Origin of the sequence: Thermophagus xiamenensis (genome assembly GCF_900112795.1) — a bacterium.
Taxonomy (GTDB): domain Bacteria; phylum Bacteroidota; class Bacteroidia; order Bacteroidales; family Marinilabiliaceae; genus Thermophagus; species Thermophagus xiamenensis.
Genome location: NZ_FONA01000017.1, coordinates 57,672 through 101,169 on the forward strand (window position 1 = coordinate 57,672; position 43,498 = coordinate 101,169).

The window sequence follows — 43,498 nt, forward strand, 5'->3', positions numbered from 1 at the left end:
ACCATCAATGGGCAAGAAACTCGCTCTATTGGACAAGGATTAATGGTTCTTGTTGGTATTGAAGCGCAGGATGGAGAAGAAGATATCTCTTGGCTTTCCAAAAAGATTGTAAATCTACGTATTTTTGATAATCAGGAAGGTGTAATGGATCTGTCGGTCAAAGACATAAATGGGGAAATTTTAGTAGTTAGCCAATTTACTTTACATGCCCGTACAAAAAAAGGAAACCGACCTTCATATGTAGAGGCTGCACCCCCTAATATTTCGGTTCCTATTTATGAAAAATTTAAGAAGCAACTTTCATGCTCTTTAGGAAAAGAAATTGTTTGTGGTGAATTTGGTGCCTCTATGGACGTTGAGCTTATTAATAATGGCCCGGTTACTATTATTATTGATACTAAAAATAAACAGTGAACCATGTATGGGAAAATGGTAACCAGTAGAAGGGAAGGGATTATCCCAAAAAACAGAGGTAGAAGCCGAGGGGCAGACGTGCCCAGGCTGAAGGCAGAAGAAGTGATTAGTTATTAGTAATCAGGTGGTTGGTGTTAAATAACTAATGACTAATGACTTACTACTAATTATTAATTTTAGGAGACAATAGTTCAATGAGTTAAGTAAACTTTATGCGAATGATATTGTTTTTCAATTGATTAAAATTGATATGGAACTAAAAGAAGCTCAGAAGATTGTTGACCATTGGATTAAAGAACATGGAGTCAGATATTTCAGTGAGTTAACTAATATGGCGATATTGACCGAGGAAGTCGGTGAATTGGCCCGTGTAATAGCCCGTCAATATGGCGATCAATCGGTAAAGGAAGGCGAAAAGATGAATCTGGCAGAAGAGATGGCCGATGTATTATGGGTGCTTATCTGTTTGGCCAATCAGACAGGAGTTGATCTTACCACTGCTTTCCAACAATCATTAATGAAAAAAACAAATCGTGATAAATACCGTCATAAAAATAATCCAAAACTAAAAAGATAATGGAACTATTGCTTGAAAAATTTAAAGATCAATTTCATCAATTGCCTGAATATAATGGTAATTTCGAAATTACCGAATACAGAAGCCCTGAAGTTTTAAAAAAGATTTTTTCTTGTATTGATCTCACTTCATTAAATTCTACCGACAGTACAGCATCTATTGAGGATTTTTGTAATCGTTTGAATGCTTTTCATCATAAAAATCCGGAAATGCCTTTAGTTAGTGCCATATGTGTTTATCCTGTTTTCGCCGGTGTGTTAAAGTCGAGGTTAAATAAGCTCGATGTAAAAAGGGCAGTGGTGGCTGGAGGATTCCCCTCTTCACAAACCTTTCTTGATTTGAAAGTCCAGGAAATTAAAAAAGCTTTGGAGTTGGGTGCGAATGAAGTTGATATTGTTTTGTCGGTTGGAGAATTCTTGGAGGGTAACTATTCATTTGTAGCTGAGGAAATTAAAACCATTAAATCCGTTTTGGAGGGACATCATTTAAAAGTTATATTAGAAACAGGAGCATTAAAAAATAATCAAAATATATGGGATGCAGCTATTTTATCTATGGCATCAGGAGCTGATTTTATAAAGACCTCTACAGGGAAACTTAGTCCTGCGGCAACCCCTGAAGCTGTTTGGGTAATGAGTCATGCAATTAAGATATGGCATAAAGAAACGGGTAAAAAAGTAGGGTTAAAGGCGGCAGGAGGTATTTCTACTACCGAAGATTCATTGCTTTACTATTCCATCGTGAAGAATGTGTTGGGCGATGATTGGCTATGTCCCGAACTTTTTAGGATTGGTGCCAGTCGTTTAGCCAATAATCTATTAAGTGATTTGGCTGTATTGGAAGGGAAGGATTTTCATCAGCCTTTTTAGCCTTTCCTGGTTGTTGTAAAAATGACCAGTTCCTTTAATCCTTCGCGTGCGTCACTTTCAGGATAAGTATTTAAAATATCGAGGGCTTTATTTCTGTATTCTATCATTTTTTTCCTTGCGTATTCTATGCCTCCTTGCTGTTTTACGAATTCAACAATGGGGGCAATTTTTTTTTCATTTTTATGATGTCTTTTTATCGTTCTCAAAATTTCCCGCCGTTTCCAATTTGACTGCTTTGATAACACATAAATGAGCGGAAGGGTCATTTTTTTCTCTTTAAGATCGTTACCGGTCGGTTTTCCGGCAAAATTGGTTTGTTCGTAATCCAACAGGTCATCTCTGATTTGGAACGCTATTCCCAAATTTAATCCGAAATCATGCATTTTAGTTGTATTTTCCTTAGGCGCACCTACCGAATGAGCACCGGCGGCCGTGCATGCTGCTATCAGTGTCGCCGTCTTTTTACGTATGATTTCGTAGTATATATCTTCAGTAATACTAAGATTTCTTGACTTTTCAATTTGTAATAGCTCGCCTTCACTCATCTCTTTTACTGCGGTAGAGATGATCCGTAATATCTCTGTTTGGTTCTCTTCCAATGACTTAATGAGACCCATTGCTAAAAAATAATCGCCAACCAGAACTGCTATCTTGGAACGCCATAAGGCATTGATCGAAAAAAAACCTCGTCGCTGATAGGTCTCGTCTACTACATCATCATGAATTAATGTAGCATTATGTAGAAGTTCTATTAATCCTGCTGCGTTATAGGTGCCTTTATTTACTGATCCGTTTAATTTTGCGGACAAGAAAACCAACATAGGCCGCATTTGTTTCCCTTTTCGACGGATTAAATAGTTCGTAATAATATTTAGCAACGGAAAATTTGTATCAAAGTTTTTTTTGTAATAGATGCCAAATTCCTTCATTTCCTCCTTTATGGGAGATAATATTTTGGTTGATATTTTCATCGTAAGTAATTTATATAATTCATTGGTTTAATGGAACTCGTATGGCTTAACCAATTTTATACATGCCCTTTTGTTGCATTAGCCGCCATCCTCGCTTTTTTAGGTTTATTAATATGCATTTTATATATCATCATTCTATGCTCTATTTGATAATTCCTGCAAATCTCGGCAAAGAAATGTTCTTACACGAGGTTGCCCAAACAAAACCTATTTGCGCATTCAAATGTTCAAAAATAACAAATCGGATTATTATATCGTTGCTACATCTACTCATTATATCATATAGTATATAAATATTTGCATGTTTTTAAATGTCAAATATCTAACAATCAAAATATCTTCATTATCTTTGTGCATTCTCAATTAGGTTTCGAATAGGATACCAAAAAGCGGTATGGATATATGAATTTAGAATTTAATTTATATTAATTGTTGTTTTGATTGTGTTTAAGAATTTGATATTTGGTGTTTTATAAATTTGTTTCGATTGCTGTTATTTCCTACTTTAAAGTAAGGTAATTTATTTCAAAAAAGTTTTTGGAAAATAAAAAATATGGAAGAACAAACCATAAAAATCAAGGATTTGGATGCCAATCAGCTGGAACGGGCAGTAGGAATGCTTAAAGCCATTGCACATCCTATGCGTATTGCTATCTTGAGTCATTTGGAAGATGGGAAAAAATTAACCGTTACCCAAATTCATAAATTGTTGAATATCGAACAAAGCACTACCTCGCATCATTTAGGCATTCTTAAAGATAAAGGGGTATTGGGTTCACAAAGAGAAGGGAAAAATACATATTATTTCCTGAAGCATGAAAGTCTAAGTCATATAGTGGAATGCGTTAGTCGTTGTACTATTGAATAAACCACTATTGACGGGTCATTCTATGAATTTGCCGTTTGGTCTTCAGTAAGATATGCATTTAAGTTGTTTATTTGGTGGGAATTTTATTTTAAGGGGTGGAAAATAATGTCTAAAATAAGGTTAACTAAAGAATTTCGTTTCGAGATGGCCCATGCCTTGTGGAATTATGATGGGCTGTGTAAACATATTCACGGACATTCATATATTCTTCAGGTTACTGTTATTGGCCAACCTAATGATAACGAAAAGGACCCCAAGTGCGGAATGGTTATGGATTTTGGGGACTTAAAGAAGATTGTTAAGGAAGAGATTGTGGAAAAATTGGACCACGCTATAGTGCTTAACCAAAAAGCCAGAAATCAACATCTATTTGAAATACCGCAAATGTTTGATAAGATACATTTTGTCCCTTATCAACCTACTTGCGAAAATCTTCTTTTGGATTTTGCACAAAAAATACAGGCTCGCCTCCCCGAAAATATCGCTCTTCATAAATTAAAACTTAACGAAACCGCCAATTCTTTTGCCGAATGGTATGCTTCCGATAATTTATAGCGGTTTACCTGTTGTCTTTTGCACCTCTCTTGGACATTAATGGGGTTTTTTTCTTATTTTTCGGAATTAAACCTCAATCAATATGTCTGCTAATATCAGAAAACTTTGTCTTGTAGATGCTTATGCTTTAATTTTTCGGGCATATTATGCTTTTTTGCGCAATCCGAGAATTAATTCCAAAGGGTTAAACACTTCTGCAATTTTTGGATTTACCAATTCACTGCTCGAAGTTATTAATAGAGAAAATCCGTCTCATTTAGCCGTGGCTTTCGACCCCTCAGGGCCTACTTTTAGAAATTACCTATTCCCCGATTATAAAGCCAATAGAGAAGATACACCAGAAGACATCAAAAAAGCGGTCCCATACATCAAGAAAATCCTCGATGCATTTAATATTAAAATTGTGCAGGTTGATGGTTATGAAGCTGATGATGTAGTGGGAACGTTGTCTCGCATGGCCTCTAATGCCGGATTTAAAACTTTTATGGTTACCCCCGATAAAGATTATGCACAACTTGTTACAGATGATATTGTGATGTATAAACCCAAAACTGCTGGTAACGATATTGAAAAATGGGGCGTGGAAGAAATTAAAAAGAAATTTTCTGTTGAAAAGCCGGAACAGGTTATAGACCTTCTTGCTTTATGGGGCGATAGTGCTGACAATATTCCGGGTTGTCCGGGCATTGGCGAAAAAAGAGCTAAAATCATTATCGGTAAATATGGGTCCATTGAAAATGTTTATGCTCACATTGATGAATTTTCAGGCAAACAAAAAGAAAATCTTATCAAGTTTAAAGAACAGGTTGAATTGTCAAAAAAACTGGCAACCATTAAAACAGATGTGCCCATTCAATTTGATGAAAAGTTATTGTTGAGGGGAAATCCGGACCTGGATAAATTACAACCTGTATTTGAAGAGCTTGAATTTAAATCTTTATGGGAAAAAATAACCAATAATGTATCCGGTCATATTCAGACATCTCTTTTTGATGACAATAATTTACCATCCGATATCCCGGCGCGTTCATCTAAAGCAACAATTAATGAAACAGACCATCGCTATTTTGTGGTTGATACAACTCAGGCACTTGATTCTTTAGCGGCCGATTTAAGTGTTCAAAAAGAGTTTTGTATAGACACTGAAACTTCCAGCCTTGATGTGTGGAACAATGAATTGGTAGGCCTTTCCTTTAGTTTTAAAAAGGGCGAAGCCTATTATGTTCCGGTTCCGGAAGATAGAGCTCAGGCAGAAAAAATTGTAAAGCGTTTTGCAGCTGTGCTGACCGATAGTAATATTTTGAAGATAGGTCAGAACGTAAAATTTGATTACCTGATGCTTAAACGGTATGGGGTAGAAATGCAAGGGCCTTTTTTTGACACAATGATTGCTCATCATTTGGTTCAGCCCGGGCTTAAACATAACATGGATTTTCTTGCCGAAACTTATCTTAACTATACGCCTGTCTCTATAGAAAAGCTAATCGGATCAAAGGGCAAGAATCAGAAAAGTATGCGGCAGGTGGATATAAATGTCGTTGCAGAATACGCCGGAGAAGATGCTGATATTACATTCCAACTAAAAAAAACATTACTGGAAGAACTTAAAAAGTATCATTTAACATCTCTTTTTTGGGACATTGAAATGCCCTTAATTAAGGTGCTTGCCGAAATGGAATTTGCCGGGGTCTGCCTCGATACCGATGCATTAAAAAAATATGCCTTAGAACTTCAGGATAGAATAGATAAGTTGGAAACAACTATTAAAAATGAGGCAGGAACCGAATTTAACGTTTCCAGTCCCAAGCAGGTTGGAGAGGTTTTATTCGATAAATTAAACCTCGACCCTAAAGCAAAAAAAACAAAATCGGGGCAGTACAGTACTAACGAAGAAATATTACAAAAAATTCGTGACAGGCATCCTATTATTGGGCATATTCTTGAATATCGTGGACTTAAAAAGTTGTTAAATACCTATGTAGAGGCTTTACCTAAATTAATAAATAAAGAAACGGGTCGTTTGCATACTTCTTTCAATCAGGCGGTGGTGGTTACGGGAAGGCTTAGTAGTTCAAACCCTAATCTTCAAAACATTCCTATTAGAGAAGAAGAGGGTAGAGAAATGCGCAGAGCTTTTGTTGTACCCGATGAAAATCATCTTTTTTTGAGTGCCGATTATTCTCAAATTGAATTACGTTTAATGGCTCATCTTAGTGAAGATGAACATTTATTAGATGCATTTAATAATCAAAAAGATGTTCATGCGGCAACAGCTGCCAGAATTTTCAATGTAGATTTGGACGAAGTTACACCGGATATGCGCAGAAAGGCTAAAACAGCCAATTTTGGCATTATTTATGGCATATCGGCCTTTGGACTCTCTGAGCGATTAAATATTTCACGTTCCGAGGCCAAAAGTATTATTGATGAATATTTTGAAAATTTCCCCGGCGTTAAAGAATACATGAATAAGGCCATAGAACAGGCCCGGAAGCTCGGTTATGTAGAAACCTTGTTTGGGCGCCGACGCTATCTTCCGGATATCAATAGTCGCAATAGTGTTGTGAGAGGTGTGGCTGAAAGAAATGCTATAAATGCACCTATTCAAGGAACTGCTGCAGATATTATTAAAAAGGCAATGGTTGCCGTTGATAAAGCTTTTAAATCGGAAAATCTTCAGAGCAGAATGGTTCTTCAGGTTCATGACGAACTTAATTTTGAGGTTAGAAAAGAGGAACTTCAAAGAGTGACTGAAATTGTAAAAAGAGAGATGGAATCGGCAGTATCATTAAAAGTGCCTCTGATTGTGGATATTGGAGTAGGACAAAACTGGCTGGAAGCCCATTAAAAAAGAAATTTTCGATGAAGTAAAAAACTTATTTAATATTTTGGCAAATAGATTGTTGGATTAATGGGCCGTGAGAAAAGAATAGAAAATTGAGAGTGTTCTTCTTAAATATCTAATTACAAGGCACTAATCATCAAGGACTATAAAAATAATTGCTTCTGCTCAATTACTGTTGTAACTTTTCCGATGGAGAGTGCGTCCCACTCTTGTCAATCATACAAATCCATGACCGTAGAAGAGTACAACGATTGTGTAAAAAAATTTGCTGATAATGTTTTTCGTTTTGTCCTGAAAAATGTTCAAGACGAGGAGAAAGCGGCAGACATTGTTCAGGATACTTATGAGAAAATGTGGAAGCATCACAAATCTGTCCATCCCGAAAAAGGTAAAAGTTATCTCTTTTCAACTGCTTATCATACATTGATTGATTATGTTCGTCGGGAAAAACATGCTGTAAGAATCGAAGATGCTGACCTGAAAAATTATGCTCATAACCGTCAGTATTCTGATTTGCAGGAAATTTTACACAAAGCCATTAAACAATTGCCGGATGACCAAAAAATGGTTTTGATGCTACGTGATTATGAAGGATATTCATATCAGGAAATTGGTGAGATTACTGGCTTGAGCGAAAGTCAGGTAAAAGTGTATATTTATCGTGCTCGTGTCTTTTTAAGGAAATATATTGGTAAAATGGAGGTGGTTATCTGATGAATATTAACAGACAAAATTACGAAGTCTGGTTCGTCGATTTTCTTGACGGAAACCTGGATGAGCAATCCAGGAGGGAATTGTTTGCATTTTTAAAAGATAATCCCGACCTGGCAAAGGAGTTGGACCAATTTGCCGAAATATCCCTCGATTGCGATAACGTTTCTTTTAATGGAAAGGAGAGGCTGTTCAAATCTGAGGCCGATTTAATAGGTATTGAATATCCCGATTATTTGCTAATAAAACGAATTGAAGAAGGATTATCTATTAAAGAAGAAGCGCAATTAAACAATTTGATTACTGATAATGTGAACCTGATAAACAGGGATGCCGAGTTTCAACAAACGCGATTGATTGGGGAGAAAATTCTTTTCCCCGGAAAAGAAAAATTATTGCGAAAACAGGTGAATCCACTGTTTACTTTCGTTAAACGAACTGTTGTTGCCGCTTCATTGCTGGTGATGATATTTTTCGGGTATAAAATGTTCAATAGGGAAAATCAGTTGACCAGGACGGCAATGGTTCCGCTTGACCCGATAAGAAACGTCCATTTTGAGGATGTGCAAATTATTTCTAATTCCCTGGTACCGATTTCTCAAAAACAAAATGAACCAAATACTCAGTTGGCTCATATTAAAGAGATGAAACCAAATCAGGCGGTTAATGCAAAAAATTTAAAGGATACCTACTTCGGTCAGGATTTACCCGAAAATGCCCCCGTTTTACCACTTGTGGCAAATTATAAGACTACTTTGCTTCCCGTGGAAATTCCTAATGCCTATGAGACCGGACTGCGTCATATGATGCCCCAGTATCTCGATATCAATAATAATCCTTCATTTATGGCTTATGGTGAAGTAAATGATACCGACAAACCTGATGAAAGCCTTTTGTTGCGTGGCCTTCAATTTTTTGACAAGGTAGGGGTTAATCTTATCCAATTTGAACAGGTGTTTGATGAAGAGGGTAATTTTGTAGCCTTTAATTTAAAGGCCGGGGCCATAGAAATGCAAAAAAAGATAAAGCACTAATAAATTATTACTTTGCCTTGTAAAAAATTCCTCTTTCACCTATTTCGGTGGTTATTTTTCCTCTTTCTTCTAATACCCCTAAATATTTGTTAAGTTCATTGACGTGAAGACCAAGAATGTTTCGTAAATCATAAACGGTACAAGGGCGTCTTGAGATGGTTTCTAATATGGTATCTTCAGTATCATCCCGATAAACTTTGTTTACTTCCCTTGTTGCAGCTGAAGATATTATTTCAACTTTATTGTAATTCAATTTTTTGCTGATACGTTCCAGTTCCTCACGAGAGGCCGGTATAAGTCCTTTTATTGAACCAGGTCTGTCTAATGTGTTGATTTGAAGTCTATCAGGATGGATTTTTTCAACTACTTCTTTTAATGCTTCTATTTCTTTATCGTGGTCGTTGTATCCCGGAAGTATAAATAGTTCTAACCAAACTTCACCTTTAAATGTTTGCTTAAATTTAATAAGTCCTTCAATATGATTTTCAACTGTTAAATGTCTTTCAGGGCGGTTGATTTTTTGAAAAGTTTCATTGGTGGCAGCATCAAGAGAAGGAAGAACCACATCAGCACTCATCAATACTTCTCTGATATGCGCATCGGAAAATAGCGTCCCATTGGTCAATACAGCTACTTTAATATCGGGATAGTGACGTTTGATATAATTTAAAACTTTTCCCATCTCTGAGTTTAATGTGGGTTCCCCATAACCCGAAAAGGTAATAAAATCAGGAGCTGGATTGTTTTCTAGATATGAGTTGAGTTCATCTATTACTTTTTGACAGGGGACATATTCTTTTCGTTCAGTGGTTAATTTGGTGGTGCGACCCACTTCACAATAGACACAATCGAGTGAGCATACTTTTCGCGGAACAATATCTATTCCCAAAGACATTCCCAATCGTCTTGATGGAACCGGACCAAATATGAATTTATACATTTCTTTGTTTTTTATGAAGCTTAGTCTGTTAATCTCGCTTGCACTTACAACTTTATTTGTTGAAAATAATTAGGCAACCTTTTTCCAAAGGTACTATCTTGTCTTGAACTTTTGCAAAATATGTTTTGAAATTATTTGAATTACTATTATCACTGGAAAATCAGAACCTATTTTTGACTTTTTATCTGTATAAAATATATTCAGCCCAGTTATAAAATCTTCTTTAAAGTTAGTTTTTTAGTTTTGGGGCCCTAGTCCCTGCTGCTAACTGCATTAATGACTTTTGACTTACCACTAAAACTTCTTCTTCCTTCTGCCTTCACACTTTTTTCGACATTATTGTTTATATAATGTCGACTCAATCGCCTCTATGCAGGCGATTGAGTCGCTTGCATAGAGGCGAAGGTGTCGACTGTATAAAGACGATGGAGTAACTTGCGAAGGTCAGTTTCCAATTTGATTCCAAATAAAGTGTTGATAATTGAGAGAATTAATGTAATTTTGATTCATAAAAGTGTTGTTTTTACACTAATGATTTCTGAATAGATTATAATGATTTATAATCCTGATTTTATAAACATTAAAATAAGAAGATACATATGATGTATGGGTTAAAAGAATATAAAGCTTAAATATTAGTAGATATCGAAACACTAACTAATAAAACCTTGAATATGAAAACAAAATGTATTTTTATGGTGCTTTTGGCCTTTATTTTTGGGGAGGGTAAAATGGCTAAAGCACAGAAAAAAGAAATTGAAAAAATTCCTGAAGTAGAAGCCTTATTAAAAAAGATGACGCTTGAGGAAAAAGTGGGTCAGATGGCTCAGGTGACTATTGATGTGTTGACTGTTGGTAACAGTGTTTATCATACAGCTGAGCCTGTGAAACTGGACCGGGATATGTTGCATAAAGCAATTGTAGATTACAAAATCGGGTCGGTTTTGAATACTCCCAATGGTAAGGCCAGAACTCTTGAAGAGTGGAATTATATTATTTCTTCCATTCAAGAAATGGCAGTGAATGAAACCCGGTTGGGCATTCCGATTCTCTACGGTGTGGATGCCATCCATGGAACAACCTATACGGCCGGTGCCACTTTTTTCCCGCAGCAAATAGGAATGGCTGCTACCTGGAACAGAGAACTGGTTCGAAAAGCCGGAGAAATAACTGCTTATGAAACTCGTGCATCGGCTATCCCCTGGAACTTTTCACCTGTTCTGGATATGGGTCGTGACCCTCGTTGGCCACGGATGTGGGAAACCTTTGGGGAAGATGTTTATCTGACTTCTCAATTGGGTATTGAGTTGGTAAAGGGTTATGAAGGAGACAATAATGATGTGAGCAATCCCTATCATGTAGCCGCTTGTTTAAAACATTATTTGGGGTATGGGACTCCAGTGTCGGGGAAGGACCGAACCCCTGCATTAATTCCGGACATTGAACTTAGAGAGCGCCATCTTCCACCATTTAAAGCTGCAATTGAGGCCGGGGCTCATTCTGTTATGGTAAATTCAGGAATTATTAATGGGGTGCCTGTTCATGCCAGTTACAAAATTTTAACTGAAATATTAAAGAATGAGTTAGGATTTGAAGGGGTGGTAGTAACCGATTGGAAAGATATTGAAAATCTTCATGAACGTGACCGGGTGGCACATACTCAGAAAGAGGCAGTAAAGCTGGCCATTAATGCCGGTATTGATATGTCGATGATTCCGTACAATTTTAAATTTTGCGATTATCTAATTGAATTGGTTAATGAAGGGGAAGTACCCATGTCTCGCATCGATGATGCTGTGCGACGTATTCTAAATATGAAATATAAATTGGGGCTTTTTGATACCCCTGTGACCAATTATAAGGATTATCCCAAGTTTGGCAGTAAAGAGTTTGAGGATGTGGCACGCCAATGTGCTTCGGAATCTATTACATTACTCAAAAATGAAGATGATATCCTTCCGCTCAGTAAGGATGTTAAGATTTTAGTGACAGGACCCAATGCCAATAGTATGAGGCCATTAAATGGTGGATGGACTTACTCATGGCAGGGCGATAAGGTAGACCAGTTTGCCGGCCGATATTATACCATATTGGAGGCTCTACGTGAAAAATTAGGTGCCGAAAATGTCGTTTATGTTCCGGGCGTTGAATACAAAATGGACGGAAAATATTGGGAAGAGATACCCGGAGATATTGATGCCGTGGTCAAAGCGGCGGAGAATGTTGACTTTATCCTTTTAGCTTTAGGTGAAAATTCCTATACTGAAAAGCCTGGCGATTTGCATGATTTGTCCCTTTCTGAGAATCAATTGGAACTGGCACAAAAAGTTATTGAAACCGGTAAACCGGTAATTGTAGTATTGAATGAAGGACGACCTCGTATTATTCGCGATATTGTCCCAAAAGTGAAAGGGATTCTTCAGGCTTATTTGCCCGGAAATTTTGGAGGCTTAGCTATTGCCGACGTTATTTTTGGTGATGTTAACCCAAGTGGTAAACTTCCTTATACCTATCCCATGTATGTTAATACACTGGTTACGTACGACCATAAACCATCAGAACATCAGGCTCGTATGGCCGGCATGTATGACTATGAATCCGATTTTGCCATCCAGTTCCCCTTTGGTTTTGGGCTTAGCTATACTACTTTTCAATACAGCGACCTTACATTGAGTTCTAAACAATTGAAATCTAACCAAACTTTAACAGTATCGGTAAAGGTTACCAATACGGGTGACAGACCGGGTAAAGAGGTGGTACAACTGTTTACATCCGATCGTTATGCATCTATAACACCAGATGTGAAACGACTGCGTCGTTTCAACAAAATATTCCTACAGCCGGGGGAAACCAAAACGGTATCATTTTCATTGACACCTAATGATTTGGCATTTATTAATGATAAACTTCAAACTGTAACAGAGCCGGGAGAATTTGAAGTATTGGTAGGTGACCTTAAAGCAACATTTGAATATGTTGAATAAATAATTACAATCTAATTATATTTTCGTAGTAGAGGGTTTCTCAAAAGGTTGTGGTGTTCAGTATGTTTTTTAGAGCTTTGTTAAAAGGCTCTGGGAATTCAAACAAATTGCGATTTTCCTTTGAGAAACCCTCTATTCTCTTTTAAACGTTGTATTTCACAATTCTTTGTCATAATTAATGGGTTGGGTGCTAATTTCTGCTATATTTGCATTTTATCGGGGAAAATGTTATAAATCATTATGAGCAATAAGGCGGCCAAACGTAAACTTAGAAGTTCCTATGTAACAACCGTGATAAGCATATCTCTGGTATTATTCCTTCTTGGAATAATCGGTTTGTTAATTCTCAATGCCCGGCGCTTGTCAACGTATGTGCGAGAAAATTTGGGGTTTACTGTTTTAATTAATGACAATTCACGAGAAGCTGAAGTACAACGATTGCAAAAAATACTGAATGCTTCACCCTATGTTCGAAGTGCTTCATATATCAGTAAAGATGAAGCCGCTTCCATTATGAAAGAGGAATTGGGTGAAGACTTCGTCGATTTTTTAGGTTACAACCCGTTGTTGTCAAGCATCGAAGTTAAAGTATTTGCCGAATATGCCAACCCCGACAGCATGGCTGTTATCGAAAATCAAATTTTGAATTTCCCTCAGGTTAAAGAAGTTTATTACCAGAAAAACCTCCTTCACGCTGTAAATGACAATATCGAAAAAATTACTGTAGTGTTGGGGGCTTTTGTCTTGCTTTTGATGATTATTTCGATTGCACTAATCAATAATACCATTCGATTATCGGTTTATTCCAGACGGTTTTTAATTAAAACCATGCAGCTGGTTGGAGCCACAAGAGCGTTCATTCGAAAGCCCTTTCTTATCAAAGGTATTTTACACGGTTTGGCCGGGGCTACCGTGGCTATAATCTTGCTTTCGGCTTTAATTTATGGATTGAACAAGGAACTGGAAGGAATGATTGGTTTTGATAGTTTTTGGTTAATAGGAACACTTTTTGGCATCGTCATTGTCCTGGGAATATTGATTTCTTTGATTTCTACTTTTTTTGCCGTTAATAAATATTTACGTCTTAACGCCGATGAATTATATTATTAAAAAGGACATATGTCATGACTCTTAGATGATAACAAACACAAAATGACCAAGAAAGCCTGGCATATTAAAAGAATATGTAAAAGAGGACACAAGCAAAAGTAATTAATATAACGGGTTTTGTTTAGTTTTAACAACCGATAATCCATTGTGTTGGAAAACAAGATTAAACAACCTATCAATACCACTAAAAACTATAATCTAAATAATTAATACTATAGCATGTCAAAGAAAACAGTAAACAAGAAAAAGACAGGTATGGCCTTGGATAAAATAAATTATCAATTACTGGCCGTTGCTTTTGTTATTGTTGTTATTGGCTTTTTGTTGATGACCGGTTCCAGCAATGATGACCCCCGGGTTTTTAACGAGGATATTTACAGTTTTCGACGGATTACGCTTGCCCCGATAGTTGTACTTTTTGGTTTTCTTTTTGGTATTTATGCCATTTTGAAAAAACCTTCTGACGAAAATTCAACTGAAAAAAATTCCAATTAGTTATTTCCCATTTAATTGGTCGGTTGTATTGGGCATGGTCGAACTATATAGATTGTGGTAAGAAAAACATGCCCGCGGGGTTAGTGAATGATGTCTGCCATTTTTGGGGGGCATTTTTATCGTTTTTGAAATTCAATAACATTGAAATAACTTCTTTTAATATTTTTCTTCCTCTTCTTTAGAATGTATTGGTTTGTTAACTTTTTTATTTCAGAATATAATGCAGTGGTTTGAAGCTTTAATATTAGGATTGATACAGGGATTAACCGAATTTTTACCTGTTAGTAGTAGCGGACATCTGGAACTTGGTAGGCATCTTTTAGGGGTAGAAACAACTGAAAATTTGCGTTTTACCGTTGTTGTTCATGGTGCTACCGTTTTAAGCACGCTCGTAGTTTTCCGACGCGATATTGCCCAACTTCTTATCGGTCTGTTTCAATTTAAATGGAATGATGAAACCAAATATATTGCCCGAATAATTTTATCCATGGTACCTATTGCTATAGTCGGTTTGTTTTTTAAAGATTATGTTGAAGAATTGTTTGATTCGGAAAACATTTTGCTGATAGTTGGACTAATGTTGTTGGTGACTGCTCTTTTGCTGGGTTTTAGCTATTTTCGGAAAACAGGCCATCGAAATATTGGATACGGTGATGCATTTATTATCGGATTAGCTCAAACCATAGCTGTTGTTCCGGGTATTTCTCGCTCCGGGTCAACCATTGCAACCGGGCTTTTGTTAGGGAATAAACGTAGCGAAGTTGCTCGTTTTTCATTTCTTATGGTACTTATCCCCATTATTGGGGAAAATATTCTTTCCTTAATAAAAACAGACGTACCTGCTGTGCAAATGGGAGGTCATATTGATACAGGCGTTCTGTTTATAGGCTTTTTGGCCGCTTTTGTTAGTGGTTTATTGGCTTGTAAATGGATGATAGATATTGTGAAAAGGGGTAAATTAATCTATTTTGCAATATACTGTGCAATTGTTGGTACTATGGCAATTGTTGGTGCATTGTGATAAATATTTATGGATAAGGGAAAGATAATAGCAGACATTACAGAGCTTTCACACCCTGATGAAGTAAAAGGTGGAATTGTTCTTTTGATAGATAAGCCATTGGGATGGACTTCTTTTGATGTGGTCAATAAAATACGTTCCCGACTTCGAAAGTTGATGAATATCAAAAAAATTAAAGTCGGACATGCCGGTACTTTGGACCCTTTAGCTACGGGCTTGGTAATTGTGTGTATTGGAAGAGCCACCAAAGCCATCGATTTTTTTATGGCTTCCGAAAAAGAATATGTTGCTCGTGTGAAATTTGGTGCTACTACACCTTCTTTTGACCTTGAAACTGAGATTGACCAAGTATTTCCCGTTGAACATATTAACAGGGAGAAATTAAAAAAAACGCTTGAAGATTTTTGTGGAATTCAGCAACAAATACCGCCTGCTTTTTCTGCTGTAAAAATAAATGGGACACGGGCATATCATCTTGCCAGAAATAGCAAAGAAGTTAACATTGAGGCCAGAGAAGTTACTTTTCATGAAATTAAATTACTTGATTTTCAGAATTACGAAGCTGATATTTACTTGCGGTGCAGTAAAGGAACCTATATCCGTTCTTTCGCACGGGATTTGGGGAAGGCCCTGAAATCAGGTGCTCATTTATCTGGCTTAAGACGTACCGGTATAGGACAACATAAAGTTTCAGATGCTATGGGGATAGAGACATTTGATAAGCAATGCGATGCTTTGAACGATAAATGGCTGAAAGTTGGTTTGATTTAATGAGAATTGCCGGAAAAAGTATTGCGGATTTTAAAAAAAATTGCAATACTGATAGATGTTAATTTGCTGAAGGTGGATTAAATGAGTAATGCCTTATCCGTGAATATGCTGATATTATAAAAAAATATAAAAAACGTTTTTTCGAAAACAAAATCACTATTCTTACGTATAAGTTAGGCTTAATTTTGTCCTGAAACCAATTTATAAACCATACAAAAATTAAGGCAGTTTTATGAAATTATCGAAGTTTAAATACAAATTACCTGAGGAGCTTATTGCCTTGCATCCGGCACCTAATCGCGATGAATCCAGACTTATGGTGGTTCACAAAAGTACCGGGAAAATCGAACATAAAATATTTAAGGACATTATTGACTACTTTGATGAAAAGGATGTATTAATTTTTAATGACACCAAGGTATTTCCTGCCCGTTTGTATGGGAAAAAAGAAAAAACAGGTGCCGAAATTGAAGTATTCTTGCTTCGTGAATTGAACAAAGACCAACGGTTATGGGATGTTTTGGTTGACCCTGCACGAAAAATTCGCATAGGAAATAAACTCTATTTTGGAGATAATGATGCATTAGTCGCCGAAGTTATTGACAATACTACCTCACGGGGACGTACCTTACGTTTTCTCTTTGACGGGTCGTATGATGAATTTAAGAAGACTCTTTATAGCCTTGGCGAAACGCCTTTACCGAAATTTATTAAACGAAAAGTTGAACCAGAGGATAGAGAGCGCTATCAAACCATTTTTGCCAAGCATGAAGGTGCCGTTGCTGCTCCTACTGCCGGAATGCATTTTAGCAGGGAATTATTGAAACGCTTTGAAATTAAAGGAATCGATTTCGCGTTTATAACTCTTCATGTTGGCTTGGGTAGCTTCCGTTCAGTTGATGTAGAGGACCTTACCAAACATAAAATGGATTCCGAACAGATTTTTATTTCTGAAGAAGCAGCTAAGATTATTAACAATGCCAAGGACCAACGTAAGAGAATTTGCGCTGTTGGAACAACTGTTATGAGAACCATTGAAAGTTCAGTTTCTACTAATGGACATGTGAATCCCTTTGAGGGGTGGACCAATAAATTTATTTTTCCCCCTTATGATTTTAATGTGGCGGATGCAATGGTTTCTAATTTCCACTTGCCTTATTCTACTTTATTAATGATGGTGGCTGCCTTTGGTGGGTATGACCTTGTCATGAAAGCTTATAAAACCGCTGTAAAAGAAAAATACCGGTTTGGTACCTATGGCGATGCCATGCTCATAATTTAAAAAATCATTTTAAGACGAGGGTGTTTAAAAATGCTGCTTGCTCCTGGGGTTATCTGTATAAATTGTTGTTTTACAGATTTCACTGAACAAAAATAGTCTTTTTAAACACCCTTGTTTTTTAATTTTTTTGTACCTTTTGTGCTCCAATAAGGTAATTTGCTAAACTATTCTTGAGTCATGATTAACATCCTTGTCCCCGTGTCTTTTACTGACTATTCTGTCAATGCGCTCACTTATGCTCTTACCTTGGCCAAACGCTTCCCTGCAAAAGTTACAATTCTTCATAGTTTCTCTGAATATGAAGATATTGAAGAAGATGCTCTTCCCGATATGCCCAATTCCGAAGAGAGTGTTCAACGTAGAGAAATGGATGCCCGTAAACGCCTTTTATCACTCTGTAAATCGGTTATTAATAAAATTAATAAGGCACATGAAATAGAAATAGAGAGCAGATTTGAATTTGGGTATCCCGAAGATATTATTGTAGATGTTTGTGAGGAACTGAAGGCAGATGTTGTTATCATGGGAACAAAAAGTAAAGGTGAAACCATTAAAGAACTGCTGGGAAGTATTACCAGTGATGTTATGAAAAGGGCCTCTGCGCCGGTTTTGGCTGTTCCCGCTCATTCCTCCGTTAACTTGGAGAAATTGAGTCAGGTTTTGTTTATTACCGAATTTAGTGATAAAGATTATTTATCCGTTCATAAGTTGATTCGACTTATTACCCCTTTTAATTCTGTAATTCATGCCATTGGATTTATTCAGAAAAAACCCGATAATGATGATTTACTTAAACTTGAAAAATTTAAGGAGTATTGTAAGTCGACCTATCGCAACAATCAAATGATTTTTGATTATGAACTTTGCCAAAGTTTTATCCCTGGCATTGAAGATTATGTATCACATAATAACATTGACTTAATTGCCATGACTAGACGAAAACGCAATATGATTGCCAAATTGTTTAATACCGAAATTACAAGAAAAATTCTTTTTCATACCGATATACCTTTGCTGGTATTTCATCCGTGACATTTTGAATTTTATAGCGGGTGCCTGCAACCACTCGTTGATTTTTTACATAATAAGGACAATTACCATGGGAATAAAAAAAATGAAAATAGGAATCCTTTCAGCAGGGGGCGATTGTCCCGGAATTAATGCCACCATCAGGGGTATCGGAAAAACCGCAATTGTTGAATATGGCATGGAGGTTTTGGGGATTGCCAATGGTTTTGCAGGACTTCTGGAAAAAGATGTAATTCCTTTAAATGAGCAATTGCTTTCGGGAATCCTCACGTTGGGAGGAACCATTCTTGGTACTTCCCGTATGAAACCATTTAAACATCAGGAAGGGGATATGGTTTCTGACAAGCCTCAATTAATAATGCAAAACTATAAAGAACTAGGTCTTGATGCATTGGTTTGCATTGGCGGTAATGGGACTCAGGAAACGGCATCCCTTCTCAGTAAAGAAGGTTTAAATATTATTGGAATCCCCAAAACAATTGATAATGATGTCTGGGGAACCGACGTAACTTTTGGTTTTGATACAGCTTTACATATTGCCACCGAAGCTATTGACCGTCTTCACACCACTGCCAATTCACATAAAAGAGTGATGGTTATCGAAGTTATGGGTCATCACGCCGGATGGATTGCCCTCTATTCCGGTATTGCCGGCGGCGGGGATGTTATTCTGATTCCTGAGATAGAATACGATATGGATGTGGTGGCCAACTGCTTACTTGAGCGGTACCGAAAAAAGAAACCCTATTCTATTGTTGTCGTAGCTGAAGGGATTAAAACCGGAAAAAAGAAAAAAAATGCCGGTGCTTATATTGCCAAAAAAATCAGAAAGATGACCGGGCTCGAAACAAGAGAAACCGTGCTTGGGTATATTCAACGTGGGGGAAGCCCTACCCCCGCCGATAGAATCTTGGCGACCCGTTATGGAGCCTATGCTGCACGCATGATTAGCGAGGGTGATTTTGGTAAAATGGTAGGTATACGTGGTAATGAAATTGTTAGTGTGCCTCTTGAGGAGGTGGGAGGTCGGTTACGGCTGGTGAATCCTGATAACGGATTGGTGGATAAGGCTCGACACATGGGCGTTTGTTTTGGTGAAAAATAATGGGCCTTTCCCGTGTTAATCTTTTTAGTAAAAGATATTCTGTTACTTTTGCTTTTTTCTATGTACGTTGTTTCAGCAACATTCCAAATAACAAGAAAGGTTCCTTTCAAAAGGGAATGGGTAATGTAATTTCGATATTGGGTTTAATTGTCATAAGGTTAATAATTTGGAGCGTTACTGATAATGGTTGAATAGTTATATGACACCTTAAGCCGAAATCCTTAATCGAACGAAAATCATTTTATAATTTGTCCAATAATTGCTTAAAGTTTTCTGGTTTCATGAATAAAGCTAAAATTGAAGAACTTAATAGTCGTTTCAGGGATAAAAGTCCTGAAGATTTGATCTCATGGTTTTTAGATGAATATGGTCATCGTGTGGCATTATCTTCCAGTTTAGGAGCAGAGGATCAAGTGCTCACCGATATGGTTTTAAAAATTCGACCGGACGCCAGGATTTTTACATTGGATACAGGAAGACTTTTTCCTGAAACTTATGATTTAATCGATCGGACCAACAAAAAGTACAATGTAAAAATCGAGGTTCTCTTCCCAGATTACAAGAGAGTAGAAGAAATGGTTAATAGCAAAGGAATAAACCTTTTTTACGACAGCATAGAAAACCGAAAGCTTTGTTGTCATATTAGAAAGATAGAACCCTTGACACGTGTTTTTAAAACCCTGGATGCCTGGATTTGTGGATTGAGAGCAGGACAGGCTGTTACCCGTCAAAACATTCAATTGGTTGAATGGGATGATAATAATGGATTAATTAAAGTGAATCCGTTGGCTTATTGGTCAGAAAGTCAAGTTTGGGATTACATTAAAGCCAACAAGGTTCCTTATAATCCTCTCCATGATAAAGGCTATCCAAGTATTGGCTGCCTGCCTTGCACCCGGGCTATTGAGCCGGGCGAAGATGTTCGTGCCGGGCGTTGGTGGTGGGAAAATCCGGAAAGTAAAGAATGCGGCCTTCATAAACGTTGATTGTGTTTTGTTCCAATGGTTAGAATGATTCTTTATTTTGAGCCTGTGTGCCCCATTCAGCCTATAACTTAGATAAATTTTATACGGATGAAACGGGCATTGCGACTTTTGCCATAAAATGACTTGTATAAATAGACAATGGAAGAAGTGCACAGGCAGGAGAAGTCATTAGTCAACAGTCATTAGTGACTAGTGTTGATTAACTAATGACTAAGGACTAACCACTAATGACTAACTTTAAGTTCCATCAGACTAATGAGTTAGACAAATTTTATGCTGATGAAGCGCGTGAGAGTGATTGTAAGTGGACGGGTACAAGGGGTAGGTTTCAGATATTTTGTTCAAGAACAGGCGTACCGCTTTTCTATTAAAGGCTATGTTAAAAATATGCCGGGGGGAAGTGTGGAAATAGATGCCGAAGGTGAAGAAAAACAATTGGATAATTTTTTGGCTGCCTGTCGGAGGGGGACGGTGCATGCACAAATTGATAAGTTTGTGGTTAAACAGATCCCTGAATATGGGTATACTCGTTTTCGAATCCGGCATTGCAGTGATTTTTAATCTAATGAATTGTGGATTTGATAGAAAATTTATACGAATGAAACGAGCATGGCGGCTTTAACTACAAACGAGCATGTATAAAACTCTGAGGCATAAGTGCACAGGCAGAAGGCAGAAGAAGTGATTAGTCATTAGTCAACAGTCATTAGTGATTAGTTTTGATTAACTAATGACTAACGACTAACCACTAATGACTACTTTTAAGAAACAATATATCAATGAAGTAAGTAAAATTTTTACGGATGAAACGAGCATGACTAAAAAGATGTGTCAAAAAAGAACATGTATAAACTTTAATTCATGCGAGTTCCATCAGACCAATAACTTAGAAAAATTTTATACTAATGAATTTTCAAAAGCTTAAGCCGTTATTTAATTTTTTAGGAATCCTTGTCTTTTTCATTGTTCTGAGTTTTGCCTATTTCAGTCCCGTTCTTAAAGGTTTTGAATTACCCCAGATGGACAATCTACATGCTTTGGGGATGTCTCGAGAGCTTGTAGAATATGAAAATGAAACCGGGAAGCATGCCTATTGGACCAATTCTATGTTCGGTGGGATGCCGGCCTATCAGATTAAAGGTGATTCCTCTGCCAATATCTTTAGTTATTTGAATAAGTTTTTCCGCTTGGGCTTGCCGTTTTATACTGTTGCTATTTTGTTTTTGTATCTATTAGGATTTTACATTTTGTTGCGTAGCGTCAAAACCAATCGCTGGCTTTCTTTATTGGGCTCGATTGCTTTTGCTTTTGGGTCTTATAATATCATAATTATTATAGCCGGTCATATTACCAAAGCATATGCCATTGCTTTAATGGCGCCTGTTGTTGCCGGAATTCTTTATACGCTTAATAAGAATAAATGGCAAGGAGCTCTTTTTACCACATTAGCACTTGGACTACATATTGCTTATAACCATGTTCAAATTACCTACTACCTTTTTATTCTGGTTTTAATTTTAATGGTTAGCCGATTTATTTATGCGCTTAAAGAAAAAAATATTAAAGATTTTTTAAGTAGGTCGGCTATTTTGATTGGCGCAGCTATTTTGGCCATTTTACCAAATCTTCCACATTTACTGCCAACCTATGAATATGGGAAATATAGTATCCGAGGGGCTTCGGAACTGAAGAGTGAGGCCAAAACAGATAATAAACCTCAGAAAGGTTTAGACCGGGATTATGCTTTTGCCTGGAGTTATGGAAAAGCAGAAACGCTTACTTTAATGATTCCGAATGTAATGGGCGGTGCCTCCCAACCTTTGGCACAAAATCCCCGCGCTATGCAAGCCGTTGAACCACGGTTAAAGGATATTGTTGGAGGACAGTCTCAATATTGGGGTAGCAAGCCTTTTACTTCCGGACCGGTTTATCTTGGAGCATTAATTTGCTTTTTCTTTGTGTTATCTCTTTTCTTTTATCATGGGCCTGAAAAATGGTGGCTGGTCGCTGCCACTATTCTTTCCATACTTTTAGCATGGGGGAAAAACCTTGAATGGTTTAATTATTTTATGTTTGACCATTTCCCTTTATATAATAAATTTCGTACCGTTGAGATGACTCTGGTTATTGCTAGTGTCACGGTTCCTTTCTTGGGTTTAATGGGATTGAAAAAACTGGTGGATAATCCCGCATATATTCGGGAACAAAGTGGTAACTTTCTTGCAGCTTTTGGGCTTACCGGTGGTGTTGCCTTAATCTTGTATCTTTTCCCCGATTTATTTTTTAATTTCATTAGTTCAGAAGAGGCTAAAGCCCTGGCGCAGCAGAAAAAAGATCTTCCCGATCAAGCCGCGTTGATCGACCTTGTAATCGAAAATCTTCGTAATGCCAGGATGACGCTTCTTAAATCAGATGCATTACGTTCGTTCTTTTTTATACTTTTGGGTAGCGGTTCGCTATGGTTATATTCAACTAATCGGGTTTCCAAAAAATATATACTTCTGGGTCTTACGCTTTTAGTTTTAATAGACCTGTGGGCTGTGGATAAACGCTATTTAAGTTCAAAAGACTTTGTAGAACCACGACAAATAGAAAATCAATTTCAAAAGACGCCTGCTGATAAATTTATCCTTAATGATGATGATATATGTTTTAGAGTTTTCTCTATTTATCGAAATCCGTTTACTGAAGTTAATACTTCCTATTACCATAAATCCATTGGCGGGTATCATGGGGCTAAATTGCGCTTATATCAGGATATAATTGATTATTATTTGCAGAACGATTGGCAAATGTTACTGGGCCATTTTAGAAATGGCGGCAGTCCTGAAGATGCCTTAGACCTCTTGGCCGATATGCCGGTGCTTAATATGTTGAATACGAAATATGTTATCTATAATCCGTCCCAGTCACCTTTATTAAACATCCATAATTTTGGAGAGGCATGGCTTGTTGATAACCTAAAGGTTGTTTCTTCTGCTGAAGAAGAGATTTCAACGCTGGCAAAGGTGGATTTAAAAACCACGGCTGTTATTCGGGACAATCGGCTTGATAATAACTGGAAAGATTATAATAGCAATAACCGTGAAGGGTTTATTCAGTTGACCTCTTATGCCCCCGACAGGTTGGTTTATAATGCCCAGACTACCGAACCCAAAGTGGCTGTTTTTAGCGAAATTTTTTATCCGGCTGGCTGGAACGCCTATATCGATGGTAAAAAAACTGATATCAAAAGAGTAAACTATTTGCTTCGTGCCATTATGGTTCCTCCCGGAAAGCATGTTATTGAATTTAGGTTTGAACCCAATTCGGTACAGTGGGCCAACAGATTGGCCATTTTAGGTGGCATTGCCATTTTTGTCTTTGCAATTTTCCTGATTTGGACCTATCGAAAGCAATGGTTGGGCAAAATTGAATAGCGCTTAAGATATATACCTTGGCATGATTTGTGTTTCATTTTTGAATTCCATAAAATTGGCTTGTGTTCTTTTATATTTATTTTTACGGGGGAATAGCTATGTTTTTATGATTTGTTGAATATTTGCCTTTGGTGATCAAATAGGTTTACAGCATGACAAATAGAGCAATCTTAATTGGGCGTCATGCGGATTTAATATATTTTCAACAGGTTTGATAAACTTTATACTAATGAAGAAGTTAAAAACTAAAAAGTGGTTGAATTGGACATCCGGGATTCTATTCGTATTAATTCTTTCTCTGGGATTTGTTTCTGCCAATAATGAGGAGCGGAATTTTTCCATTGTTAAAAATCTGGATATATTTTACTCTCTTTTTCGGGAGTTAAACACCTATTACGTAGATAAAACCGACCCTGGAGAATTAATTGAGACGGCTATTAATGCCATGTTAGAATCTTTGGACCCCTACACTACTTTTATCCCGGAAAAGGAGATGGAAGATTTTAATTTTATGACTACAGGCGAATATGCCGGGATTGGGGCGCTTATTACTCGCGTGGACGACTACGTCTACATTTCTGAACCATACAAAGGGTTCCCTGCTGACAAAGCCGGACTTAAAGCAGGTGATAAGATTATTGCCATTGATGGCGTTGAAATGAAAGGTAAAAGTACTGAAGATGTCAGCAATAAATTAAAAGGACCTGCCAATACTGAAGTAAAAGTTACTATCGAAAGATACGGTTCCGAAAAACCTATTGAGATTACTATTGTCCGGAAAAACATTCAAATCAATCCTGTTCCATATTATGGTTTGGTAGAAGATAATACAGGACTTATTATCTTGAATAATTTTACCCATAATTGTTCTGAGGTAGTAGAACAAGCCCTGGAAGATTTAAAAAAACAAGGTGCTGAAAAAATTATTCTCGATTTAAGGGGAAATCCCGGTGGCTTGCTCGATGAAGCTGTAAAGGTAGTCAATCTTTTTGTGCCAAGAGGCTCTGAAGTGGTTAGTACTAAAGGGAAAATTAAGCAGTGGGATAAGGTTTATAGGGCCACTAAAGCCCCTGTTGATACTGTGATCCCACTGGCTATAATGATAAATCGTGGGTCGGCATCAGCTTCTGAGATCGTTGCCGGTGCCATCCAGGATTTGGATAGAGGAGTTATTGTCGGTAGTCGTTCCTTTGGAAAAGGATTAGTGCAAACCACACGTAACTTGCCGTATAATACCAAATTAAAAGTTACTACTGCCAAATATTATATTCCTAGCGGACGATGCATTCAAGCACTGGACTATTCTCATCGTAACGAAGATGGTAGCGTAGGTTATGTCCCCGATTCCCTTGTCTCCGAGTTCCAAACCCTTAATGGACGTACCGTTTATGACGGTGGTGGAATTTCTCCTGACATTGTTGTCCCCAGAGATACCTTCAGTAACATTGCCTATGCTTTGGTTGCTCAACAAACCATTTTTAAATATGCTAATGTTTTTTGTGCCGAACATAAATCGATTCCTGAGCCTGAAGAGTTTGCTGTTTCTGATGAAATGTATAACCATTTTACCGGTTTTGTTCTTTCGTTAGATGATTTTAAATATACATCAGCCAGCCGCGAACGCTTCAAAAAGCTTGTCGAAGCAGCAAAAAGTGAAGGGTATTATGACCTCAATAAAGAAGAATTTGAAGCGTTGGAAGAGAAGCTTAATGTAGATGTCTCTTTTGATTTAAAGAATTTCAGAGATGAAGTTGAAGACTTGCTGGCCAATGAATTGTTGAAACGATTTTATTATCAGGAAGGGGCTATCAAATATGCGTTGAAGGATGATAAAGTTCTTAAGAAAACCATAGAAGTTATTAATGATGAAGGTTATTATCGGGGAATTTTAAACGGAACTGTGCTAAGTCATGCCGGTGACCGATTGCGCAGATAAGCAATTTTTTCTTTTTAATACTTATAACCGGGGATATATTTAAATATACTCCGGTTTTTTTATTTGTTTTTCAATTATTTTTATCAAAAACAAACCTTTAAATCTGTTTTTCGTATCTCCCATTATTTAGGATAAACATGTATTAAAAAACAAATTTTTATTTTTATTGTTAATAATTTTACAAAACGATTCCGTATTAATTTTCTTTATTCTGTTACAGTAAAAACCTCCCTGCCTCTTTTTTCTTTGCTTTTTGTTATTGGTTGGTTAATTGAATAATTATTTAGCCAATGCTATTTAGGCTTTATAGGTCTGAAAAGAAAGTTTTGGCTTAATTGGGTATATTTTAGCGATACAGACAAATGCAAAATGACAAAAGGAATTTATCATTTAATTTTTTTATTAGACCACTGGGGTTGTAGATGAAATATTAAGATTAAAAACCTTTATCCTTTTCTCTTTCAACTAATAACTAAGAATTATAACTAATTACTGATAGCCGTAATCTAATATTAGGTTTGTTAAATCTATAACTTTGAACTATTTCATTCTGATGAAAACAATAAATAATTGATTTATAAATTGTTATGTTATGAAAATTAAAGGAAAATGGCCTCTTTTGTTTTTAGTATCGTTATGGGTATTAACCGGATGTCAGGATGATGATATTTGGGTTAATACCGAAAACAATGATGATAATCGGGAGTTGGAAATAGCTGCCCCAATAGGTGAAATAACCTATAAAATCGCTGATTTTTTAGAAGAAATTGATAATGAATATATTTTTATTGATCAGCAGGGGATGGTTTATGCCCGGTTTTTTCAAGAAGTTGATATCGATTGGGAGACTCTGGTCAGACTAAGAGATTTTTCGGAAGTTTGGCAATATCCTTTGAACGAAGTGGATTTATTTCCAGACTTAAAAGCTGCTTCTTCAGCACAGTTTAAAGAAAAAGTAAAACTTAATTCCCGCGATGATGTCCGTATCGATTCGGCTTTTATGGATGAGGGTAGATTGCAATTTCAATTATCCGTGCCATTTGGTACTACCGGAAATGTTCAAATCTCTGTTCCGGAAGTGTTTCACAATGGTGAGCCGCTTCACTATTCATTTGATGTAAATGCTTCCAATTATACTTTTGGGGTAGACGAAGATTTGGCAGGGAAAAAGATTGTTCCATCTCAGGGACAAGACTCTAGTTATTTATCGGTTATAACCTCCGTTAATTTGGAAAATGTTGTTCGTGGGAATGCCATTCTCGATTTTTCCTTAAGCAATATGAATCCAGCGTTAACATTTGGTTATTTCGGACAGCAAGAAGCTTCAAAATTGGAACAGGATATTTCTTTCGATGTCTTTGACGATTTGGAAGAAGATGTGGATAACATTGAATTTTTTGATTTAAACCTTTCTTTAAAAGTGGAAAGCGGGATAGGCGTTCCTTTTGATGTTACGGTGGAAAATCTGCAATTTTTTCATGAAAATGGTGACCTTGTTGGCACATTGAATGTCGACGGCGAAAACTTTGTCAATCTTTTTTTGGAAGCTGCCATCTATAGCGATCCCATAGAAAATGCCGTTACATCTATTACCATCGACAGAGATAATTCCGACAACATTGTGGATATTGTTAACAGTTATCCCGATCGGGTACGTTTCGATGTTACTTCTTTCTCCAATCCCAACGGTGAAACCGAACTTCAGAATTTTATGGGGCTTGATAACGTATTGAAGGGAACTCTGGAAGTGAATTTGCCTGCCTGGTTTAAAGCTTCGGGCTATAGTCGTAAGGATACTGTCGATTTTGATATTCATGATATTTTAGGAGAGGACGAAGATGATGTTCGTAAGATTGAGGATATAACGCTCTTCTTTGATTTCTTTAGTCGAATTCCTGTAGATATTGCCGCCAGAATTTGGGTTATCGATGGTCAGGGCAATAAGATAGATGACCTTCTCGATTCTACTAAAGTTATCGTTTCCGGTGATCTCAATCCGGAAACCGGATATGTTGATGAGCCCAAACATTCTGAATTTTCTGTTGCCATTTCCGGCAATCAAATTAATGAGTTCCTCGACAAGGATGCTATGAATATTGTTATTGAAACGGCTTATAATACACCTTCGGGAGATAATCCTGAGTTGGATTTTATCCGAATTTATGACGATATGGATTTCAAAGGGGAGCTGTCAATAAAAATTAATGGTAGTATCCCTTCTTTGTAAATATTCAATAAGTTATCCTATAAATAGTTAAAGAAATGAAAGCGGTTTTTTATATATTATTTCTGATTATTCTTTATTTATTTGTTCTGGTTCCTCTGAGTGCTCAAAATCCTATGGGACTCTACTTTATGGAAACCATTCCGCAGTCCCAAAAGCTTAATCCGGCCTTTCAGCCAAGGGCTAACGGTTTTTTTTCTATGCCTTCCGTCAACGTTTTGATGCAATCTGATATGGCTTTTAAGGATGCTTTTCAGGATAAAGGTAGTGAATGGGTCACCCCTTTGAGTCGTCGATTCGATTATTCTGACCTTTACCAAGTCATCGGTAAGGCGGCTAATTTTAATCATTATACGGAGGCTGACTTGATGGGGATAGGTTTTCGTTCGGGGAAAGATTATTTTTCCTTTTCTGTTGGGTTACGAAATGTTTTACAAACCGGTCTTCCGGCCGATCTTTTTAAGATTACCGAGTTGGGATTTCCCGAAGATGAGCAATTCGATTTTTCTTCGCTTAGAATTAAACAGGCTCTTTATTATCAATTTGCTTTTGGGTACAGCAGGCAATGGAACGACCAATGGACTTTCGGGATTAAAGTTAAACCCCTTTTCGGCGTTTTTGGCGGCATTACCGATATTGACCGTTTCCAGCTAAATACTTCACATCTTCAGTGGGATTTGCTGGTATCGGGTCAAATACACACTTCCGGACCCCTGGATGTTGAAGAGGGTCAGCCCGGCGATTTCCCGGAATCCATAGAGATGCGTGATCTATCTGACGATGAAGTGGGGGATTATTTTGGCGGGTTTAATAATTTTGGACTGGCTTTCGACCTTGGTGCTGAATATCGACCTGATAGCCTGTGGACCTTTTCAGTCGCTCTTAACAATCTGGGATCCCTGAAATTTAAAAATGACCTCAATACCCTGGCGTTTGATGGAGCCTATGCTTTCGATGGAATCAGTGTTGAAGGAACCGATGATGATGAAATTGAACAAGCATTTGAAGACATCGGAGATTCCATCAAAACAGTGATTAATTATGATGTCAATCACGATAAATTTCGCATTCCTTTGTCGCCCGAAATATATTTAGGGGCATCATATCAATGGACGCCGGCCGTGTCTTTCGGGCTCTTGTCAAGGAGCATTTTCCAAAAATATAATTTCCGTCAGGATTTTTGTCTTTCCGCCAATCTTCAGCCTTATTCTTTTGTGTCCTTTAATTTGAATTACAGTAAACGTATTAAAGGCGGTAGTGGTCTGGGGATGGCTTCTTCCATTTTGTTTGGGCCTCTTCAACTGTTTTTGGCGGCAGATTATATGCCCTTACGCTATGCACAGGTCTCTTTCGATGATGAAGAAGATTCTTTCCCTATGGCTTATCGGCAAAAAGATTTGAGTTTTTTGTTCGGCCTTAATTTTATTTTCGGACGACACGGAACACGCAATAAACAACCCCGATCGGAATAATCTTTTATCAAGAATCAAGAAGTCTTTTTCTTTATCCAGGAAATTTCCCGGTTTATATGAATTTTGTGTTTATAGGTTGAGTGTAGAGAATCAGTGGTTTAAGTAAATAAAGGCAGGAAATTAGTTTTGTGATCTCTTGTTTGCACAAATTAATTTCCTTTTTTTGTGTTTTGAATGAACATGTATATTTGTTTAGTCAAATGCGTTTCGTTAACCCGAATAAAATATAATTTATGAGTCAATTGCCCGATTTTAAAGACAGAATTTTTATTCGACAATGGTTGGTGCTAAAGCCTTACCGAAAAATAATGCCCACTGATAATTATTATCTGCAACTTAGTAATAAGGTTAAAATGGCAGCTTATGGCTGTCAGGAAGCATTGATGTTGTCCCTATATTTGGAAAGCGAAGAGATTGACCTTTTGTGGTGTTTTTTGACATCTTATTTGGAGGACCTTGTTTCTGATACAAACCTGTGGAACACTTTTGTAAAACTTCATAAAGCTCTTTATCAAAAACCTTTGCCTTTTTTTGACCTTGAAGATTATTATGAGGGGGAAGTTAACTGGCAGGATATTGCTTTTCTCATTTGGTATTATTTGAATACCATGCAAAAGGAAAAGTTCATATTGGCATCCAGTGGCTTCATAACAACACTTGCGCACGCCGTTTTTGAAGTATTAGATGAGGCTTGGGAATATGCCCCTGAGAACAATGCACTTAAACCATTTTATTCATTGGATGACTCTGAGGATATTGGGTTTTATGAGTCGAGAGTTCTTATGGACCAAATTTTTTTCAATTCGTATTTATTTTACCCTGATACACAGCTGGAACTTAAGAATGAAGTGGAAATAATATTTGAAGAAAATAAAGGCGAAAGACATTTGCTTTCCTATTTAAATGAAAGGAGGGATTTAATGGTGCATTCATTATATTCCCGCCTTTTGGCACTGAGAGCTAAAGATTGGGCATCAGCTATTTTACCGGAAGGACATCGGTTGGCGCCCAAAATTAAAGACATGTCCCATAAAGTCAAAGGTTTCTTCTTTTATAAGGGGCAGGACCAACAAAATATTTTTCTTGAGCATATTGCCTCCGGGAAACAGTTTGCTTTGACCAAAAAATCTTTTGATAGCCACCAACAGCTTAATAATTTAGATGAAATTGTATACATTGGTATGGTCAGGTGGGACAATGAATGGTGGTTCTCCGGAAATTTCTTTAGTTCCGAGTATGATGCCGAATTGGTTGTAAAAGAAAGAAACTCTGTTGAAAGTAAAATGGAAGTTGATTTCTTGGATCGTCAAAATAAAGCCCTTTATAAGGTATTGGAAAAACAAGAGCGTGCTTTTAAAAAATTTACAAATGGATCCTCTCTTGTTTTCCTGGAATCTGATAAAATTGAGAGATTTCTTTACGATTTTTTTGATTACTACAATAACTCTATCCTGAAACTTAAAAATAAAAAGCACTTGGAAAGCAATTTGTCGAGAAAAATTGAATACGAGGTATCCTCAAGTTTTGTGGATGAGTTCGACAACGGGCTTGTTTTTTTTAATCCTAAAAGTGGTATTGAAGTGGCCATGGATGTAAATAGTGCATTCCCTTCCAAAGAAAATCCTTTTTTTGATGAAGAATTAAGCGAGCAGCATATTATAGATGTTATTATTGCTGAAGGATTTTCAACCGAACTTGCGCTACATTGCGTAAATGAATATAAATCGCGGTTACCTTTTTTTGATTCAGAGAAGGGAAAATTAATCCTGAATAATTTGGATTTTCTTCTCAGATTTGGGAAAGGAGAATATTACTTTAGTTATCCCTCTGTGACTTTAGTGGGAGATAATAAAAGCTAAATGCCTTTAAGATTAAAGTATTTCCAATAATGATTCAATAAATTGTTCATCTGAAATTTTTTTCCGTTATTTTTGTGGCGTTTTCAAAACTACCGGTTTATTAAAGTATTGCAAAAAATTAAGAGTCCGGTTGCTTTGTGAACCCGGCTATATGAATTTACCTTTTAGGACAGAACAAGGTGAATTGATAGGCTGCAAATTGGATTAAACGAAAATTAATTACGGAAAATAAAAGATTTGTTTATGGCCCGGGATGATGTATTTAAAAAATTGGTAGCTCACTGTAAAGAGTATGGCTTTGTTTTTCCTTCAAGTGAAATTTATGACGGATTGGGTGCTGTTTATGATTATGGTCCCAACGGCGTAGAGCTTAAAAATAATATTAAAAAATATTGGTGGGATTCCATGGTGTTGCTTCACGAAAATGTGGTAGGACTCGATTCCGCCATTTTCATGCATCCAACAACGTGGAAAGCATCCGGTCATGTGGATGCTTTTAACGACCCGCTTATCGACAATAAAGACAGTAAAAAGCGATACCGGGCCGATGTGCTCATCGAAGACCTCATGGCTAAAATAGAGGCCAAAATCACCAAAGAAACAGAGAAAGCACGCAAAAAATTTGGGGATGATTTTGATGAAGCCAAATTTAGAGCTACCAATCCCCGGGTGAAGGCCAACCAGGAAAAACTGGATGAGATTCACAACCGGTTCGTAAAGGCATTGAATGATAATGATCTTAAGGAACTGCGCCAAATAATTCTCGATTATGATGTGGTTTGTCCGGTCTCAGGGTCAAAAAACTGGACCGATGTTCGCCAGTTCAACCTCATGTTTTCTACCGAAGTAGGTTCAACGGCCGAAGGTGCTTCCAAAATTTATCTGCGGCCCGAAACCGCTCAAGGCATTTTTGTTAACTTTCTTAATGTGCAGAAAACGGGCAGAATGAAACTGCCTTTCGGTATTGCACAAATCGGAAAAGCTTTTCGGAATGAAATCGTGGCGCGTCAGTTCATCTTCCGCATGCGCGAATTCGAACAAATGGAAATGCAATTCTTTGTGCGGCCGGGTGAGGAGATGAAATGGTTCGATTACTGGAAAAACATGCGCATGAAATGGCATAAAGCATTGGACATGGGTGATGAAAAATACCGCTTCCACGACCATGATAAGCTGGCCCACTATGCCAATGCCGCTACCGACGTGGAATTTGAAATGCCTTTTGGATTCAAGGAGGTGGAAGGGATACATTCACGTACCGATTTCGACCTGTCGCAGCATCAACAATACTCAGGTAAAAAAATGCAATATTTTGACCCTGAGCTCAATAAAAGCTATGTGCCATATGTTATTGAAACTTCCATTGGTGTCGACAGGATGTTTCTGAGCATTTTAGCCGGTGCTTATACCGAAGAGGAGGTCCCCGATAAAGACGGGAAAACCGGTGAAACACGTGTTGTACTTAAGTTGCCACCCGTTTTGGCTCCTGTTAAACTGGCTGTTCTGCCTCTGGTCCGCAAAGATGGATTACCTGAAAAAGCTCTGAAAATTGTCGATCAGTTTAAATTTGATTTTAACTGTCGGTATGAGGAAAAAGATTCCATTGGGAAACGATACCGGCGACAGGATGCAATCGGTACGCCATATTGCATTACCGTTGACCATCAGACTTTAAAAGATGATACTGTTACTATACGATATCGGGATACGATGGAACAAGAGCGTGTGAAAATTGAACAGCTTTATGATATTATCACCAAGAAAGTGAGTTTGAAGGAGCTGTTAAAAACATTAGTTTAGATGAATTGCTAATTATTTTTGTTTTTCAGTCGATTATTAAAGATATAATTGCCCCGGATCTGTGATAGAAATATCTTCCGGGGCATTTTTACTTTTTTAAGAAAAGAAAGAGAAAATATTTTGTTGTTCAGAATCAAATTAATTTAAAAATATCCGAAGGCGGTCTTTGTTCAAATGTAGATGCTCGTTTATATATATCCATACCTCTCAGTGATTGTGGCTTTTCTTCTATAATTGATTCAAGTAGTTTTGTGTAAAATTCTGAAATGCCAGGTGTTTCAATGTCGTTTATTCGACAGTTGTGCCATAATAGGCTAAAAAGTCCGCCGAATTTTCGTGCTTCCTGAATATAATGGTTAACCGCTTGTTTTAATTCTTCAAAGGATGCCTGTCGATAGTTGAGCACCGATACTTCCATCATGACAAGTGGGATTTCCCAAATTTGCATCATTTGGTCTGTTTCAAAATCATAGGGATGAAAAGGCAGACAATAACCGTTGCGGTATCCATCGTGTTCGGCAAAGGCCAGTGAAGTGTCGTATATTAATCCTGCATTAGACTGAAGTTTAAATGTGTGTGGATGGGAAAAGCGTAAATAGTGTTGCCTTATTCCAATGGATTTGGTTCCTGTGGCGGTTTCAAATTCCTGCTTTTGGAAACTTAAATTTTGACCATCTTCAGCAGAGCGATATGTGCCGTGAAGTCCTACTTCAAATCCTTCTTTTTTTAATGTTGATATTAAACTCTTTATTTTTTTGTTTTTGTAATGATAGAGTGAATTTTTAAAGCCATCCTCACGTTTCAAAAAAAAGTAGGTGGAACGAATTCCCAACTTTTTTTCCAGATTTATCAGTTTGCCAAAATTCCACCACGGATCTTCTTTTTTAAATGGATTTAGGTTATATCCCAATCCTTGAAAAAAGAGGTTTATAATTTTACTCTTACTTAAATTGGATGGTGATAATCCTAAGAACTGCTTAAGTCTATATAATACATAAAAGGGATGATGGAAGGCTATGCGGTCAACATCATGGCTTAGAAAAAATGCAAAAGAATCGAACAAGCGCAGGCGGTCGATTTTCTTGTTGTGGTTTTGTGCAAAAGTTTCCAGCCCTTCTGTTATTATCTCAAAATAGTAGTTAACTACGGGTAGATGGACAAAATTTAGTTTTTTCTGAATGGACAATTCAAAAGGAAATCGTCCGTGCTGATCTTTTTGTTCTACTTCGATCTCTTGTTGTCCTGAAAGCAGATAAAAAGCCGAGGAGAGTAAATCATGCCTAAATATCAAATTACCTTTGGTGTCGAAATGGTATATTTCTCCATTGGGGTCTTTTGTGCCGAACAGGATCGGGATTTTTTTGCCGTGAAATATTATTTCAAATGGCTCTGGGTGGGCTTGTGACGATTGAATGAAAATTATTTTATTTTCCAGATATGGTGGTATTTCTTTGCAGTCATTTACAATTATAATTGAATGTGGTTCCAGGTTGTGGATACGGACGTGTTGCCAAAGGTGATGAAAAATATATTTAACCTTGTTTTCAGAAAGATACATGGTATTAATTCTATTTTTTATTGAGTTTTATACAGATGAGTTAATTTTTTGTTCTTGTAAATACTTTTGCTCTTAATAATAAGATCAGTTTTATTGATTTGATTTAGGCTTTCGTAATGTATAAGGCTAAATCAACTTAGTTGTTGAAGGTGATGTTTTTATTAAAACAAAGGTAACTATATTTAACCGGAAGATCGTTTAAGATTCATCAATAATAAAAACAATAATTGAGCTTTAGTAAAATTTAACTTGGTCTCACATTTCTACAAAAGGTTTTGCCGTACCTTTGTCGTCAACTAATTAATAACTAAATCAATGGAAGTTTTTACTGCTGAGTATTTTGGTTTGTTTGTAATTATTTGTCTGGGCTTTATCTTGGGTAGTATTAAAATTAAAGGTATTTCCCTTGATATTTCAGCAATTATCTTTGTGGCTTTGGTTTTTGGTCATTTCGGAATGACTATGCCGTCGATAATAGGCAAGCTTGGTCTTGTTCTTTTCATATATACCATTGGGATGCAGGCCGGCCCGGGTTTTTTTGAGTCTTTTCAAAAGCAGGGACGTAATCTCGCCTTGTTAGCCTTTATTGTAGTAGGAACAGCGGCTTTAGTTACAGTTGTAGCCTATTATTTTACAGGGATAGATATATCTGTAGCAATAGGATTGCTAACGGGAGCACTGACAAGCACACCAGGCCTCGCCGCGGCGATAGATGCCACAGGCTCTCCTTTGGCCTCTATTGGGTATGGTATTGCCTATCCGTTCGGGGTAATAGGGGTTATTCTTTTTGTTAGGTTATATCCCAAATTAATAAAGGCTGACATTGGTAAAGCGGAAAAAGAATACGAAAAATTAAGTGAATCTGGTTTCCCGGATATTAAAAGTAAAACCTTCCGTGTCGAAAACGATAATGTGAATGGCAAGTCTATTTCTGAATTACGTATAAGGTCGATGACTAAGGCCGTTATTTCGCGGATTATGCATGAGGGTGAAGCAGTAGCACCTTCACCCAATACCATTTTGCAGAAAGGTGATTTGGTGAAAGCTGTCGGTACCAACGATGCCTTACGAAAGTTCAGACTACTAATCGGACGTGAAACTGATGAAGAAATTCCTCTGCATAAATCTTATGAGGTACAATCGATACTTGTTACCAATAAGGAAGCAGTTAATCAACCTTTGGGTACTTTTAATTTATGGAATAATTATCAAGCCACCGTTACGCGGTTACGCCGTAGTGGAATTGACATTACTCCGTCCCCATCCATGAGGCTCCATTTAGGCGATAAGTTAACTGTTGCCTGTAGCCGGGAAAATATGAAACAAGTGGTACGCATCTTTGGCAACGATGACAAAAAACTTTCGGATACAGATTTCTTCCCTGTTGCCGCTGGTATTGTTTTAGGAATTGTTTTGGGGAATTTATCTTTATCTTTTGGGGGGATGTCATTTAATTTGGGTCTTACTGGTGGTATTTTGGCTGTTGCAATGATTCTTAGCCGGATTGGACGTACCGGACCGGTTATATGGAGTATGTCGGGGGCGGCTACTCAGTTGTTGCGACAAATTGGTCTTATGTTTTTTCTGGCCGAGGTGGGAACTAAAGCCGGGGCACAACTGGTGGACACTTACTCGGAATATGGTGGCCAGCTTTTTTTAATAGGTGGTGTCATTACTCTAATGCCAATGATTCTTGCAGTTATTGCTGCCCGGTTTATGAAAAATATGGACATATTGACTTTGTTGGGAGGTATTACCGGCTCAATGACCAGTACACCTGGCCTGGCAGCTGTTGATCCCATGACCAAAACCAATGCGCCGGCTATTGCTTATGCTACCGTTTATCCCGTGGCAATGGTTTTATTGATTATTTTTACTCAGTTTTTAGCAATTTTATAGCCGGCTTCTATGGTTTTATTTGCTAAAATACATTGATTTAGTGATGAAATTCGGGCCTGTTAATGGCCCTTTTTTGCTCTTTCAGGTTTAATAAACCGCGCAGACTTTAAAAAATTATTATAAGTTTATATGTTTTATAGGGTAATCTGATTTAATAGTTTTAAATAGTGGTAATTACCGAATATAATTAATGATTTTCCGGATAGAAAAAAAGAAAGATAATTCTAAAGGCAATACTTTAGGAACTAATTTATTTTTTCGAAAAATTACTCGGTTGCTCATTTTTCTATCCGTTTTGTTTTTTCTTTTTTTGTTGGTTCCGGTTCCGAAATTTTCTTCCCCGCAATCTACCGTTGTTCTGGCCCGTGACGGCTCCTTGTTGGGCGCACGTATTGCGTCTGACGGGCAATGGCGTTTCCCGGCATCGCAGCAATTACCTGAAAAATACAAAACATGCTTGTTGCTTTTCGAAGACGAATATTTTTATTTCCACCCGGGGGTTAATCCAATTTCTATCCTGCGCGCCACCGTTCAAAACATACGTACGGGGAATGTGGTGAGTGGTGCCAGCACTATCTCAATGCAAGTTGCACGAATGGCCCGAAAAGCGCCTCGTACCTTCCTAAATAAACTTTGGGAAATGGTTTTGGCATTAAGACTGGAGCTTGCAAAAAACAAAGAGGAAATTTTATTGATGTACACTGCCAATGCCCCTTTTGGCGGAAATATTGTTGGTCTTGATGCTGCTTCGTGGCAATATTTTCAACGTCCTCCGAAACATCTTACCTGGGCTGAAGCAGCCTGTTTAGCTGTCCTTCCCAATGCTCCCGGATTGATAAGACCGGGGCACAACCATCACATACTGAAAGGGAAAAGAGATAGGTTGCTTCATAAACTTTTTGAAAAAGGTTATATCGATTCTACGGAACTTCAACTTTCTCTCCTGGAACCTTTGCCTTCCGGTAAAAGATTGTTGCCGGACAAGGCTCCTCATTTGGTTGATTATTTTTGGATTAACCAGCCCGGACAGAGAATCCATACGACTATAGATCCAGAGCTTCAAACTCTTGCCGAACAGGTCGTACAGCGACATACGGTTAAACTTTTGACTAACCATATCCGCCACGCTGCAACATTAATTGCTGATATTGAATCGGGCCAGGTTTTGGCTTATGTGGGTAATAGCCGGCCTGTCGATATGGATGATGGTTATAATGTGGATATGGTTCGGGCCAAAAGAAGTTCCGGAAGCATCCTGAAGCCAATGCTTTATGCTGCTTCACTGCAGGAGGGTCTTATCCTTCCCAACTCATTGCTTGCCGATGTACCTACCCGAATAGGCAGTTATGCCCCTGAAAATTTTTATCCTCGTTTCGATGGTGCCGTACCTGCCGATGAGGCCTTGTCGCGCTCTCTTAATGTTCCTTTTGTAAGGCTGCTCAGACAATATGGAGGTGAGAAGTTCCTTAAAAAACTTTCGGAGGCCGGCATTTCTACGCTTAATAAAGGGTTTGACCACTATGGGCTGAGTCTAATTCTGGGAGGAGGGGAGGTAACTCTTTGGGATCTGACAGGAAGTTATGCCTCTATGGGAAGAACTCTAATTCATTATACTTCCGAAAATAGTCGTTATCGTATTTCTGATTTTCATCCGCTTAGTTTAACAGATACTGTGGCCGGTGAAATCAAATTTACTGATCATCCCCCGGTATTTTCGGCCGGGGCGTTGTGGTGGACTTTTCAGTCCATGCAAAGTTTGGTGAGACCACCCGAAGAAAAAGGATGGGAAAATTTTAGTACGCAACAAAATATAGCCTGGAAAACCGGTACCAGTTTTGGTTTCAGAGATGCATGGTGTATCGGTCTCAATGGCCGTTTTGTTGTTGGGGTATGGGTAGGAAACGCATCGGGTGAAGGTCGACCAGGGTTGATCGGTGGAACGGTCGCTGCACCTTTAATGTTTAAGTTGTTTGATCTTTTGCCGCATGGTCGCTGGTTTGAAAGGCCATATGATGATTTAAAAGAAGTGACCATTTGCCAAAAATCCGGTTACAGAGCTGGGCCTAATTGTCCCTCGAAATTGTTACAGGTTCCAAAGTCAGTTAAATCATCATCATTATGTCCCTGGCATAGGCTTGTACATCTCACCATAGATCGTCGTTATAGAACCAAAATAACTTGCGAGCCTTCCGGAAAAATCATTTCGGAACCATGGTTTGTTTTACCTCCGGTAATGGCGTGGTATTACAGTAAGCTTCACTCCGATTATCGGTTTCTCCCCCCTTTAAAACCCGGCTGTTTTGATGAGGATTTCTTGCCTATGGCCTTTATTTATCCAAATCCGGGGATTTCAGTTATTCGCCCAGTTGACCTGGATGGTAAACGACAATCTGTGGTCTTTAAAGCTGTGCATAATAATCCCGACGCTATCGTTTTCTGGCATCTCGACAATCAATATTTAGGACAAACTCAGCGTATCCATGAAATGGAAATTATGCCCGAGCAAGGAACTCACCAGATTACCATTGTTGATCATGACGGAAACCGTTTAACAAGATCATTTAAGGTGCTCTTCTGATTTTGTTTTTTTTATGGATTCTTTGGCATTCATCGGGGCATACTTTTTCTACAATAAACAAAAATCTGTAATTTAGGGTTTTCTGTTTCGGCCTTAAGTTTAGCTAAGTAGCTTCACTGGTTGAATTTTCGGAAAATTTTATGCAGTTATGAAAAAGGAAAATTTCTTTACTATCCCAAACTTGTTGAGTTTTTATCGTCTATTGGCTTTCCCCTGGATTTTGTTTTTGGTAGTATCTAAAAAGGAAAACTTATTTAGCATTTTTTTAGTTATTAATTTAGTAACGGATATTTTAGATGGGTTGTTGGCCCGTATTCTGCATCAGCGAACCGAAATAGGTGCCCGGCTTGATTCTGCGGCTGATGATCTTACTTATGCCTTAGCAATTATAGGTATTTTTGTTTTTAAATATGAGGTTTTAGAACCTCACTTACAAAGCTTCATTGTTTTTATTGTTTTCTTGATTTTGCCGATAGTTTTATTTTTAATAAGATTTGGCCGATTACCCAGCTTTCATCTTTATTCTACTAAAATTGGGGGATATATTGAGGGTATTTTTTTTATTTTGCTCTTTTCCGGGAATTTTATTGTCCCCTATTATTATTTTATGGTGGTTTGGGGCATTATGGCTTCCATGGAGCATATCGCGATTCAGGCTATCATACCTGATGTTCGTTCGGATGTAAAAGGTTTGTATTGGGTATTGAAAGAAGAATTAAGGCAGAGGAAAAGAGAATGACAACCGGGTTGGTCGGCCTTAAATTATTTGCTTTTTTGTTCCATTCGAAAATGAATATTATCGATTCTAAAATACCGGGCACCGGAAACTAAAAACTAATCACTAAAAATTTATATACTTGTTCTTTTTTATTGGCCGAAAAAAATAAAATATGATATTTTATTCAACGTTTGAGTGGAGTTTTTTGTGGCTACCCATTATCGGTTTTATTATAGGATTTGGAGCCTCAGTAACCGGTGGTGGGGGAGGCTTTTTTTTTCTTCCGGTTTTAATTCTGCTATTTCATGTTCCGGGGCAGGTAGCTGTAACTACTTCTCTGGCCGCCACTTTGCCGGTTTGTCTTGCCGGCTCATGGAGCCATTACCGCCAAAAGCATATAGATTTATCTATTGCCTTGATTTTTATATTAACGGGTATAGCGGGAGCCCTGATTGGGGCCTGGCTTACCAATATGGTATCATCCTCGTTATTTGAGCTGGTTTTTGGTTTTTATTGCCTTATTTTGGCTTTGCAAATGGTATATGTCCGCTTTCGGCGAAAACGAAGCGGAAAGACGGATGAAATGAAGTTATTTTCCAGGAGTAAAGTTATTCAAAGTTCTGTTTACGGATTATTGGCAGGAGTGGTTACCGGACTATTTGGTACCAGCGGTACGGCGCCGGTGCTGGCCGGACTGCTGGCACTGGAACTTCCTTTAAAAATAGTAGCAGGAACTTCTCTTCTGGTTGTTACCACCAATACATTTTCGGCACTTGGAGCTCATCTGTTGATTGGGGAAATTGATATGACATTGATATTGTTCCTTACTGCCGGAACCATTTTGGGAGCGTTCATGGGGCCCCGTCGTATGGCACGTGTCAAAACCGACCGTTTCGATGATAAGGTTCGGTTTTGGTATGCCGTAGTTCTCGCAATTTTTGGACTGGGCATTATAATTTCAGCCATCTGATTTTTGAGCAGGTGTTGAATTTAAATTTAAATTTCGGTGTTTTAATCGAGGTTTAATTTGGACGGTAATTACCTTTAAATAGTTGGTTAGGAAATTAGCTTATCAATATTATTGAATTTTCCGGCAAAAAAAACTTGACAAAAATATATGATTGTTATTAACTTTGGAAGTGCTTTCAGAGTATAATATGATGCTGTATTTTTCGGTCTTTCTCAGTGTTTGAAGTTTTTTTGGCCAGTTGGCACAAATGGTCCTTTTTTGGTCATTTTAATGATGTTTAACCCCAAAACCGAAAACCTGCTAACCCGCTTCAATGACCATTAAATGACCCGTTTTAGAGATGATGAAAATTTCAATTCTGTTTGGATGCGGGAGCAGGATTGAGGTTTTTAAAATCAACTGATTATGCCACAAAAGACTGATTTTGAAGCGCACAAAGAGGAAGCTTTAGCCATTAAAGAAGATGAGGTTAAAGTTCCTTACATGCCGGTGGGTATTTACATCCAGGAAGCTGAAGACCTGGTTAAGTGGGCCGAAAGAGACAAGGAAAAATTAGTGGCTGCCGGGTTGCCCGAAGGAATTCTTGAAAGCATTCAATCAAAAGCCGGCGCTTTGCGTGAAGCTCAATCCATTTGGATGAAAGAGCGGCAGGAGCGCGACGAAGCCGAACTGGAATGGAAAAAAAGGTCGCCAGAAGCTTATGAGTATCGGGACGAAATGTTGGCTGCCATGCGATATGCCTTCCGGCACAGAGATGATTTGCTGGTTAAGGTTTCGGCTATTGCCGAAGGTTCAGGACATGCTGATATGATTCAGGACCTTAACGATGCTGCTGTTTTGGCACGTGAAAATGCCGACCTGATGATGGCTATCGGCAAAGACGAATCGTTTTGGGAAAAAGGTGCTCAGTTGTCTGATGAAATGGCCGATTTAAGAGCTAAAGCCAATGGTGAAAAGTTTGAAGAAAGCCAAAACAAATTGATGCGTGATCGCATGTATACCTTACTTAAACGCGATGTTGATGAGGTAAAAGCCTGTGGAAAATATGTTTTTAGAAAAGACAAAAACAGGCTGCAAGGTTATTTCAGTAATTATAATCGTAAGTAGATAGTTTTGGTTTTAAAATAAGGAAGGTGACAAGGGAAGAGGGCCTATAGAGGCCCTTCCCTGTTTATTGAGATTTTTGAGAAAACAGGTTAACTGTTTTCTTAAAAAGGCTTAAAACCTCATAGTTAGTCTGTTTTACATGTGGAATTGAAAAATAGTGTCTCGGGCATATTTTTTCAGGTTTAAGCAGCATTCAGGGGCTTCCTGCCACTTTTTTCAGAAATTCTGGTGTTTTTGACGTGTGCCTGCCGCAAAATGGTATGGCGCTGGCGTACCTCTGAAGCCTCCTGCTTGCCAGCTGTGCTCCAACCCCCGGCAGGACGGCATAATGTTGCGGCAGGACGACTACATTCACTGGCAGGAGCCCAAATTTTTCGACAGGAGGCAGTTATTTTGCGCCAGCACCTTAACAAATTATGGCAGGACAGGCATTACATTGCCCGGAGTAATCAATAAGCCACAATTGAATTTATATTGATGCAAGAAGAGTGATGTTAATTTGGCAGGAGGGGAGATTGTTTACCCGCCCGTTTAGAAAAATGCACTTTATAGCGAAATTTTTAGAAGGTTCCGCCGGAAAAATTACGGAACTACCTACTTCTTGAATGATTTGGCTTGTTCATTCTTTTTTCTAAATAAATCTTTCAAATCAATTGGCGGAAGTATATAAGGCCCGAGGGGGGCGGAAGCAGTCATGTTGGATAGTGAATTACGTAGGTAACCTATCATAATGCTTACCGTTGAATAATATTTCAGATTGTCTTTAACACTTCTTTCGATTCTATCTACTTCATTAATTAAAAATATTCCGGAACCTTCAATAAATAGGCTATATCCGGGAAGAGGAGCTTCTGTATTATTTACAGAAATCTTGGTAAATACTTGTATTTCTCCTTTCTTTTTGGCCTGATGGGCAAAATCAATATCAATTTGATAACCATCAATGAGTTCATATATATTTTTGTGAAGCTTCTTCAGAGGTGTAAATTTGTAATGTGATTGCAAAACAGCAAAATTTTTTAATTGTATCTCAGATGGTTTTGCTAACATATCTTTGGTTATTTAGGCAACACAATCTTCATTTTGAGAAGATATAGGGATATCTTCTGATTCTTCGTAATTAGGTGTGCTAAACGATTTAAATGTTTTGTAAACCCAAAATCCTTTTCCGTCCGAGACAAAAGTGTGGTATTTTTTTATTTGCTCTTCATACGGTATTTTTTCTTTTATTTCAAATTCAATGTTTAGGGCTTGTTTCATTTTTGCCAATATGGAAAGGTTTATTAGCTTATCCCCTGGTAGTGTTTAAATTAGTGTGTCCGGATAAAGATCTATCTCAGTTTAGTTAGTATTGCAAATTTAATTTTTTCTTTTTCCTGATTTGATAAATA

At 37.6% G+C, this 43,498-nt stretch carries 34 protein-coding genes (1 of these 34 running past the window's edge); 29 read left to right on the forward strand and 5 right to left on the reverse strand.

Annotation, left to right across the window (positions count from 1 at the left end; genetic code table 11):
• The 3 genes from dtd to deoC form a co-directional block, all read left to right on the forward strand.
• Positions 1-414, forward strand: partial view of a D-aminoacyl-tRNA deacylase gene (gene dtd / locus BM130_RS10940; protein ID WP_010527710.1) — the 3' portion only. Its footprint begins 39 nt before the window's first position; 414 of the gene's 453 nt are visible here — the last part of the coding sequence; the start codon falls outside the window, past its left edge; its stop codon occupies positions 412-414.
• A 250-nt stretch (positions 415-664) separates the two neighbouring features.
• Positions 665-991, forward strand: coding sequence for a nucleotide pyrophosphohydrolase (locus BM130_RS10945; protein ID WP_010527711.1), 327 nt, complete (start codon positions 665-667; stop codon positions 989-991).
• Positions 991-1,860, forward strand: a complete 870-nt coding sequence (gene deoC, locus BM130_RS10950; RefSeq protein WP_010527712.1) for a deoxyribose-phosphate aldolase — start codon at positions 991-993, stop codon at positions 1,858-1,860. Before BM130_RS10945 ends, deoC begins: the two co-directional genes overlap by 1 nt.
• Here deoC and BM130_RS10955 read toward each other — a convergent pair.
• On the reverse strand, positions 1,857-2,831 hold the full coding sequence (locus tag BM130_RS10955; RefSeq protein WP_010527713.1) for a polyprenyl synthetase family protein: 975 nt from the start codon (positions 2,829-2,831) through the stop codon (positions 1,857-1,859). The two genes, deoC and BM130_RS10955, sit on opposite strands and share 4 nt — an antisense overlap.
• A gap of 553 nt (positions 2,832-3,384) precedes the next feature.
• On the opposite strand from BM130_RS10955, the gene BM130_RS10960 reads away from it, so the two are divergent.
• The 5 genes from BM130_RS10960 (at position 3,385) to BM130_RS10980 (ending at position 8,844) form a co-directional block, all read left to right on the forward strand.
• A complete protein-coding gene (locus tag BM130_RS10960) occupies positions 3,385-3,699 on the forward strand; it encodes an ArsR/SmtB family transcription factor (RefSeq protein WP_010527714.1) in 315 nt (104 codons plus the stop codon).
• Between the two features lie 105 nt (positions 3,700-3,804).
• Positions 3,805-4,254 carry a 6-pyruvoyl trahydropterin synthase family protein gene (locus BM130_RS10965; protein ID WP_010527715.1) on the forward strand — a complete coding sequence of 150 codons (450 nt, stop codon included), beginning with the start codon at positions 3,805-3,807 and terminating at the stop codon, positions 4,252-4,254.
• 82 nt (positions 4,255-4,336) lie between these two features.
• Entirely contained in the window at positions 4,337-7,102 is a 2,766-nt protein-coding gene (gene polA, locus BM130_RS10970; RefSeq protein ID WP_010527716.1) for a DNA polymerase I, read from the forward strand.
• A 225-nt stretch (positions 7,103-7,327) separates the two neighbouring features.
• A complete protein-coding gene (locus BM130_RS10975; RefSeq protein ID WP_010527717.1) occupies positions 7,328-7,813 on the forward strand; it encodes an RNA polymerase sigma factor in 486 nt (161 codons plus the stop codon).
• On the forward strand, positions 7,813-8,844 hold the full coding sequence (locus BM130_RS10980; RefSeq protein WP_010527718.1) for an anti-sigma factor: 1,032 nt from the start codon (positions 7,813-7,815) through the stop codon (positions 8,842-8,844). Before BM130_RS10975 ends, BM130_RS10980 begins: the two co-directional genes overlap by 1 nt.
• A gap of 7 nt (positions 8,845-8,851) precedes the next feature.
• Here the strand turns inward: BM130_RS10980 and BM130_RS10985 are convergent, their stop codons facing one another.
• Complete coding sequence (locus BM130_RS10985) at positions 8,852-9,784, reverse strand: radical SAM protein (RefSeq protein WP_010527719.1); 933 nt, start codon at positions 9,782-9,784, stop codon at positions 8,852-8,854.
• A 674-nt stretch (positions 9,785-10,458) separates the two neighbouring features.
• Between BM130_RS10985 and BM130_RS10990 the strand changes: the two genes are divergently transcribed.
• The 16 genes from BM130_RS10990 to BM130_RS11070 all read left to right on the forward strand — a co-directional run bounded on the left by BM130_RS10990 (position 10,459) and on the right by BM130_RS11070 (position 33,277).
• Positions 10,459-12,768 (forward strand): glycoside hydrolase family 3 N-terminal domain-containing protein, encoded by a 2,310-nt coding sequence (locus tag BM130_RS10990; RefSeq protein ID WP_010527720.1) that lies wholly within the window; start codon positions 10,459-10,461, stop codon positions 12,766-12,768.
• 240 nt (positions 12,769-13,008) lie between these two features.
• Positions 13,009-13,878, forward strand: a complete 870-nt coding sequence (locus tag BM130_RS10995) for a cell division protein FtsX (RefSeq protein WP_010527721.1) — start codon at positions 13,009-13,011, stop codon at positions 13,876-13,878.
• 219 nt (positions 13,879-14,097) lie between these two features.
• Positions 14,098-14,373: a DUF3098 domain-containing protein gene (locus BM130_RS11000; RefSeq protein WP_010527722.1), complete on the forward strand. Its 276-nt coding sequence runs from the start codon at positions 14,098-14,100 to the stop codon at positions 14,371-14,373.
• A 220-nt stretch (positions 14,374-14,593) separates the two neighbouring features.
• Positions 14,594-15,394 (forward strand): undecaprenyl-diphosphate phosphatase, encoded by an 801-nt coding sequence (locus BM130_RS11005; RefSeq protein WP_010527723.1) that lies wholly within the window; start codon positions 14,594-14,596, stop codon positions 15,392-15,394.
• A gap of 9 nt (positions 15,395-15,403) precedes the next feature.
• Positions 15,404-16,165, forward strand: coding sequence for a tRNA pseudouridine(55) synthase TruB (gene truB, locus BM130_RS11010; protein ID WP_010527724.1), 762 nt, complete (start codon positions 15,404-15,406; stop codon positions 16,163-16,165).
• A gap of 232 nt (positions 16,166-16,397) precedes the next feature.
• Positions 16,398-17,447, forward strand: a complete 1,050-nt coding sequence (gene queA / locus BM130_RS11015; protein ID WP_010527725.1) for a tRNA preQ1(34) S-adenosylmethionine ribosyltransferase-isomerase QueA — start codon at positions 16,398-16,400, stop codon at positions 17,445-17,447.
• A 177-nt stretch (positions 17,448-17,624) separates the two neighbouring features.
• Positions 17,625-18,479 (forward strand): universal stress protein, encoded by an 855-nt coding sequence (locus BM130_RS11020; RefSeq protein ID WP_010527726.1) that lies wholly within the window; start codon positions 17,625-17,627, stop codon positions 18,477-18,479.
• An 82-nt stretch (positions 18,480-18,561) separates the two neighbouring features.
• Complete coding sequence (locus BM130_RS11025) at positions 18,562-19,581, forward strand: ATP-dependent 6-phosphofructokinase (protein WP_010527727.1); 1,020 nt, start codon at positions 18,562-18,564, stop codon at positions 19,579-19,581.
• A gap of 281 nt (positions 19,582-19,862) precedes the next feature.
• Positions 19,863-20,567, forward strand: a complete 705-nt coding sequence (locus BM130_RS11035) for a phosphoadenylyl-sulfate reductase (protein ID WP_010527729.1) — start codon at positions 19,863-19,865, stop codon at positions 20,565-20,567.
• A gap of 279 nt (positions 20,568-20,846) precedes the next feature.
• On the forward strand, positions 20,847-21,128 hold the full coding sequence (locus BM130_RS11040) for an acylphosphatase (RefSeq protein ID WP_044138685.1): 282 nt from the start codon (positions 20,847-20,849) through the stop codon (positions 21,126-21,128).
• Between the two features lie 344 nt (positions 21,129-21,472).
• Entirely contained in the window at positions 21,473-23,986 is a 2,514-nt protein-coding gene (locus BM130_RS11045; protein ID WP_010527731.1) for a YfhO family protein, read from the forward strand.
• 229 nt (positions 23,987-24,215) lie between these two features.
• Positions 24,216-25,922, forward strand: coding sequence for a S41 family peptidase (locus BM130_RS11050; RefSeq protein WP_010527732.1), 1,707 nt, complete (start codon positions 24,216-24,218; stop codon positions 25,920-25,922).
• A gap of 592 nt (positions 25,923-26,514) precedes the next feature.
• Positions 26,515-28,149 carry a hypothetical protein gene (locus tag BM130_RS11055; RefSeq protein ID WP_010527733.1) on the forward strand — a complete coding sequence of 545 codons (1,635 nt, stop codon included), beginning with the start codon at positions 26,515-26,517 and terminating at the stop codon, positions 28,147-28,149.
• A 35-nt stretch (positions 28,150-28,184) separates the two neighbouring features.
• Complete coding sequence (locus BM130_RS11060) at positions 28,185-29,618, forward strand: DUF5723 family protein (RefSeq protein ID WP_010527734.1); 1,434 nt, start codon at positions 28,185-28,187, stop codon at positions 29,616-29,618.
• Between the two features lie 233 nt (positions 29,619-29,851).
• Positions 29,852-31,477, forward strand: a complete 1,626-nt coding sequence (locus BM130_RS11065) for a DUF3843 family protein (protein ID WP_010527735.1) — start codon at positions 29,852-29,854, stop codon at positions 31,475-31,477.
• A 243-nt stretch (positions 31,478-31,720) separates the two neighbouring features.
• Positions 31,721-33,277: a glycine--tRNA ligase gene (locus BM130_RS11070; RefSeq protein ID WP_010527736.1), complete on the forward strand. Its 1,557-nt coding sequence runs from the start codon at positions 31,721-31,723 to the stop codon at positions 33,275-33,277.
• A gap of 133 nt (positions 33,278-33,410) precedes the next feature.
• Here the strand turns inward: BM130_RS11070 and BM130_RS11075 are convergent, their stop codons facing one another.
• Entirely contained in the window at positions 33,411-34,835 is a 1,425-nt protein-coding gene (locus BM130_RS11075; RefSeq protein ID WP_010527737.1) for a polysaccharide deacetylase family protein, read from the reverse strand.
• A 315-nt stretch (positions 34,836-35,150) separates the two neighbouring features.
• On the opposite strand from BM130_RS11075, the gene BM130_RS11080 reads away from it, so the two are divergent.
• The 5 genes from BM130_RS11080 (at position 35,151) to BM130_RS11100 (ending at position 42,107) form a co-directional block, all read left to right on the forward strand.
• Positions 35,151-36,734 (forward strand): aspartate:alanine exchanger family transporter, encoded by a 1,584-nt coding sequence (locus tag BM130_RS11080; RefSeq protein WP_010527738.1) that lies wholly within the window; start codon positions 35,151-35,153, stop codon positions 36,732-36,734.
• Positions 36,735-36,924: 190 nt separating this feature from the next.
• A complete protein-coding gene (gene pbpC, locus BM130_RS11085; protein ID WP_010527739.1) occupies positions 36,925-39,312 on the forward strand; it encodes a penicillin-binding protein 1C in 2,388 nt (795 codons plus the stop codon).
• A gap of 148 nt (positions 39,313-39,460) precedes the next feature.
• Positions 39,461-40,051, forward strand: coding sequence for a CDP-alcohol phosphatidyltransferase family protein (locus BM130_RS11090; RefSeq protein WP_010527740.1), 591 nt, complete (start codon positions 39,461-39,463; stop codon positions 40,049-40,051).
• Between the two features lie 151 nt (positions 40,052-40,202).
• Entirely contained in the window at positions 40,203-41,000 is a 798-nt protein-coding gene (locus tag BM130_RS11095) for a sulfite exporter TauE/SafE family protein (protein WP_010527741.1), read from the forward strand.
• 405 nt (positions 41,001-41,405) lie between these two features.
• On the forward strand, positions 41,406-42,107 hold the full coding sequence (locus BM130_RS11100) for a hypothetical protein (RefSeq protein WP_010527742.1): 702 nt from the start codon (positions 41,406-41,408) through the stop codon (positions 42,105-42,107).
• Positions 42,108-42,701: 594 nt separating this feature from the next.
• Here BM130_RS11100 and BM130_RS11110 read toward each other — a convergent pair.
• Both BM130_RS11110 and BM130_RS11115 read right to left on the reverse strand, forming a co-directional pair.
• Positions 42,702-43,157 carry a protein-export chaperone SecB gene (locus BM130_RS11110; RefSeq protein ID WP_010527743.1) on the reverse strand — a complete coding sequence of 152 codons (456 nt, stop codon included), beginning with the start codon at positions 43,155-43,157 and terminating at the stop codon, positions 42,702-42,704.
• Between the two features lie 12 nt (positions 43,158-43,169).
• A complete protein-coding gene (locus BM130_RS11115; RefSeq protein WP_010527744.1) occupies positions 43,170-43,367 on the reverse strand; it encodes a hypothetical protein in 198 nt (65 codons plus the stop codon).
• Between the last annotated feature and the right edge of the window lie 131 nt (positions 43,368-43,498).

Bases quoted from the DNA above. Each gene is read 5' to 3' on its own strand.
- BM130_RS11000 (WP_010527722.1), top strand. From the start codon at position 14,098: ATGTCAAAGAAAACAGTAAACAAGAAAAAGACAGGTATGGCCTTGGAT.
- BM130_RS10980 (WP_010527718.1), top strand. From the start codon at position 7,813: ATGAATATTAACAGACAAAATTACGAAGTCTGGTTCGTCGATTTTCTT.
- BM130_RS11115 (WP_010527744.1), bottom strand. From the start codon at position 43,367: ATGAAACAAGCCCTAAACATTGAATTTGAAATAAAAGAAAAAATACCG.
- BM130_RS11090 (WP_010527740.1), top strand. From the start codon at position 39,461: ATGAAAAAGGAAAATTTCTTTACTATCCCAAACTTGTTGAGTTTTTAT.
- BM130_RS11065 (WP_010527735.1), top strand. From the start codon at position 29,852: ATGAGTCAATTGCCCGATTTTAAAGACAGAATTTTTATTCGACAATGG.
- BM130_RS11080 (WP_010527738.1), top strand. From the start codon at position 35,151: ATGGAAGTTTTTACTGCTGAGTATTTTGGTTTGTTTGTAATTATTTGT.
- BM130_RS11045 (WP_010527731.1), top strand. From the start codon at position 21,473: ATGAATTTTCAAAAGCTTAAGCCGTTATTTAATTTTTTAGGAATCCTT.
- BM130_RS11100 (WP_010527742.1), top strand. From the start codon at position 41,406: ATGCCACAAAAGACTGATTTTGAAGCGCACAAAGAGGAAGCTTTAGCC.
- BM130_RS10955 (WP_010527713.1), bottom strand. From the start codon at position 2,831: ATGAAAATATCAACCAAAATATTATCTCCCATAAAGGAGGAAATGAAG.
- polA (WP_010527716.1), top strand. From the start codon at position 4,337: ATGTCTGCTAATATCAGAAAACTTTGTCTTGTAGATGCTTATGCTTTA.
- BM130_RS10990 (WP_010527720.1), top strand. From the start codon at position 10,459: ATGAAAACAAAATGTATTTTTATGGTGCTTTTGGCCTTTATTTTTGGG.
- BM130_RS10945 (WP_010527711.1), top strand. From the start codon at position 665: ATGGAACTAAAAGAAGCTCAGAAGATTGTTGACCATTGGATTAAAGAA.
- deoC (WP_010527712.1), top strand. From the start codon at position 991: ATGGAACTATTGCTTGAAAAATTTAAAGATCAATTTCATCAATTGCCT.
- BM130_RS11075 (WP_010527737.1), bottom strand. From the start codon at position 34,835: ATGTATCTTTCTGAAAACAAGGTTAAATATATTTTTCATCACCTTTGG.
- BM130_RS10995 (WP_010527721.1), top strand. From the start codon at position 13,009: ATGAGCAATAAGGCGGCCAAACGTAAACTTAGAAGTTCCTATGTAACA.
- BM130_RS10960 (WP_010527714.1), top strand. From the start codon at position 3,385: ATGGAAGAACAAACCATAAAAATCAAGGATTTGGATGCCAATCAGCTG.
- BM130_RS11020 (WP_010527726.1), top strand. From the start codon at position 17,625: ATGATTAACATCCTTGTCCCCGTGTCTTTTACTGACTATTCTGTCAAT.
- BM130_RS11055 (WP_010527733.1), top strand. From the start codon at position 26,515: ATGAAAATTAAAGGAAAATGGCCTCTTTTGTTTTTAGTATCGTTATGG.
- BM130_RS11035 (WP_010527729.1), top strand. From the start codon at position 19,863: ATGAATAAAGCTAAAATTGAAGAACTTAATAGTCGTTTCAGGGATAAA.
- BM130_RS11070 (WP_010527736.1), top strand. From the start codon at position 31,721: ATGGCCCGGGATGATGTATTTAAAAAATTGGTAGCTCACTGTAAAGAG.
- BM130_RS10975 (WP_010527717.1), top strand. From the start codon at position 7,328: ATGACCGTAGAAGAGTACAACGATTGTGTAAAAAAATTTGCTGATAAT.
- BM130_RS11025 (WP_010527727.1), top strand. From the start codon at position 18,562: ATGAAAATAGGAATCCTTTCAGCAGGGGGCGATTGTCCCGGAATTAAT.
- BM130_RS11060 (WP_010527734.1), top strand. From the start codon at position 28,185: ATGAAAGCGGTTTTTTATATATTATTTCTGATTATTCTTTATTTATTT.
- BM130_RS10965 (WP_010527715.1), top strand. From the start codon at position 3,805: ATGTCTAAAATAAGGTTAACTAAAGAATTTCGTTTCGAGATGGCCCAT.
- BM130_RS11005 (WP_010527723.1), top strand. From the start codon at position 14,594: ATGCAGTGGTTTGAAGCTTTAATATTAGGATTGATACAGGGATTAACC.
- BM130_RS11110 (WP_010527743.1), bottom strand. From the start codon at position 43,157: ATGTTAGCAAAACCATCTGAGATACAATTAAAAAATTTTGCTGTTTTG.
- BM130_RS11040 (WP_044138685.1), top strand. From the start codon at position 20,847: ATGAAGCGCGTGAGAGTGATTGTAAGTGGACGGGTACAAGGGGTAGGT.
- BM130_RS11050 (WP_010527732.1), top strand. From the start codon at position 24,216: ATGAAGAAGTTAAAAACTAAAAAGTGGTTGAATTGGACATCCGGGATT.
- queA (WP_010527725.1), top strand. From the start codon at position 16,398: ATGAAATTATCGAAGTTTAAATACAAATTACCTGAGGAGCTTATTGCC.
- pbpC (WP_010527739.1), top strand. From the start codon at position 36,925: ATGATTTTCCGGATAGAAAAAAAGAAAGATAATTCTAAAGGCAATACT.
- truB (WP_010527724.1), top strand. From the start codon at position 15,404: ATGGATAAGGGAAAGATAATAGCAGACATTACAGAGCTTTCACACCCT.
- BM130_RS10985 (WP_010527719.1), bottom strand. From the start codon at position 9,784: ATGTATAAATTCATATTTGGTCCGGTTCCATCAAGACGATTGGGAATG.
- BM130_RS11095 (WP_010527741.1), top strand. From the start codon at position 40,203: ATGATATTTTATTCAACGTTTGAGTGGAGTTTTTTGTGGCTACCCATT.